This window comes from Isoptericola variabilis (genome assembly GCF_050311655.1).
Lineage (GTDB): Bacteria > Actinomycetota > Actinomycetes > Actinomycetales > Cellulomonadaceae > Isoptericola > Isoptericola variabilis.
Map to the genome: position 1 here is coordinate 283,072 of NZ_JBNOZM010000005.1, position 57,671 is coordinate 340,742.

The 57,671-nt window shown below is 75.4% G+C and carries 42 protein-coding genes (2 of these 42 only partly in view); 21 read left to right on the forward strand and 21 right to left on the reverse strand.

Annotated elements, in window-relative coordinates:
* The 3 genes from ACQP60_RS13490 to ACQP60_RS13500 form a co-directional block, all read right to left on the reverse strand.
* Positions 1-401, reverse strand: partial view of a carbohydrate ABC transporter permease gene (locus ACQP60_RS13490; RefSeq protein WP_429733427.1) — the 5' end (the start) only. 745 nt of this gene lie to the left of the window's left edge; only the first 401 of its 1,146 coding nucleotides appear in the window; its start codon is at positions 399-401; its stop codon lies beyond the left edge, outside the window.
* A gap of 90 nt (positions 402-491) precedes the next feature.
* Positions 492-1,847, reverse strand: coding sequence for an ABC transporter substrate-binding protein (locus ACQP60_RS13495; protein ID WP_429733430.1), 1,356 nt, complete (start codon positions 1,845-1,847; stop codon positions 492-494).
* Between the two features lie 184 nt (positions 1,848-2,031).
* A complete protein-coding gene (locus ACQP60_RS13500) occupies positions 2,032-2,553 on the reverse strand; it encodes a DUF2505 domain-containing protein (protein WP_429733433.1) in 522 nt (173 codons plus the stop codon).
* A 63-nt stretch (positions 2,554-2,616) separates the two neighbouring features.
* On the opposite strand from ACQP60_RS13500, the gene ACQP60_RS13505 reads away from it, so the two are divergent.
* Positions 2,617-4,107: a sensor histidine kinase gene (locus tag ACQP60_RS13505; protein ID WP_429733636.1), complete on the forward strand. Its 1,491-nt coding sequence runs from the start codon at positions 2,617-2,619 to the stop codon at positions 4,105-4,107.
* A 79-nt stretch (positions 4,108-4,186) separates the two neighbouring features.
* On the opposite strand, the gene ACQP60_RS13510 is transcribed toward ACQP60_RS13505, so the two are convergent.
* From ACQP60_RS13510 to ACQP60_RS13535, 6 genes are all read right to left on the reverse strand, one after another.
* Positions 4,187-4,435 carry a WhiB family transcriptional regulator gene (locus tag ACQP60_RS13510; protein WP_166849954.1) on the reverse strand — a complete coding sequence of 83 codons (249 nt, stop codon included), beginning with the start codon at positions 4,433-4,435 and terminating at the stop codon, positions 4,187-4,189.
* 127 nt (positions 4,436-4,562) lie between these two features.
* The gene (locus tag ACQP60_RS13515) at positions 4,563-9,350 is read right to left on the reverse strand and encodes an FtsK/SpoIIIE domain-containing protein (RefSeq protein ID WP_429733438.1); all 4,788 of its coding nucleotides are present in this window, start codon (positions 9,348-9,350) and stop codon (positions 4,563-4,565) included.
* A gap of 57 nt (positions 9,351-9,407) precedes the next feature.
* Entirely contained in the window at positions 9,408-12,044 is a 2,637-nt protein-coding gene (locus tag ACQP60_RS13520; protein WP_429733441.1) for an ABC transporter permease, read from the reverse strand.
* Positions 12,041-12,835, reverse strand: coding sequence for an ABC transporter ATP-binding protein (locus ACQP60_RS13525; protein ID WP_429733444.1), 795 nt, complete (start codon positions 12,833-12,835; stop codon positions 12,041-12,043). Before ACQP60_RS13525 ends, ACQP60_RS13520 begins: the two co-directional genes overlap by 4 nt.
* Positions 12,836-13,678: 843 nt before the next feature.
* Positions 13,679-14,398 (reverse strand): response regulator, encoded by a 720-nt coding sequence (locus ACQP60_RS13530; RefSeq protein WP_429733447.1) that lies wholly within the window; start codon positions 14,396-14,398, stop codon positions 13,679-13,681.
* On the reverse strand, positions 14,395-15,762 hold the full coding sequence (locus ACQP60_RS13535) for a sensor histidine kinase (RefSeq protein WP_429733450.1): 1,368 nt from the start codon (positions 15,760-15,762) through the stop codon (positions 14,395-14,397). The genes ACQP60_RS13530 and ACQP60_RS13535 overlap by 4 nt, the downstream gene beginning before the upstream one ends.
* A 186-nt stretch (positions 15,763-15,948) precedes the next feature.
* On the opposite strand from ACQP60_RS13535, the gene ACQP60_RS13540 reads away from it, so the two are divergent.
* From ACQP60_RS13540 to purE, 4 genes are read left to right on the forward strand one after another with little or no spacing between them, the layout of a single operon-like run.
* Positions 15,949-16,632 carry a response regulator transcription factor gene (locus tag ACQP60_RS13540; RefSeq protein WP_429733453.1) on the forward strand — a complete coding sequence of 228 codons (684 nt, stop codon included), beginning with the start codon at positions 15,949-15,951 and terminating at the stop codon, positions 16,630-16,632.
* A 24-nt stretch (positions 16,633-16,656) separates the two neighbouring features.
* Positions 16,657-18,000, forward strand: coding sequence for an ATP-binding protein (locus tag ACQP60_RS13545; protein WP_429733456.1), 1,344 nt, complete (start codon positions 16,657-16,659; stop codon positions 17,998-18,000).
* A gap of 48 nt (positions 18,001-18,048) precedes the next feature.
* Positions 18,049-19,311 (forward strand): 5-(carboxyamino)imidazole ribonucleotide synthase, encoded by a 1,263-nt coding sequence (locus tag ACQP60_RS13550; protein ID WP_429733459.1) that lies wholly within the window; start codon positions 18,049-18,051, stop codon positions 19,309-19,311.
* A complete protein-coding gene (gene purE / locus ACQP60_RS13555) occupies positions 19,308-19,844 on the forward strand; it encodes a 5-(carboxyamino)imidazole ribonucleotide mutase (RefSeq protein WP_429733461.1) in 537 nt (178 codons plus the stop codon). Before ACQP60_RS13550 ends, purE begins: the two co-directional genes overlap by 4 nt.
* A 24-nt stretch (positions 19,845-19,868) precedes the next feature.
* Here the strand turns inward: purE and ACQP60_RS13560 are convergent, their stop codons facing one another.
* From ACQP60_RS13560 to ACQP60_RS13570, 3 genes are all read right to left on the reverse strand, one after another.
* Positions 19,869-20,936 (reverse strand): TIGR00341 family protein, encoded by a 1,068-nt coding sequence (locus tag ACQP60_RS13560; protein WP_429733464.1) that lies wholly within the window; start codon positions 20,934-20,936, stop codon positions 19,869-19,871.
* Positions 20,937-21,074: 138 nt separating this feature from the next.
* Positions 21,075-22,466: an LCP family protein gene (locus tag ACQP60_RS13565; protein ID WP_429733466.1), complete on the reverse strand. Its 1,392-nt coding sequence runs from the start codon at positions 22,464-22,466 to the stop codon at positions 21,075-21,077.
* Between the two features lie 13 nt (positions 22,467-22,479).
* Complete coding sequence (locus ACQP60_RS13570) at positions 22,480-23,853, reverse strand: LCP family protein (RefSeq protein WP_429733468.1); 1,374 nt, start codon at positions 23,851-23,853, stop codon at positions 22,480-22,482.
* Between the two features lie 136 nt (positions 23,854-23,989).
* Between ACQP60_RS13570 and ACQP60_RS13575 the strand changes: the two genes are divergently transcribed.
* The 5 genes from ACQP60_RS13575 to ACQP60_RS13595 all read left to right on the forward strand — a co-directional run bounded on the left by ACQP60_RS13575 (position 23,990) and on the right by ACQP60_RS13595 (position 29,802).
* Entirely contained in the window at positions 23,990-25,681 is a 1,692-nt protein-coding gene (locus ACQP60_RS13575; protein WP_429733471.1) for a DUF2142 domain-containing protein, read from the forward strand.
* Positions 25,678-26,772 carry a glycosyltransferase family 2 protein gene (locus tag ACQP60_RS13580; protein WP_429733474.1) on the forward strand — a complete coding sequence of 365 codons (1,095 nt, stop codon included), beginning with the start codon at positions 25,678-25,680 and terminating at the stop codon, positions 26,770-26,772. Before ACQP60_RS13575 ends, ACQP60_RS13580 begins: the two co-directional genes overlap by 4 nt.
* Entirely contained in the window at positions 26,769-27,923 is a 1,155-nt protein-coding gene (locus ACQP60_RS13585) for a glycosyltransferase (RefSeq protein WP_429733477.1), read from the forward strand. Before ACQP60_RS13580 ends, ACQP60_RS13585 begins: the two co-directional genes overlap by 4 nt.
* Entirely contained in the window at positions 27,920-28,912 is a 993-nt protein-coding gene (locus ACQP60_RS13590; RefSeq protein ID WP_429733480.1) for a lysylphosphatidylglycerol synthase domain-containing protein, read from the forward strand. Before ACQP60_RS13585 ends, ACQP60_RS13590 begins: the two co-directional genes overlap by 4 nt.
* Before the next feature lie 140 nt (positions 28,913-29,052).
* On the forward strand, positions 29,053-29,802 hold the full coding sequence (locus ACQP60_RS13595; RefSeq protein WP_429733483.1) for a class I SAM-dependent methyltransferase: 750 nt from the start codon (positions 29,053-29,055) through the stop codon (positions 29,800-29,802).
* 31 nt (positions 29,803-29,833) lie between these two features.
* Here ACQP60_RS13595 and ACQP60_RS13600 read toward each other — a convergent pair whose 3' ends face one another.
* Positions 29,834-30,595, reverse strand: coding sequence for a TIGR03089 family protein (locus ACQP60_RS13600; protein WP_429733485.1), 762 nt, complete (start codon positions 30,593-30,595; stop codon positions 29,834-29,836).
* 162 nt (positions 30,596-30,757) lie between these two features.
* On the opposite strand from ACQP60_RS13600, the gene ACQP60_RS13605 reads away from it, so the two are divergent.
* From ACQP60_RS13605 to ACQP60_RS13615, 3 genes are all read left to right on the forward strand, one after another.
* Positions 30,758-31,093: a WhiB family transcriptional regulator gene (locus tag ACQP60_RS13605; RefSeq protein ID WP_429733639.1), complete on the forward strand. Its 336-nt coding sequence runs from the start codon at positions 30,758-30,760 to the stop codon at positions 31,091-31,093.
* Positions 31,094-31,181: 88 nt separating this feature from the next.
* Positions 31,182-34,559, forward strand: a complete 3,378-nt coding sequence (locus tag ACQP60_RS13610) for a glycosyltransferase (protein WP_429733489.1) — start codon at positions 31,182-31,184, stop codon at positions 34,557-34,559.
* 119 nt (positions 34,560-34,678) lie between these two features.
* Positions 34,679-36,307 (forward strand): DUF5719 family protein, encoded by a 1,629-nt coding sequence (locus ACQP60_RS13615; protein ID WP_429733492.1) that lies wholly within the window; start codon positions 34,679-34,681, stop codon positions 36,305-36,307.
* A 64-nt stretch (positions 36,308-36,371) separates the two neighbouring features.
* Here ACQP60_RS13615 and ACQP60_RS13620 read toward each other — a convergent pair whose 3' ends face one another.
* The gene (locus ACQP60_RS13620; protein ID WP_429733495.1) at positions 36,372-36,857 is read right to left on the reverse strand and encodes a metallopeptidase family protein; all 486 of its coding nucleotides are present in this window, start codon (positions 36,855-36,857) and stop codon (positions 36,372-36,374) included.
* A 143-nt stretch (positions 36,858-37,000) separates the two neighbouring features.
* Between ACQP60_RS13620 and ACQP60_RS13625 the strand changes: the two genes are divergently transcribed.
* A complete protein-coding gene (locus ACQP60_RS13625; protein WP_429733498.1) occupies positions 37,001-37,357 on the forward strand; it encodes a DUF3499 domain-containing protein in 357 nt (118 codons plus the stop codon).
* A gap of 27 nt (positions 37,358-37,384) precedes the next feature.
* On the opposite strand, the gene manA is transcribed toward ACQP60_RS13625, so the two are convergent.
* Complete coding sequence (gene manA / locus ACQP60_RS13630; protein ID WP_429733501.1) at positions 37,385-38,593, reverse strand: mannose-6-phosphate isomerase, class I; 1,209 nt, start codon at positions 38,591-38,593, stop codon at positions 37,385-37,387.
* Between the two features lie 103 nt (positions 38,594-38,696).
* On the opposite strand from manA, the gene ACQP60_RS13635 reads away from it, so the two are divergent.
* Together ACQP60_RS13635 and ACQP60_RS13640 are read left to right on the forward strand one after the other, a co-directional pair.
* Positions 38,697-40,139 (forward strand): phosphomannomutase/phosphoglucomutase, encoded by a 1,443-nt coding sequence (locus ACQP60_RS13635; protein WP_429733505.1) that lies wholly within the window; start codon positions 38,697-38,699, stop codon positions 40,137-40,139.
* On the forward strand, positions 40,136-40,321 hold the full coding sequence (locus tag ACQP60_RS13640; protein WP_429733508.1) for a Trm112 family protein: 186 nt from the start codon (positions 40,136-40,138) through the stop codon (positions 40,319-40,321). The genes ACQP60_RS13635 and ACQP60_RS13640 overlap by 4 nt, the downstream gene beginning before the upstream one ends.
* 24 nt (positions 40,322-40,345) lie before the next feature.
* Here ACQP60_RS13640 and ACQP60_RS13645 read toward each other — a convergent pair whose 3' ends face one another.
* Positions 40,346-41,710, reverse strand: coding sequence for a SpoIID/LytB domain-containing protein (locus ACQP60_RS13645; protein ID WP_429733511.1), 1,365 nt, complete (start codon positions 41,708-41,710; stop codon positions 40,346-40,348).
* Positions 41,711-41,860: 150 nt separating this feature from the next.
* On the opposite strand from ACQP60_RS13645, the gene ACQP60_RS13650 reads away from it, so the two are divergent.
* From ACQP60_RS13650 to glf, 4 genes are all read left to right on the forward strand, one after another.
* A complete protein-coding gene (locus ACQP60_RS13650; RefSeq protein WP_429733514.1) occupies positions 41,861-43,792 on the forward strand; it encodes a peptidoglycan recognition protein family protein in 1,932 nt (643 codons plus the stop codon).
* A gap of 91 nt (positions 43,793-43,883) precedes the next feature.
* The gene (locus ACQP60_RS13655; RefSeq protein WP_429733517.1) at positions 43,884-45,725 is read left to right on the forward strand and encodes a glycosyltransferase; all 1,842 of its coding nucleotides are present in this window, start codon (positions 43,884-43,886) and stop codon (positions 45,723-45,725) included.
* 10 nt (positions 45,726-45,735) lie between these two features.
* Complete coding sequence (locus ACQP60_RS13660) at positions 45,736-47,586, forward strand: glycosyltransferase (RefSeq protein WP_429733519.1); 1,851 nt, start codon at positions 45,736-45,738, stop codon at positions 47,584-47,586.
* 34 nt (positions 47,587-47,620) lie between these two features.
* On the forward strand, positions 47,621-48,757 hold the full coding sequence (gene glf / locus ACQP60_RS13665; RefSeq protein WP_429733521.1) for a UDP-galactopyranose mutase: 1,137 nt from the start codon (positions 47,621-47,623) through the stop codon (positions 48,755-48,757).
* On the opposite strand, the gene ACQP60_RS13670 is transcribed toward glf, so the two are convergent.
* The 3 genes from ACQP60_RS13670 to ACQP60_RS13680 form a co-directional block, all read right to left on the reverse strand.
* Positions 48,685-49,827 (reverse strand): hypothetical protein, encoded by a 1,143-nt coding sequence (locus ACQP60_RS13670; protein WP_429733524.1) that lies wholly within the window; start codon positions 49,825-49,827, stop codon positions 48,685-48,687. The two genes, glf and ACQP60_RS13670, sit on opposite strands and share 73 nt — an antisense overlap.
* Before the next feature lie 60 nt (positions 49,828-49,887).
* Entirely contained in the window at positions 49,888-52,002 is a 2,115-nt protein-coding gene (locus ACQP60_RS13675) for an acyltransferase family protein (RefSeq protein ID WP_429733526.1), read from the reverse strand.
* A gap of 119 nt (positions 52,003-52,121) precedes the next feature.
* Positions 52,122-53,156, reverse strand: coding sequence for a hypothetical protein (locus ACQP60_RS13680; RefSeq protein ID WP_429733529.1), 1,035 nt, complete (start codon positions 53,154-53,156; stop codon positions 52,122-52,124).
* Between the two features lie 125 nt (positions 53,157-53,281).
* Between ACQP60_RS13680 and ACQP60_RS13685 the strand changes: the two genes are divergently transcribed.
* Positions 53,282-54,160, forward strand: a complete 879-nt coding sequence (locus ACQP60_RS13685) for a TylF/MycF/NovP-related O-methyltransferase (protein ID WP_429733532.1) — start codon at positions 53,282-53,284, stop codon at positions 54,158-54,160.
* 10 nt (positions 54,161-54,170) lie between these two features.
* Here ACQP60_RS13685 and ACQP60_RS13690 read toward each other — a convergent pair whose 3' ends face one another.
* Both ACQP60_RS13690 and ACQP60_RS13695 read right to left on the reverse strand, forming a co-directional pair.
* A complete protein-coding gene (locus ACQP60_RS13690) occupies positions 54,171-55,286 on the reverse strand; it encodes an acyltransferase family protein (protein WP_429733534.1) in 1,116 nt (371 codons plus the stop codon).
* Positions 55,283-57,671: the 3' portion of a glycosyltransferase gene (locus ACQP60_RS13695; protein WP_429733537.1), read on the reverse strand. It continues 110 nt past the right edge of the window; the window shows 2,389 of its 2,499 coding nt (coding positions 111-2,499); its start codon lies beyond the right edge, outside the window; the stop codon is at positions 55,283-55,285. Before ACQP60_RS13695 ends, ACQP60_RS13690 begins: the two co-directional genes overlap by 4 nt.

A 57,671-nucleotide genomic window follows, 5' to 3' on the forward strand; every position in this document is an offset into this window, starting at 1 on the left:
ATGCGCCAGAAGGTGGCGGCGCGGAGGTTCTGGTCCAGCAGGGCGGCGATCGTGATCGCGAGGATCACCTGCGGGACGCTGGAGAAGACGAAGATCGAGAACGTGTTGACCAGGGACTTCCAGAAGACCGGCTGGGCAAGGACCGCGCTGTAGTTCTCGAGTCCGACGAAGTCGCCCTGGCCGCCGAGGAGGTTCCACTCGTGCAGCGACACGAACGCCGTGTACCCGAGGGGGAACAGGCCGGTGATCGCGAAGAGGATGAAGAACGGCGAGATGTACAGGTAGGGGGAGACCTTCACGTCCCAGCGGCCGAGCCGCTGGGAGAAACCGACGCGTCGGGTGGGGCGTTGCCCGGGGTCGCCGCGCCGGTGCGTGGGCTGGGTGGGGGAGAGGACGGCCATCTGCTGCTTCCTGTGCTCGCCGTTCGGCCGTCGGTGGGCCGGCGCCGTGCGGCACCGGCCCACCGACGAGGTCAGGGACTGGTCAGGCGATCAGAGCCCGAGCGAGGCGTACTCGTCGAGGGCGCCCTGCCAGCTCTTCTCCGGGTCGTCACCGTTGAGGTCCACGCGGTTCAGCGCGTTCTGCACCGCCTGGTGGATGGCGAAGTAGTTCTTGCCCTTGAACGGGGCACCCTCGATCGCCTGGGCGCGGGCCGAGAAGATCGGGCCGACCGGGGCGTCGTTGAAGAAGTCGTTCGTCGAGTCCTGCACGGCGTCCGAGGCCTGGGCGTCGAGCTGCGACGGGAACGTGTTGGCGTTCTCGTAGGCCTTGGTCTGGATCTCCGGCGAGGTCAGCCAGGCCGCGAGCTCCTTGGCGGCGTCGGTGTTCTCGCCCGACGCCGGGACGGTGAGGAACGAGCCGCCCCAGTTGCCGCCGCCGCCGGGGAAGACGTCGGCGACGTCCCAACCCTCGACGCCACCGGCGTTCTGCTCGATGGACGCGGTCATCCACGGCGGGCACAGCATGGTGGCCCAGGCGTTGTTCTGGAAGCCGGCCGTCCAGTCGTCGCCCCACTGCTCGAGGCCGGCGGACAGGTCGTCGTCCACGGACGCGGTCAGGACCTGGTCGTACAGGTCCTTGATGTCCTGGTTGGTCTTGAGGTCCTTGGGCTCGCCGGTCGACGGGTCCTCGTAGGCGCCCTCGAGCTGGTTCACCATGCCCTGGTACGTCGGCACGGCGCCGTCGAACCAGGCGGAGTCCGACTTGGCGACGAACTTCTTGCCCGCCTCGAAGTAGTCGTCCCACGTCGCGTCCTCGCCGCCGAGGAACTCCGCGACCTTCTCGCGGTCGGTCGGCAGGCCGGCCTTCTCGAACAGGTCGGCGCGGTAGCAGATGGCCTCCGGGCCGATGTCGGTGCCGTACCCGAGGAGCTGGCCCTCGGGCGTGGTGGCCTGCTGCACCTTCCAGTCCACCCAGCGGCCGTCGAGCGCGGGGTCGGTCAGGTCCACGAACAGGTCGGGGTACTGCATGAGCTCGGGGAGCCAGTCGACCTCGATGGCCTCGATGTCGGCAAGACCCTCGCCACCGGCGGCGAGCTTGGTCGTGAGGTTGTTGCGGGCGTCCTCGGAGGTCGCCGCGGTGACCTGCTTCACGGTGACGTTCGGGTGGTCCTCCGTGTAGGAGGCGAGGAGCTCGTCCGTGTAGCCGAACTGGTTGAAGGTGGCGACGGTCAGGGTGATCTTCTCGTCACCGGAGGCGGTGTCCTCCCCGCCGTCGTCCGAACCGCCGCAGGCGGTCAGGGCGAGGGCGAGGGTCGCGACGCCGGCGGTCGCCGCGACGACGCGGCGGGTCCGGCGGGTGGGTCGGGTGCTGCTGAGCACGGTGACTCCCTTGTCTGGGTCGGGCATGCGAGAGAGTGGGATGGTAGCGCTCCCACCTCCATCGTGGTAGCGCTCCCACAACCAGGTCATGATGCTGGCCGTCGGTGGTGACGAAAGTCAAGCCCGTCGAGGGCGCCGATGCCGTTCTGTGACGAAGAGGGCGACGTCGTCGCAGGTCAGAGGCCTGGGCCTCGGGCGCGTGTCCGGATCGTTACCGGTCTTCACCCCGCGTCGGCGGCGCCGAGAGCCACTCCTGGCCGGCCGCGCCCTCGGCCTCGAGGGTCGACCGGACGGCCCGGGCGGCGGCCTCGGCCACGGCGGCGCCGAACAGCGGCACCGTCGCGCGGACCTCGCCGTCGTACACCTGGCGGGTGCCGCCGTCGGCCGTCGGCTCCAGGCGCACCGTGCCGGTCACGCGCACGGGCGCGCCGGCGATCTCGACGGCGATGGTCCCGGTGCGCCGGTCGCCCGACGGTGCCTCCCACACCTCCGCCTGCCGGACCTCCAGCTCGTCGCCGACGAACGGTCGTACCTGCGCGGGGATGAGGTCGGTGGGCAGGGTGCGCCGCACGGCGATGGTGAAGCCGTCGGCGGGGCTGCCGGTCACGTCCGCCTGCTCGACGCGGCCGCCCGGGCCGCGCAGCGCACGCCAGCGGATGAACGACTCGTCGGCGAGCATCGCGACGACGGCGTCCGCGTCCGCGGCGTACGTCAGCTCCACGGTCAGGTGCACGAGGTCACCCTACCGACGCGGGCGCGGGGCGGGAGCGCCCGTAGGCTGGTGGGCGTGTCCGCCATGAGTGACCTCATCGCCCAGAACGCCGACCTCTCCGACGCAGATGCCGAGTGGCTGCACCTCCTCGTGGGCGACTGGCAGCTCGTGTCAGACCTCGCCTTCGCCGACCTGGTGCTGTGGCTCCCCACGTCCGACGGCGGGTTCGTCGCCCTCGCCCAGTGCCGCCCGTCCACCGGGGCGACCGTGCACTACGACGACATCGTCGGGTCGTTCGCGCCCGACGGGCAGCGTCCGCAGCTCACGGCGGCCATGACGGAGGTCCGCGCGCAGCGGTCCCGCGAGCCGCGCTGGTTCGGCGCCTACGCCGTCCGCGAGGAGGCGGTCCCGGTGGTGCACGACGGGCGGCCGATCGCCGTCGTCGCGCGCCAGACAAACCTCGGCTCCGGCCGCACGCCCAGCCGCCTCGAGCTCAACTACGTGGAGTCGGCCGACGACATCCTCGCGATGATCGCGCGCGGCGAGTACCCCGCCACCAACGCCGCGACCGGGCCCCGCCGCGGCGCCCCGCGCGTCGGCGACGGGCTGATCCGGCTCAACTCCGAGGGCGAGGTGCTCTACGCCAGCCCGAACGCGCTGTCCTGCTTCCACCGACTCGGCGTGATCGGCCCGCTCGTCGGGCAGTCGCTCGTGGAGGTCACCGCCGACATCGTCCAGCACCAGGACACCGTGGACGAGTCGCTGCCCCTGGTCGTCATGGGCCGCGCGCCCTGGCGCACCGACATCGAGGCCAAGGGCGTGGCGCTGTCGCTGCGCGCGCTGCCGCTCACCGACCACGGGCAGCGCATCGGCGCGGTGCTGCTGTGCCGCGACGTGTCCGAGCTGCGCCGTCGTGAACGCGAGCTCATGACCAAGGACGCGACCATCCGCGAGATCCACCACCGCGTGAAGAACAACCTCGCCACCGTGGCCGCCCTGCTGCGGCTGCAGGCACGGCGGATGGACGTGCCCGAGGCGCGGGCCGCGCTGGAGGAGGCGATGCGCCGGGTCGCGACCATCTCGATGGTGCACGAGTCCCTGTCGCAGACGCTCGACGAGCACGTAGAGCTCGACGACATGCTGAGCCGCGCGCTGCGGCTCGCCGCCGACGTCGCGTCGACGCGCACGCAGGTGCGCACCCGCCAGACCGGGTCGTTCGGCATGGTGCCCGCGCAGGACGCCACGCCTCTGGCGCTGGTGCTCACCGAGCTGGTCACGAACGCCGTCGAGCACGGCTTCCCCGGGCGCGAGTCGGGCAACGTCGAGATCGACGTGCAGCGCGACGGCGCCTCGATGCGCGTCGTCGTCGCCGACGACGGCGTGGGGATGCCCGAGGACATCGCGACGCTGGGGCGTGCCTCGCGCAGCGGGCTGGGCTCGCAGATCGTGCAGACGCTGGTGACGAACGAGCTGGGTGGCACCATCGACTGGGAGGCGCGCGACGGCGGCGGCACCCAGGTGGTGCTGGAGCTGGAGCTGCGCGACGGTCAGCCGCCGGCGCGCGCCGGGTACTGACGGGCGACACCCCGGACACGGACGGAGGGACGGACCGCGTGGCGGTCCGTCCCTCCGGTGTCTGACGAGGGGTGCGGCGTCAGCCGGCGCGGCGGGCGCGCGCGGTGCGGCGCTTGAGCGCGCGGCGCTCGTCCTCGCTCATGCCGCCCCAGACGCCGGCGTCCTGGCCGGACTCGATGGCCCACTTCAGGCACGTGTCCACGACGTCGCAGCGACGGCACACGGCCTTGGCCTCCTCGATCTGCAGGAGCGCGGGGCCGGTGTTGCCGATGGGGAAGAAGAGCTCAGGGTCCTCGTCGAGGCAGGCGGCCTTGTGGCGCCAGTCCATGTCATCTCCTCGGTGCAGGGGGACCTGGTCCGTCAGAGGGGCGCGCGAGGGCGCGCCAAACCGGGTCCGGTGGGTGGGGGTTGATCTGCCGTCCAGCGTCACACCTCGTGAAGCGCCGCACAAGGGGTTACGCGAAAGTTTCTCCTGCATGAAGCGTGAGTGGTTCATCACACTGTCGTGAAACCGCAGGTCGCACGTATTCTGACGTGTCATGCGCGCTCCTGTCACCCCCTCGTCCGGCCCCGACGGCCATGGGGAGGGGTCCCGCCCGCCGGGCCTCAAGGTCGTCGCCGCGGGCGTCGTGGTCGAGGCCGCTCTCCTCGTGGGCGCGGCCTTGATGATCGGGGTCGAGCTCGTCCGCGGCGCCTCTCACAGCGTAGCCGTGAGCGTCTTCCTCGTGCTCTTCTTCCTCGGGCTCGCCTGGCTGCTCGTCGGCTCCTGCCGCGCCCTGTGGGCGGGGCGCCACGGCGGCCGGGCGCCGATCGTCGTCTGGCAGATCATGCAGGGTCTCGTCGGCGTCAGCCTGCTGACCGCCGGCGTGCTGTGGGCGGTGCTCGCGGGCCTCGGCCTGCTGCTCGTCGCCGCGGCGGTGCTCGTCGCGGTCATGACGCGGCGCGTCGTCGAGTCGACGTCCGGCTGAGTCCCCGGCGGTCGGGGCCGTGCCGGTCGGGGCGACGACCCCGGGCCGGGCCACCTGCACGGCCAGTACCCGCCCCGCCTGCACGAGCGCCCCTCGTCCCGCCCGGGCAGGTCCCGGGTCGACGGCATCCGCGAGCGGCACACCCAGCAGGTCGTCGGCGCCGCGCTCGCCCGGGTGCAGCACGATGCCGGTGCGCCGCGCCCGCAGGTCCGCGAGCGCACCCCGGTGCGCCAGCGCCGTCCCCGTCGAGCCGGACGACGCCATGAGCACGAGTCCGGGCCCGTCTGTCAGGGCCGCGATCCGCTCCGTCTCGAGCGGGTGCTGCTGGGCGAGGGCGTCCAGGTCGTCCACGACGAGCACCCGAGGGCTGTCGGCCGCGACGTCGGGGTGGCTCGGCGGCCCGTCCGCGGACGCTCCGGGACCGGTCGCCGCCAGGGCGTCGAGCAGCGGGGCCAGGCCCGACGCCGTCGGGGTCGTGGCGGGGGCGTCGCCCGCGTCCCTGCGGAGGGCGGGGTCGCGCGAGACGACGCCCGCCAGCCGCCCCCTCCCCGCCAGACCCCGGGCGACGACGCGGAGCACCGTGGTGCGTCCGCTGGCCCGTGGCCCGGTGACGAGGGCGCCCTCCCCGACGTCCAGCGCCACCGGGAGCGCGGCGTCGCCCCCGATCCCGACCACGACCTGCAGGGTCGCGCCGTCACTCCCGGCGCCGTCGTCCGGTGAGGCGAGGGCGAGATGGCGGGGCTCGCGCGGTGCCGGGGCAAGATCGACCTCGTCGACGACGGTGGGCAGCGGTCGGACCCGTGCGGGCCCTGCGGCGTCCCGCCGAACCCCACGCCCGCCAGAGGCGGGATCGGGCAGGGCGGGCTCGCCCGGCAGCAGCACCTGGCACACGACCTGGTCGCGTGCGAGCCACGCCGCACGACCCGCCGGACCGCCACGGCCGGCGAGCCCCGAGGGCGCACCGAGGAGCACGTCCGCGTGGGGCTCGCTGCTCAGCAGCACCAGGCGTGGACCGACCCGGGACGCGAGCCCGCCGAGCGTCGCGCCGTCCGCCGCGAGCGCGAAGGCCACGCCGGGGGCGGCCAGCGCGCGGACCAGGGGATCCCAGGGGTCCGCGCCGGCGAGCGCGGCGCGCAGCTCGTCGACGCCGTCGACGACGACGAGCGTCCGCGCGGGTGCCTGCGCCGCGAGCAGGCGGAGCAGGCGCGCCGCCCGGCGCGGCGACGCGGGGCCGGCGAGGGTGCCGAGGCTCGGATGATGCTCGAGCGTCGCAAACCGGGGCAGCGCCGCCCCGGGCGCCAGCACGTGGACGTGCCAGCCCTGGTCGAGGGCTGCCACCGCGAGCGTCAGCAGGGCCGTCGTCCGGCCGGAGCGGGCCCGGCCCACGACGCCCAGATGCCCGGTCCGAGGGTCCCAGCGCACGCCCGTGCGGCGCTGGTGGTCGGGGTCGTCGCCCAGCGCGAGGGGGAGGCCCGGTGAGTCGTCGACCTCGAGGAGGTCCTCCGGGCCGGCCCGCTCGGGCAGGGGCGGCAGCCACGGCGCGGGCCCGGGGCGCAGGCCGCGCTCGGCGGCGGCGTCCACGCAGGCGTCCACGAGCGTGTCGACCAGGCTCCTGGGCTCCGCGTCGTCGGCCCGCCGCTCGTGCGGGCCGGGAACCGGCGGAGCGGCCGGAGGCGGCGTCCCCCAGGCGGGGGCCCGGCGCACCCGGTCCTCGGCCGCCGCGGGACGACCCGCGGCGTGGGCGCACTGGAGCGCCACCGGGGCCTCGGCACCGCGACGCAGGACGGCGCGTCCCGGCACGCCCGGCGGGATCCGGGCGGCCGCGGGCGTCTCGAGCACGTCGAGCGAGTCCGCGGCGTCCACGACCCGCAGGGCGAGCCGCGCCGAGACGTTGGCCCGCACGTCGGCGCTCACGGCACCCGCGGGCCGCTGCGTGGCGAGCACCAGGTGCACGCCGAGGGAACGTCCCTGCGCCGCCACCCGCAGCAGGCCGGGCAGGAAGTCGGGGAGGTCGTCGGCGAGGGCGCGGAACTCGTCCACCACCACGACCAGCCGGGGTGGCGCGTCGGCGGAACCCGGCGGCAGGGCGGCGAGGTCGGCGACCCCGTGCCGGGCGAGGACGTGCTCGCGGCGGCGCAGCTCCGCCCGGAGCCCGGCCAGGGCACGGCCCGCCAGCCCGGGGTCGAGGTCGGTGACCTGGCCGACGACGTGCGGCAGCCGCCCGCACGCGCCGAACGACGCGCCACCCTTGAAGTCGACGAGGGCCAGCGCGAGGTCCCGCGGGGACCGCCGGGCGGCGAGCCCGAGCACGAGGGACTGCAGCAGCTCGGACTTCCCCGCCCCGGTGGTGCCGGCCACCAGCAGGTGCGGCCCGTCCGCCACCAGGTCGAAGGTCACGGGGCGGCCGCGGGCGTCGCGGCCGAGGGGCGCCACCCAGCCGGTGGCGGCGTCCCAGGCGGCCCCCGGACCCTGACGATCGGCGTGCCGGTCGGCTGGCCGGTCGTCCCGGCCGTCCGCCAGCAGCTCGACGAGCGGGACGGCGGCCGGCATGCGGGGGTCCGTCGGGTCGCCGTCGTCGCCCGGCCGCGTCGCGTCGTCCGGGCCCCCGGCCGCGTCCAGCGCGCCCAGCGAACGCCGCAGCCCCGCGAGCCCCGCGACGAGCCGTGCGGCCCGATCCGCCCAGGCGGCGTCCACGCCGACGAGCGGCCCGGTCGCCGCCGAGCCGTCCGGCGCGGCCCGCCGCACCCTGCCCCCGCGGACCCGCCACGTCGTGCGGCACCACGACGGCACGGGCGCGCCGTCGGGCAGGCAGAGCAGGACGGCACCCCCGCGCGCCAGGACGTCGGCGCGTCGGACCGACGCCCGCCCGACGTCGGCGGCGTCCGGGGAGTCGACGACGAGCACCGGCGGCCCGGCGGACGGCAGCCAACGGCTCCACGACCAGGCCTCGACCGCGCCCACGACCTCGACCGACGCGCCGGCCGCCGCCAGCTCGACCACCATCGAGCGGGCGGCGGCGAGCGTCTCCGCGCGGGGCCCCGTGACGGCGACCGCACCGTCGGGCAGCAGGGCGCCGATGGTGCGGGCGATCGCGGAGCCTTGCTCGTCGGCCGAGCCTGCTCCCGGCGAGCCGTCAGCGCCGCGGCCCGTGCGTCGTGGGTGCGCGGAGACGACGGGGGCTCCGGCGGTGCGCGCCGCCGCCGCGGCCCGCTCGCAGGCCGCGGCCCACGCGCCGTCCGACGCCTGGTGCGCCGCGACCAGCCGGGCGAGGAGCGGGCCGGGTGCGTCGCCGACGTCGCGCGCACGGGCCGGCGCGGTCGTCGTGCCCGAGCCGCCGGGTTCCGTGGTCGGGGAGGGAGCTGCGCGGCGGCGACGCCGCGCGGCGACGAGCTGGGGCACCAGGGCCGCGACCCCGAGCAGGGAGAACAGCGCGTAGGCCGGCTGCCGCAGCACCGCGGCGACCACGAGCGAGCCGACGACGGGCAGCGCGGCGGTGGCGATCGTCCCGGTGCCCGGCCCGGACGCCGACGCCCCGACGTCCTCGGCGCGGCCGGGGCCGGCGTCGAGCCAGGTCGCCACCGTCCCCGAGCGGTGCAGCGTCCAGGAGCGAGCCCCGCGCACCTCGAGCGTGGTGCCCGGGCGCCAGCGCCGCGGCAGCCGGCCCACGGTCCGGGGGCGTCGTCGCGCCTGGTCGGGCGGGCGCACGAGCCGTGCCGTCGGACGCGGCCCCGGCCCGCCGGCTGTGCGGACGAGCCCCGCGCCGCGCGCCGCCGCACGGTCGCGGGCGCGGGCGCGGAGCCGCACGGTGACGCGGTCCGGCCGGCGCGGGTCCACGCGCACCACGACGTCGCCCCCGGGCGGCGCACCGGCGTCGTCGGGAAGCACGCTCGGTGCGCCGGGGGAGAGGGCGACGGTCGCCCCCGCCGCCGGTCCGTCGGCGCGGGCGGCGAGCCACGGGCCCTCCAGGACGGGCGGGCCGTCCGTACCCCGGCCGCCGGCGTCCTCGGCCAGGGCGAGCACGGCGCCGGGCAGGAGGGGGCGGCACCCGACCACGTCGTCGTCGGACACCTGTACGCCGCCGGCGTGCAGCGGGGCGTGCCGCAGCTCGGGCCGGCGCAGGAGGTCGGCGAGCCCCGCCCGGCACGCGCCGAAGGGCAGGCCCGCGGGCAGCAGCACGTCCTCGCCGGGGCGCACGGTGACGCGGACGTCGTCGGCCCGCGCCCTGCTGAGGGCGGGCCGGGGGACGACGAGGGCGGGCACCGAGGAGGTCGTCATGACCCCCAGGGTGCCCGCCCGGGACGGCCGTCGCGGACGGCCTGTGGACAACTCCCGCTACTCGCTCGCCAGCGCCTCCACCGGGGAGGTCTTCACCGCGGTGCGGGCGGGGGCGACGGACGCCACCAGCCCGGCGACGGCGGCCACGACGAGCATCACGAGCACGTCGCGCCACGGGACCACGATGACCGGGCTGCCCGCCCAACCGAGCGCCGCCGCGGCACCCGCCCAGCCGTAGACCAGACCGAGCAGCACGCCCAGGACGGCGCCCACCAGCGCGATGAGCAGGCCCTCGACGGCGAGCATGCCGCGCAGCTGGCCCTTCGACAGGCCGATCGCCCGCAGGGTCGCGGACTCCCGGCGCCGCTCGATGACCGACAGCGACAGCGTGTTCGCCACGCCGATCAGCGCGATCACGACCGCCGCGGCCAGCAGCCCCACGACGATCCCCAGCGCGGTGTCGATCACCTGCTGGAAGCCGGCGCGCTCCACCGCCGCGCCCATCACGTCGGCCGGGGCCTCGGTGTCGGCCACCGCGTCCTGGATGGACGGGACGACGGCGGCGGCGTCGGTCGGGTCGTCGAGACCCACCCAGAGGCTGGTCACCGGGGCGTCCGGGTCGAGCGAGGCGAGGTCGTCCGGCACCACCACGAGCGCGCCGTCCGCCAGGTCGGTGACCGCGGCCGTCACGTCGAGCGTGCCGTCCGGGCCGGTGAGGGTGAGCCGCTGCCCGTCGTCGATGCCCCAGACGTCGGCGACGTCTTCCGGCACGACGGCCGTGCCCTTCGCGAGCGGCTCGACCATCTCCGTGCTGCGCATCACCGACGCCGCGTCGTCCGGCGTCACGCCCCGGACCGTGAGGGCGAGGCCCTCGTCGACGCCGTCGCCTGCGATCGTGGCGGCCGTGGCGGGCGTCTCGACGACGCGCGAGACGCCGGCGACGTCGCCCACGGTGCCGGCGAGCGCCGGCGGGACCGGCGTCACCGCGGCGTCGCCGGCCGCGACGCTCGCGGCGTCGCTCGACAGGTCGGTCGAGACGGTGACGTCCACCGGGTACCGGGAGTCCAGCTCGGAGTCCATCGTGACGCGCGCGCTGGCGGCGCCCGTCGACATCATCCCGACGAGGGTGACGCCGATGAGCAGCGCCGTCGACGTCGCCGCGGTGCGGCGCGGGTTGCGCAGCGTGTTCGCGGCCGCGAGGCGCGCCGTCGGGCCGGAGGCGCCGACCATGCGGCCGGCGAGCGCCACCACGCGGGGCAGCCAGAACACCGCGCCCACGAGGACGCCGACGAACGACAGGACGCCGCCCGCGACGCCGACCAGGAGGCCGGTGGTCGGCTCGCCGGCCGCCGTGCTCAGCACGACGCCGCCGCCCAGCAGGGCGAAGCCGATCACGGACACGAGGATCGACAGCACCAGGCGCACGCGGCCGGCGCCACGGGCCGCCGACGGCGCGTCGGAGGGGCGCAGGGCCTCGAGCGGCGCGACGCGGGTCGCGGCACGGGCCGGGGCGAGCGCGGCCACGAGGGTCACGAGGGTGCCCACGACCAGCGGGATCAGCACGACGGCCGGCGTGATGTCGACGGTCGCGGGCAGCGGGACGCCCAGGTCCATGCCCCGGCCGATCGTGAGCGCCGCCTGCCCCAGGCCGACGCCCGCGAGCAGGCCCACGACGGAGGAGAGCAGGCCCAGGAACGCCGCCTCGAACAGCACCGAACGGCGCAGCTGGCCCTTGTCCGCGCCGACGCAGCGCAGCAGCGCGAGGGTGCGGGTGCGCTGGGCGACGAGCACCTGGAAGGTGTTCGCGATGACGAGCGCGGCGACGAGCAGCGCGACGGCCGCGAAGACGAGCACGAACAGGGTGAACATGACGTTCTCGCCGCCGGTCATGGAGGCGGCGACCGCCTCGGCGTGCTCCTCGGGGGTCACGACCTTGAGGTCGGTCGTGTCCGTGCCCGCGGCCGCGGCCGCGTTGGTCAGCGCGCCGGTGATCGCCGTGCGGGCCGCCTCGACGTCGGCGCCGTCGTCCAGCGTGACGAGCAGGGTCGCGGGGTCGAGGGACTCCTCGCTCGGCGCGGCCAGGTCGGCCTCCCAGCCGGCGACGTCCGCCGCCGGGGCGACGGCGGCGCCGCCCTGCATCGAGTACGCGCCGTACGGGTCGGTGAGCGTGCCGCTCACGGTCAGCTGCTCGCGGACCTCGGTCCAGGCGTCCTCCTCGGACTCCTGGTTCCCCTCGAGGACGTTGCGCACGAGGGTGATCTCGTCGCCCGGGGCGGCGTCCAGGCGCTCCGCGACGTCCACCGGCAGCGCGATCTCGCCCGAGGCCTCGGGGAGCGCGCCCTCGGCGACCTCGAGCGGCAGCACGCTCGTGTCCGTGGGCTCGGCCAGCACGCCCTGGTAGATGGTGCGGCCGCCGGACTCGAGCTGCTGGTACGTCATGAGCTGCTCGTCGGCCGTGGCGACGCCGTCGGCGCCGCGCACCGCGTCCAGGGCGGCGTCGTCCGCGGGGACGCCGCGGACCACCAGGTCGGCGCCCGTGAACTGGGCTGCGATCGAGTCGTAGGTGGTGCGGGTGATGACGTTGCCCGCGAGGAGCGTGATCGCGACGAACGCGGTGCCGATGACGATCGCGACGCCCGCGGCGGCGAGCCGGCCGGCGCTGCGCCGCATCTGCGACAGGGTGAGGCGGATCATCGCGTGGCCACCGTCCGCAGCGCGTCGAGGCCGGCGAGGGCCGACTCGGGCGTCGGGTCGGAGATGTCGCCCGCGATCTTGCCGTCGGCGATGAGGACGACGCGGTCGGCGTACGCGGCGGCCGCCGGGTCGTGGGTGACCATGATGATCGTGCGGCCGAGCTCGCGCACCGAGCGGCGCAGGAAGCTCAGCACCTCCGCGCCCGAGCGGGAGTCGAGGTTGCCGGTCGGCTCGTCCGCGAACACGACGTCGGGCTGGGCGATGAGGGCGCGCGCGATGGCGACGCGCTGCTGCTGGCCGCCGGACAGCTCGCTCGGGCGGTGGGTGAGCCGCTTGCTCAGGCCGAGCGTGTCGACGAGGGTGCCGAGCCACTGCTTGTCGACGGTGCCGCCCGCGAGCTCGACGGGCAGCGTGATGTTCTGCTCCGCGGTGAACATCGGCAGCAGGTTGAACTGCTGGAACACGAAGCCCACGCGGGTACGGCGCAGTGCGGTGAGCGCCTTGTCGTTCAGGCCGGTCACCTCGGTGGAGCCGATGAACGACTGCCCGCTCGTGGCCGAGTCCAGGCCGGCGAGCAGGTGCATGAGGGTCGACTTGCCCGAGCCGGACGGGCCCATGATCGCGGTGAAGCGGCCGGCCGTGAAGTCGACGTCGACGCCGTCCAGCGCGCGCACCTGCGCCTCGCCGCGGCCGTACGTCTTGGTCAGGGCGCGGGCCCGCACGGCCGGGGTGACGGTCGGTCGGGCGGCGGTGCCCTCGTCGGGGATCGGGACGTACACGGTCGTGTCCACGGAAGCTCTCCGGTGTCTCGGGATGGAGGCCGGGAGCTCCGCAGAACCCTCGGCCAGGACACCACCGACGCTACGGAGCGCCCGGCCCGCGAACATCGGTCCGAGGGTGGGTCCTCGCGTGCTCCCAGGTCATCCCCAGGTATGACGCCGACCCTGACCCGCACCCTGAACGACCCCTGACCTGCGCCCTCACCGAGTTGTCAGGACCACGCGCACGTTTCCGTGCTCCTGGTCCTGACAGGTCGCCGGCGCGTCGGGTTGTCAGGGCCAGGAGGAGGTTTCGGCGGTCGTGGCCCTGACAACTCGCGGGTGGGAGGCTGCCCACAGCAGGCACCCGCGTCCGGGCTTCCCCAGCGGGCTGGTCGACGGCGGTGGTCGAGGGGCGGGGCCCGCACCCTCGTCACATGACCGGATCGCGTGAGGTGTACGTCAGGGTCGACGGGCTGGGGGAGGTCGTCACTCGGCAGCACGGTGTGGTGACCCGCTCCCAGCTGGCACGCCTGGGCGTGGGGCACCACGAGGTGGCGTGCCACCTGGCCGCCATGCGGTGGCGTGCGCTGAGCGAGCAGGTGCTCGTCACGCACCGCGGACCGCTGACCCGCGCAGCACGACGCTGGGCGGCGGTTCGTCGTCGAGATCGACGGCGTCGGGCACCTGGAGCGCGACCGCTGGTACGACGACCTCCTGCGCGACGCCGAGCTCGGCGCGGACGCCGCCACCGTCCGCACCACCGTCCGCATCCGCCTGCCGGCGATGGCCGCGCGCTACGAGCCGGACCGCGTGCTCGCCGTCGTGTGCCGCCAACTCTGCGAGCGCACCGACCTGGCTCTGACAGGTCGCGGGTCAGGAGCCGGGGCGGACCAGGCCGGTCTCGTACGCGGTGACCACGGCCTGCACGCGGTCGCGGGCGTCGAGCTTGGCGAGGATGCGCCCGACGTGCGTCTTCACGGTGGCCTCGGCGACGAACAGGTCGGCGGCGATCTCGGTGTTGGAGCGGCCACGGGCCATGAGCACGAGCACCTCGCGCTCGCGGTCGGTGAGGGCGGCGAGCGCGTCGTGCTGCGGCGCGGCCTGGTCGGCGGGCAGCGCGGTGACGAGGTGCTCCAGCAGGCGGCGGGTGGACGACGGCGCGATGACGGCGTCCCCGGCGTGCACGGTGCGGATGGCGGCGAGCATCTCCTCGGGCGGGGCGTCCTTGAGCAGGAACCCCGACGCGCCGCTGCGGATGGCCTCGAGCACGTACTCGTCCAGGTCGAACGTGGTGAGCACGATGACGCGCGGCGCGTCGGGCGCGGCGGTGAGCCGGGCGGTCGCCGTGAGCCCGTCCAGGTGCGGCATGCGCACGTCCATGAGCACGACGTCGACGCGGTGGTCGGCGAGCAGCCGCAGCGCCTGCGCGCCGTCGCCGGCCTCGAGCGCGACCTCCAGGTCCGGCTGCGAGTCGATGACCATGCGGAAGCCCGCGCGCACGAGCTGCTGGTCGTCGACCAGCGCCACGCGCACGACGCCGCCCCCGGCGGTTCCGGGGGCGGGCGGCGGTGCGACGTCGGCGGGCGGGGTCATGCGTCCTCCTGGGTGGTGGTCGTCGGCGCGGTGGTCGGCGTGAGCGGCGCGGTCACGGGTGCCCCGGGCAGCGGCAGCTCGAGGTGCACGCGGAAGCCGCCGCCGGCGCGGGGCCCGGTCTCGAGCGTGCCGCCGTACAGGTTGGCCCGCTCGCGCATCCCGCGCAGCCCGAACCCGGGGTCGTCCGTGGACGCGGCGGCGCCCCGGCCGTCGTCGAGCACCTCGAGCTCGACGGTCGACGGCGTCCACCGCACCGCGACGGTCACGGCCGGATCGGGGCCGGCGTGCTTGCGCACGTTGGTCAACGACTCCTGGCACACGCGGTACAGGGTGAGCCCCATACCGGCGGGCAGCGTGCGCGGCTCGCCGACGCGCACCAGCGACACCTGCTGGCCGCCGTCCCGCGCCTGGGCGACGAGGTCCTCGATCTCCTCGACGCCGGGCTGCGGCGCCGGGCGGCTCGAGCGCGGCTCCTCGCGCGACGGCACGACGGCGGTCGCGCCGGTGCCGGGGCGCCGGGCCGCACCCGCAGAGGACGGCACGGGGGACCCGGGCACGTCGGCCTCGTCGTCGTCCTGGGAGCGCAGCACGCCGAGCAGGCGGCGCATGTCGGTGAGCGCGGTGCGCCCGGTCTCGCTGATGGTGCCCAGCGCGCGGACCGCGGCCTGCGGGTCGGACGCCGCGGCGTACCGGCCCCCGTCGGCCTGGGCGACGACGATGGACAGGGAGTGCGCGACGATGTCGTGCATCTCGCGGGCGATGCGGGCGCGCTCGGCGGCGGCGCTGATCCGCGCCTGCTGGTCGCGCTCGATCTCCAGGCGGTGCGCGCGGTCGCGCAGCGCGTCCATGGTGACGCGGCGGGAGCGGCGCACGAGGGCGAACGCCCAGACGGCGAGGCCGGTGACCAGGCAGAAGATGCCGACCGGGACCATCTCGAGGACCGCGGAGGCGCCCCCTCCCGAGCGGACGCCGACCGCGACCGGCAGCACGACGAGGCTCCCGACGGCCGTGGAGCAGATCGCGGTGACGTGCGCCCACGTGGGGCCGTAGACGGTCACGGAGAACAGGGCGACGAGGATCAGCAGGTCGCCCGGCATGATCATCGGGAAGCCGGCGAGGATGTGCGCGAGCGCGACGGCGAAGATCGCGACGGCGGACGGGACGGGGCGGGTGCGGCGCCAGGGGAGCGGGGCGAGCATCGCGAACGTCCAGGCGATGGACTCGGTGCGGCCGAGGGCCGGTTCGCTGGAGTACAGGTCGGTGGCCGAGGTGAGCATGAACGCGGCGAGCAGCACGGTCGTCGTCAGGTCGACGCCGAAGCGGTGCGCCTCGAACCAGCGCCCCATCCTCTCGATCCAGCTCATGCCCGCCAGCGTAGGCGGGCGCCGTCCGCGGGCGCGTCCGCCCGGGGACGGACCGTCGCGCCCGCTCGTCGTCCCGCGGGGGGACCGCCGTCGTGCCGCCGTGTCATCTCCATGTCACACCCGGTCGGTCCCGACGCGGCGTGGGGAGGGGTCCAGGACCAGCGACGTTGCCGCTAGCATGAGGGAATGACCCACGTACTGCTGGCCGAGGACGACCCGGCTATTGCCGAGCCTTTGGCGCGGGCTCTCACGCGTGAGGGTTACGACGTCATCGTGCAAGGAACTGGTCAAGGAGCCGTCGACAACGCCGGGAGCGCGGACATCGTCGTCCTCGACCTGGGCCTTCCGGACATGGACGGCCTGGACGTGGCGCGCGAGATCCGCAGCTCCGGGCTGACGGTGCCGGTGCTGGTCCTCACGGCCCGCGCCGACGAGGTGGACCTGGTCGTCGGGCTCGACGCCGGCGCCGACGACTACGTGACGAAGCCGTTCCGTCTCGCGGAGCTGCTCGCCCGTGTCCGGGCGCTGCTGCGACGCACGCACGGCGAGACCGGCGAGGACGAGGAGCTGCGCGCGCAGGACGTGCGGGTCGACGTCTCCGCGCACCGTGCGTTCCAGGGCGAGCGCGAGCTGCACCTCACCACCAAGGAGTTCGACCTGCTCAAGGTGCTGGTCGCGAACGCCGGGTCGGTCGTGGTGCGCGACACGCTGATGCGCGACGTCTGGGGATCCGACCCGGTCGGCTCCACCAAGACGCTGGACATGCACGTGTCGTGGCTGCGCCGCAAGCTCGGCGACGACGCCAACGCCCCGCGCTACGTCTCCACCGTGCGAGGGCTCGGGTTCCGCTTCGAGCTCGGCGCGAGCTGACGCCGACGGGCCAGGGCTGACCTCGTGCGTCGCCGCGTCCTGCTGGCGACCATCTCCGCGGTCGCCGTCGCCGTCCTCCTGCTCGGCGTCCCCCTCGGCATCTTCGGGGCCCGGTACGTCCTGGCCACCGAGGAGCAGCGCGTCACCAACCGCGTCGACACCCTCGCCCGGAGCATCGACAACACCCTGGAGCGGGGCGACGTCGTCAGCGAGGCGACGGTGGAGCGCGCCGCGGAGGGTAGCGAGGGCGACCTGCCGGCGTACGTCGTGGTGAGCCTGCCCGACGGCACGCAGCTCACGGCGGGCGAGCCCGTCTCGCCGCCGACGATCGAGAAGGCCAAGCTCACCGACGGGAGCGTCGCCGTCTCGATGACGGTGTCGGCGATCAGCGCGTACGTGAAGTCGGCGCAGACGGTGGTGCTGGTGATCATCGCCGGCATCGTCGCGATCGCGGCGGGCATCGCCGTCGCGGTGTGGCAGGCGAACCGGCTGTCCGCGCCGCTGGTCTACCTCGCGGCGTCCGCCGAGCAGCTGGGCTCGGGGCAGGTGCGCCCGCGCCTCGAGCCGTCGGGCGTCGAGGAGATCGACCTCGTCGCCGCGGAGCTCGCCCGGTCCGCCGACCGCCTTGCCGGCCGGCTCGCCGCCGAGCGGCAGTTCACCCAGGACGCGTCGCACCAGCTGCGCACGCCGCTGACGGCGCTCACGATGCGGCTCGAGGAGATCACGCTCGCCTCCGACGACCCCGAGGTCGTGGAGGAGGCGCGCATCTCGCTGGAGCAGGTGGAGCGGCTGGTCACGGTCGTCGACGACCTGCTCGCCGCGTCGCGCCGGTCCCAGGGCGGCACGACGGAGGCCGTGGTGCTGGCCGACGTCGTCCACCAGCAGGAGGAGGAGTGGGCGCCGACGTTCGAGCGGGCGGGGCGCCGGCTCGTCATCGAGGTCCCGGACGGGATGCAGGTGCTCGCGACGCCGGGCGCCCTGGCGCAGATCATCGCCACCCTGCTGGAGAACTCGCTCAAGTACGGCGACGGCACGACGACGGTGCGCTCCCGGCCGTCGGGCACGACCGGCGCGGTCGCGATCGAGGTCGCCGACGAGGGCGAGGGTGTGGCGGACGACGTCGCGACGCGCATCTTCGAGCGCGGCACGACGACGGGCGGCAGCACCGGCCTCGGACTCGCCCTGGCGCGCGACCTGGCCGCGGCCGACGGCGGGCGACTGGACCTGGTGCAGCGCCGGCCCCCGGTCTTCGCGCTCTTCCTCGCGGGCGTGCCGCGCACGCTCGACCCGCACCTCGTGCTGCCGCCCGGCACGACGATCTCGTCGCGCGGTCGCCGGCGCGGCTGGCTGCACCATCACGGTGACTGAGGGGTCCGGTCGGGCGCGGACGGCCGGGACCTGCGGCCGGTATCCTCGATGCCCGTGACCGGACCCACCTCAGCCTCCGCCAGCCCCACCACCGCAGCCCCTGTCGTCGCCGTCGTGGGAGGCGGCCAGCTGGCCCGCATGATGGCCCCCGCCGCCGCCGAGCTGGGGGTGGGCCTGCGGGTGCTGGTCGAGGACCCGGCGTCGTCGGCCGCGCAGGTGGTCACGGACGCGCCGGTCGGCGTGGCGAGCGACGACGCGGCGATCCGCGCGCTCATCGCTCCCGACGACGGTCGGGTCCCGGCCGCGGTGCTCACGTTCGAGCACGAGCACGTGCCGAACGCGCTGCTGCAGGACCTCATCGACCACGGCACGCCGGTGCGCCCCGGCCCGGACGCGCTGGTGCAGGCCCAGGACAAGATCGTCATGCGGCGCCGGCTCACCGCGCTCGGGCTGCCGTGCCCGCGCTGGGCCGCGCTGCCGACGGACCCGGCGGAGGCCCGCGACGCGCTGGCCGCCTTCCTCGCGGAGGAGGACGGGCACGAGGCCGTCGTGAAGACGTCCCGCGGCGGCTACGACGGCAAGGGCGTGCGCGTCGTGTCGTCGCCCGACGACGTCGCGGACTGGCTGCAGGCCGCGGCCGACGGCGCCCCGCCGCTGCTGGTGGAGCGCAAGGTGCCGTTCGTGCGCGAGCTCGCGGCCCTGGTCGCCCGGCGCCCGTCGGGCGAGGTGCGGACCTGGCCCGTCGTCGAGTCGATCCAGCGCGACGGCGTCTGCGCGGAGGTCGTCGCACCCGCGCCCGACCTCGACCCGGCCGTGGACGCCGAGGCGCGCCGGATCGCCGTCGCGGTGGCGGAGGGGCTCGGCGTGACGGGCGTCCTCGCCGTCGAGCTGTTCGAGACGCGGGAGGCGGACGGCACCGCCGCGGTGTGGGTCAACGAGCTGGCGATGCGCCCCCACAACTCCGGCCACTGGACCATCGACGGCGCGGTGACGAGCCAGTTCGAGCAGCACCTGCGCGCGGTGCTCGACCTGCCGCTCGGCGACACCGCCGCCCGCGCGCCCTGGACCGTCATGGCGAACGTGCTCGGCTCGAGCCTCGACGCCCTCACCGACGCGCTGCCCGACGTGCTCGCGCGGTTCCCCGAGGCCCGCGTCAACCTGTACGGCAAGGGCATCCGGCCGGGGCGCAAGCTCGGCCATGTCAACGTCAGCGGCACGGACCTCGACGAGGTCCGGCGTCGCGCCCTCGACGCCGCGGCGCTGCTGCGCGGCGAGACCGTCACCGTCACCACCAGCGAGGAGCACGTATGAGCACGCCCGCCGTCGGCATCGTCATGGGGTCGGACTCGGACTGGCCGGTCATGGAGGCCGCCGCCGACGCGCTGGCCGAGCTGGGCGTCGAGGTCGAGGTGGACGTCGTCTCGGCGCACCGCATGCCGACCGAGATGATCGACTACGGCCGCACCGCGTCCGAGCGGGGGCTGCGCGCGATCGTCGCGGGCGCCGGTGGCGCCGCGCACCTGCCGGGCATGCTCGCCGCGGTGACGCCGCTGCCCGTGATCGGGGTGCCGGTGCCGCTACGGTACCTCGACGGCATGGACTCGCTGCTGTCGATCGTGCAGATGCCCGCGGGCGTCCCGGTCGCGACCGTCTCGATCGGCGGCGCGCGCAACGCGGGCCTGCTCGCCGCGCGCATCCTCGCCGCGGGCACGGACGCCGAGTCGCTCGCGCTGCGGGAGCGGATGGTCGCGTTCCAGGCGGAGCTGGGCGACGTCGCCCGCGCCAAGGGGGAGAAGCTGCGCGCCGCCCGCGAGGGCGCGCGGCGCACCGGCTTCTCGGCCTGACGGCCGAGGGACCGGCGGCGGTCGTCAGCCCCCGACGCGCTCGCCCACCGTGTGCACGACGGTGACCGTCGGGTCCCACGGCACGAGGTCGCCGACGGTGGCCTGCAGCGCGGCGACGTCGGGCACGTCGCCGGGCCCGCGGACCTCGACCACGACGTCGGTCCCCTGCCAGGAGACGTCCTCGACGTCGGCGTCCGGCGTGTCCGCGAGCCAGGCCTCGGCCGCGGCGCGGACCTGCCCGGCCCAGACGTCGGCCAGCACCGACTGCGCGGTGTTGGCGATCATCGGCACCGCGACCACGAGGACCGCGACCGCGCCGACCACCACGGCGCGGCGGGGGCGTCGCCGCCCGCCCGCGGCCTCGCGCACCTGCGCGGCGTCCGAGGCGTAGCCGGCGCCGGTGAACACCACCGTGGACGCCACGACGAGCGCGACCACGTTGGACCCGAAGAGCAGGAGCGCGCCGGCGGCGAGGGCGGGCTCGCCCGCGCCCAGGCACACGCCGACGACGCCCAGGGGCGGCACCAGCGAGATGGCGATTGCGATGCCGGGCAGCACGTCGCCGAGGTCGCGCCGCGCGAGCGCGATCGCACCGGCGAACCCGGTGGCGAACGCGGCGACGAGGTCGCCCACCCCGGGCGAGGTGCGCCCCGTGACCTGCGAGTTCGTGACGACCTCCGACGTCTGCGGCAGGACGAGCGCCACCAGCCAGCCGAGGGCGACGACCAGGGCGACGCCCCCGACGACGTACAGCGCGGAGCGCCCCACGAGCCTGCCCCGGCCCGTGACGATCCCGAGCCCGACCCCGAGGATCGGCGTCGACAACGGGGCGATGATCATGGCCCCGATGACGGTGGCCGTGGAGTCGGTGACGACGCCGGAGATCGCGATGATCCCGGACAGCACGAGCATCGTCCAGAAGGCGGACCGCTTGGCGCGCACGTCCCCCGACGACAGGTCGAGGCGGTCGGACAGCTCGCCGAGGTCGCGGCGCTGCGCCGCGGGCACCAGGACGCCGAGGACGCGCGTGCGGGACGAGTCCCGTGCGGCGGGCGTCGCCGGTGCCGCGTCGGGGATCGGGGTCGCGGGCATGGCGCCTCCGGGCTGGCTCGTGCCCGGCGTGCGGCCGGGCAGCCCGGGCACGGTGCACCGCGGCGAGGAAAGTATGCCCCGCGTGCCGTCCTGACGGAGGTCGGACGAGAACCCCCTGGGCGAGTCCCGGACTACGGATCAGCCGGGCATGCCCCCGACGGTGCTGCCGGGCTTCAGCTCGCCGTCGCGGACGTCCGCCCAGAACTGGTCGACCTTGTCCTCGTCGAGCAGCACGGTGGAGCCGACGCCCGTACCGGGGTCGTAGCCCGGGTTCGCGATCGGCGGGGTGCCGGTCACGCCTTCGGGGCCCGTGGCCGCCTTGAACGCCAGCCCGAGCCGGCCGAGGTCGACGATGCCCGTCTTCTCGTCCACGGTGAGGGCGTCGGTGCCGGCGTTGACGAGCTGCACCTGGTTGACCGGGTTGAGCAGCACGCTGGGCTTGACGACCTTCGCGGCGACGGCGGCGATGACCTGCTGCTGCCGCTCGGCCCGGCCGATGTCGCCCTTGGGGTCGGAGTAGCGCATGCGGGAGAACGCGAGCGCGGTCTCGCCGTCGGCCATGTGGCAGCCGGCCTCCCACTCCAGGCCGCTCTTCGGGTCGTCCACGTCGTCGTCGTAGCAGAGCTCGACGCCGCCGACGGCGTCGACGATCTCCTCGACGCTGCCGAAGCCGACCTCGACGTAGTGGTCGATCGTGAGGCCGGTGAGCCCCTCGACCGTCTCGACGAGCAGCGGGGCGCCCCCGAAGGAGTACGCCGCGTTGATCTTGTTCGGGTCGTGGCCCGGGATCTCCGTGTACGTGTCGCGGGGGATCGAGATGAGGGAGGCGGGCCCGCTGCGCGGCTTCTGCAGCACCATGATCGTGTCGGTGCGGGCCCCCTCGGTGCCGTCGTCGGCGACGCTGCCCGTGCCGCGCGCGTCGGACCCGGCGAGCAGGTAGGTCGTCCCCGGCGTGCCCTTGGCGTCGGACAGGGCGTCGACGTGCTGGAGCTTGCCGTTCGCCCAGAAGACCAGGCCGATCGGCCACGCCAGGAGCAGCACCAGGAGCAGCACGAGGACGAGGCCCGCGACGCGGCCCTTGCGCACGCGGAAGCCGCCGCCCCCGGCGGTGGCCGCGGCGGCGCCCCCGCCCTGGCCGGGCGGGGGAGTAGTGCGCCGCGCCTGGCCCTGGGCAGCCGCGGGCATCACGCGCGTGCCCGAACCCTGGCGGGCCTGGGGGGCGCGCGACTGGGGCGCGCGCGAGGCGGGTGCCGACGCCGACGAGCCGCGGGGCGCGTACGACCGGGGCTTCTGCGGGGCGCTGCCGCGCCGCTCGGGCGGCGTCGTCGGGATCTCGCGCGACGACTGGCGCCGCACGCGCGGCTCGACCGGGGCGGCGTCGTCACGCCGGCCCACGCGGCCGCCCGTCGGCGGGGAGGAGGGGCGGGAGCCGCCGCCCACGGGGATGGCGTCGCCCGAGCCGTTCGGCCGGTCGGACCGACCGCCGGACGGCGTGAAGCTCGGCGGGATGCGCTGGTCGTCGCTGCTCATCGGTCTCCCGCGCTCATCCGCACACCGACGTGACGTCGGCGCCCGTGAACGCCTCTTCGCCGGCGTCACGGGTCCGCTTCGGCTCCGGGTCCTTCGTGGCCTCGCCGGCAGCGTCCGCGTCGTCGCCCGTCGTGGTGGTGTCGTCGTCGGCCACCGGGGTGGCGTCGACGTCGTCGGCGGACTCGGCGTCCTGCGTGCCGGCGGCGTCCTTCGTGCTGTCCTTCTTCTCGCCGTCCGTCGTGCCGCCGTCCTTGGCGTCGTCGGACTCGGTCTCGATCGCGTCGCTGAGCGGGCGGTCGTGCTTGAGGTTGTCCCACACCTCGTCGGCCTCGGCGGTGAGCAGGACGTTCGCCGCGTTGTTCGGGTCGTACTGGTACGGCGCGGTCATGAACGCGATGGTGTCAGGGCGGACGTTGCGCGCGCTGTACGCGAGCCCGGCGAGTCCCTGGATGGACGCGAAGTTGCTGCTCATCGTCATCGACCCGGTCACCGCGCCGAGGAACTTCAGCGACTTGGTCGGGTCGGCGAGCGTACCGGCGCTCATCACCTGGCGAGCGACGGCGGCCAGGAGCTCCTGCTGGCGCCCGATGCGGCCGAGGTCCGACCCGTCGCCCAGGCCCTTGCCGGTGCGCGCCCGCGCGTACTTGAGGGCGGTGTCGCCGTCGAGCTCCTGCACGCCGGCGGACAGGACGAGGTGGTCGGCCTTGGGGGCGTCGATGTCGTTGGGGATGCACAGCTCGACGCCGCCCAGCGCGTCGACCATCTTCTCGAAGCCGGCGAAGTCCACCACGACGAAGCCGTCCATCTGGACGTCGGTGATCGTCTCGATGGTCTTCATCGTGCACAGGGCACCCGACTCGACGTCGCCACCGCTCAGCACGCCCTGCGCGAAGGCGCCGTTGAACTTCGAGCCGGACACGGGTGAGGTCTGCCCGCCCGACGACGTCGGGCACGACGGGATGTCGACCGTGGTGTCGCGGGGGATGGACAGCATCTCCACGCGGGACCGGTCGGACGAGATGTGCATGATCATCGTCGTGTCGGAGCGGGCCCCCTGGGTACCGTCGCCGACGATGTCCGCGTTGTCGCCACCGCGGCTGTCGGAGCCCATGAGCACGATGTTCAGCGGCATGTCCGCGTTGGGATCCTTGGGCAGGACCTTCTCGGGCCGGTCCTCGCCGAGCAGCTTGTCGGAGTCGACGGCCGTGATGTTGCTCGTGAGCTTCACCGCCGCGGTCGCGCCGCCGACGGTGACGAACGCCAGGACCGCGGTCAGCCCCATCCCCAGGGTGCGCGCGACCGTGTGCCGGCGCAGGGCGCGGGCGTGCGAGGGCCCCGTGGACGTGCCGGGGCGCGAGGCGACGTGGCGTGGGGTGGTGCGGGTCACGGGAAGCGAGCATAGAGGGTCCGTGTCACGTCGCTGCGGTGCCCGAGGACCGGGACGGTAGAGGAAATGTGTGGGTCGAACGTCGGCCCAGGTCCGCGGCCCGCCGCCGATCGGTTTCGTGGGGGAGACTGTGGTCGTGACGGACACGACGCCGCACGCGCGCCCCGCTCCCGCGGCGACCGGCACCCCTGATCCCCGCCCGGGCCTCGCGCGGCCCCGCGCCGGCCGACGCTACCGGCGCGCCGTCGCCGTGCTCACGCTGGTCGTGGCGGCGTGGACCGTGGTGTGGGCCGTGGTCACGCCGATGTTCCGCTCGCCGGACGAGCAGAACCACGTCAACAGCGTGCTGCGGATCGCGTACGGCGGCGGCTGGCCGCCCCCCGGCGACGCCTACTTCTCCCCGGCGATCGCGGAGGCGGTCGACGAGGCGGCGTACCCGGCCGACCTGCCCGGCCGGTGGCGGCACCGCGAGGACGCGCGCCAGTTCGTCGACGTCGTGCCCGTCCCACGGGAGGACCGCACGCGGATCGACGGCGACAACGCGGTCGGGGACGCGTCGTCGGGCACCGACGTGGACCAGATGACGCAGCACCCGCCGCTGTACTACGCGCTGGGCGCGGGCGTGCTGCACGCGACGGGGCTGACCGACGCGCGCTGGGACCAGGTCACCCTCGCCCTGCGGCTGCTGGACGCGCTGCTCCTCGCACTCGTCGTGCCGCTCGCGGCCGAGTCGGCGCGACGGGCTACGGGCTCCCCGTCGGCGGGGCTGGTCGCCGGGGCCTTCCCCCTGCTCCTGCCGCAGCTCGGGCACGTGATGGGCGCGGTGAACAACGACGCCCTCGTCGTCCTCGCGTGCGCCGCCGCCACCTACCTCGCCGTGCGGGTGGTCACGGGCGACCTGCGCTGGCGCGTGGCCGTCGCGATCGGCGTCGTGCTGGGTCTCGGGATGCTCACCAAGGTCATGCTGGCGTTCGCCGTGCCCATGGTCGTCGCGGCGTACGCGCTCGCGCGCGGCCGCCGCTGGCCGGGCCGGCTCGGGCGCCTCGCCGTGGCGGGCGGCGTGACCCTCGCCGTCGGCGGCTGGTGGTGGGTGCGCAACGTGGTCACCCTCGGCGCCGTCCAGCCCGTCGGCCGGCCCCGCGAGCTGAGCATCCTCGCGACGGTGCCGGACGACGAGGTCCCGTCGATCATCACCGGCCGGCTCGCCCAGTCGTTCTTCGGCAACCTGTCGTGGCTCGAGGTGCACGTCGCCGGTGCGTGGGTCGTCTGGGGCACGGTGGCGCTGATGGCCGCGGCGCTCGTGGCGCTCGTCCTGCCCGGGGCCCGCCGCACTGCCCTCGTCGTGCTGCTCACCCCGGCGGCGCTCGCGGCGGGGGTCGCCTACAACGCATGGGACTTCCACGCCGAGACCGGTCGCCTCGTCGCGATCCAGGGCCGGTACGTGTTCGGCGGGGTCGCCGCGCTCGCGACGGCGGTGGCGATCGCGGCCTGGCAGCTCGCGCGGCGCTCGGACCGGCGCCTCGCGCGCGGGGTGCCGGTCGTCGTGACGCTCGCCCTCGCGGCCGCCGTGGGCGGGCTGGTGTGGGCGTTCGGCGCGTTCTACCGGGGTCCCGGCGAGGGCTGGGGCGACGCCGTCGACCGGTGGCTCGCCTGGAGCCCGCTGCCCGAGCCCGCGCTCGTCGTCCTGCTCGTGATCGCGGCCGTCGTCCTGCTGACGGGTCTGGTCGTCGCGCTCCTGTGGCCCCGTAGACTCGCGGCGTCGTCGACCGACGCGGCCCCCGGCGCCCTGTCGCCGGCGGTCCCCGGCGCCCCGAAGGATGCGCGATGAAGCTCTTCGTCCAGATCCCGTGCCTCGACGAGGCCGGGACGCTCCCGCTCGTGCTCGCGACGATCCCGCGCGAGGTCGAGGGGTTCGACAGCGTCGAGGTCCTCGTGATCGACGACGGCTCGACGGACGGCACGGCGGAGGTCGCGCGCCGGCTCGGGGTACGGCACGTCGTGCGGCACACCAGCACGCGGGGGCTGGCGCGATCGTTCCGCGACGGCGTCGACTACGCCCTCGCCCACGGCGCCGACGTCGTGGTCAACACGGACGGCGACAACCAGTACCCGTCCGAGCGCATCGGCGACCTCGTCGCGCCGATCGTCGCCGGCGAGGCGGACGTCGTCGTCGCCGACCGCCAGACCGCGACCATCGAGCACTTCTCCCCGTTCAAGAAGCGGATGCAGCGGTTCGGCAGCCGCGTGGTGAGCGCGGCCGCCGGGACGTCGCTGCCCGACGCCGCGAGCGGCTTCCGGGCCTACTCGCGCGCGGCGCTGCTGCGGCTCAACGTGGTGACCCAGTTCAGCTACACCATGGAGACGATCATCCAGGCGGGCAACAAGCGCCTGCGGATCGCGAGCCTGCCGATCACCACCAACGCGAAGACGCGCGAGTCGCGGCTGTTCGCCAACATCTGGCAGCACATGGCCCGGTCGGGGAAGGCCATCGTGCGGTCGTGGATCATGTTCCGGCCGCACCTGGTGTTCCTCACGCTCTTCGCCGTGTTCTTCGTCGCGGCCGCCGTGCCCGCGGTGCGCTTCCTCGTGTTCCTCGCCCAGGGGGACGCCGGGGGCCACGTGCAGTCGCTGGTCTTCGCCGGCGCGATGCTCGTCGGCGCGCTGCTGTGCCTCGCCCTGCTCGTCATCGCCGACCTGCTGCGCACCAACCGCACCCTGATGGAGGAGACCCTCGAGCGGGTCAAGGAGCTCCAGTACGGCCCGCGTCCCGACGACGGCGCGCGCGACGGTGCCGCGACCGCAGCCGCGGGGGGAGCCGACCCGGCTGCGACGACGGCCACGACGACGGCCACGACGACGGCCACGACGACGGCGACCGCCCGGCACGAGGCGCGGGCCGACGAGGACGCGCACGCGTGATCGTCGCGTTCGGCACGTACGACGCCGCCCGGCACCCGCGGGTCGGAGTGCTCGTCGCCGGGCTGCGCGCGCACGGGTACACGGTGCGCGAGCTCGACCGGCCGCTCGGCCTGAGCACGGCCGAGCGGGTGCGGATGCTGCGCCAGCCGTGGCGCCTGCCGCTCCTGCTGGTGCGGCTGCTGCGCTGCTGGGCGCTGCTCGTGGGCGACGTCGCGGCGCACCGCCGGGCGCACGGCCGCCCCGACGCGGTGCTCGTCGGCTACCTGGGCCACTTCGACGTCGTGCTCGCCCGGCTGCTGTTCGGCCGCACGCCCGTGCTGCTCGACCACCTCGTCTTCGCCGGCGACACCGCCGCCGACCGCGGCGCCCGCGGGGCCCGCGTGACACTGCTGCGCGGCCTGGACCGCGTCGCCACGTCGTGCGCCGACGTCGTGCTCCTGGACACCCCCGAGCACCTGCGGTTGCTCGGCGAGCTGGTGCCGTCCCGGGCGCGCCGGGGGCTCGTCGTGCCGGTCGGGGCGCCGCAGGCGTGGTTCGACGCCGCCCGCGCCGTCGCCGGAGAGCGCGCGGCCGACGGCGACCGGCCGCTGCGCGTGGTGTTCTTCGGCCTGTTCACGCCGCTGCAGGGCACCGACGTGCTCGCCGAGGCGCTGGCCGCCGCGCTGCCCCGGGCGGCCGACGAGGCGGCCCGCGGCGGGCGGGGGCTGGAGGTCACGCTCGTCGGCTCCGGCCAGGACCTGCCCGCGGCCCGGGACCGGCTGCGCCAAGCCCCCGGGGTCACCTGGTGCGACTGGGTGGAGCCGGCCGACCTGCCCGCCCTCGTCGCCGCCCACGACGTCTGCCTCGGGATCTTCTCCGCGACGCCCAAGGGGCTGCGCGTCGTGCCGAACAAGGTGTTCCAGGGGCTGGCGGCCGGCTGCGTGGTCGTCACCTCCGACACGGAGCCGCAGCGGCGGCTGCTGGGCGACCACCTGGAGCTGGTGCCGCCCGCCGACCCGGTGGCGCTCGCGGGTCGGCTGCTCGCCCTGCGCGACCCGGCGGCCCTCGCCGCCGCCCGCGGACGCGCGGCGTCGGGGCGGGACCTGGCCCGTCCCGACGCCGTCGTCCGGCCGCTGGTCCGGCTGCTCGCGGAGCGCGGGGTCCGGCCGTGACGGGCGGCTCGACGGGTGACGCGGCGGGCGAGACGACGGGCGCCGTCACGGGCGAGGCCGGTGCACCGCCCGGGCGGCTCGCCCGGGCGCTCGCGGTGCTGCGCTCCCCGTGGGTGCGCTGGGGTTTCCTCGTCCTCGCGCTCGGCCTCGCGGTGTACGCGGTCGTCGCGGCGGGGGACGACCTGGCGCGCGCCGCGGCGGAGCTCTCCTGGCAGCGGCTCGCGGTCGCGCTCGTGCTGTCCGTCGCGTTCGTGCTGTGCACGTTCGCGTCGTGGCGCGTCGTGCTCGCCGACCTCGGCGCCCCGACCTCGCTCCGCGTCGCGCTGCGCGTGTTCGGGCTGAGCCAGCTCGGCAAGTACGTGCCGGGCGGGGTGTGGAACGTCGTCGCGGCGGCCGAGCTCGGCGTCGACCACGGCATCGCGCGCCGCACCTCCGTGACGACGACGGCGGTCGCGACGCTCGTCGGCGTCGTCTCCGGGGCGGTCGTCGGCCTGGTGGCGCTGCCGTTCGTCGCGACGGGCGCGCTGGGCGCCGCCGGGCCGGTCCTGTGGGCGCTGCCCGCCGCCGCCGTCGTCCTGCTGCCGCCCGTGTTGAACCGTCTGGTCGCCTGGGCGCTGCGCGTGGCGCGCCGGCCCCCGCTCGACCGCCCGCTCGGCTGGCGGGGGCTCGGCGCGGCCACCCTGTGGTCGGTCGGCGGGTGGCTGCTCGCCGGCGCGCAGGTGTGGGTCCTCGCCGTCGGCCTCGGGATGCCCGCCGACGCCCGCGGCGTCGCGCTCGCCGTCGGCGGCTACGCGCTCGCGTGGGTGGTCGGCTTCCTCGTCGTCGTCGTGCCCGCCGGGGCCGGCGCGCGCGAGCTCGTGCTGCTCGCGGTGCTGGCCGGGGCGCTGCCGCACGCCGCGGTGCTGCTGCTGGTGCTGGTCAGCCGCGTGCTGGTGACGCTCGCCGACCTCGCCCTCGCCGGCCTCGGGGCGCTCGCCCGGCCGCGGTAGCAGGCCCGGGCGGAAGCCCGGGAGCCGCCGCGCGTGCGGCGGGGCGTGCCGCCGTGCCGGCGGCGGTACTGGCAGGCTGTCCCCGGCCGGCCACGGCACCGCCGGAGGCCGCCCGAGCCGTCGAGGACGAAGGAGCGCCCGTGCCGAACCCCGCCCTGCCCCCGCTCACGCTGTACGGCAGCCTGCGGTGGGACGTCGTGGAACCGCTGCTGCTGGGGGCCGCCGGCCGCGTGCTCGAGGTGGGCTGCGGCCAGGGCGCCGTCGGCGTCCGCCTCGCCGCCCGTGCCGCGGCGTACACGGGGGTGGAGCTCGACGCCGACAGCGCGCGCACCGCCGAGCAGCGCCTCGTCGCGGCGGGGGTGCCCGGCACCGTCGTGCACGGACCTCTCGACTCCCTGCCCGCCGCGGAGCGCTTCGACCTCGTGTGCGCGTTCGAGGTGATCGAGCACATCGAGGACGACGCCGCGGCGCTGCGCGAGTGGGCCGCGCGGCTGCGCCCGGGCGGCACCCTGCTGCTGTCCACCCCGGCCTGGCAGCGCCGGTACGGCCCCATGGACGAGGCGGTCGGCCACTTCCGCCGCTACGACCCGGCCGCCCTCGTGGCGCTGCTGCGCGACGCCGGCCTGACCGACGTCGGCCTGCGGCTGTACGGCGTCCCGCTCGGCTACGCGCTGGAGGCGGCACGCAACCAGCTCGCGCGCCGTCGGCCCGGGCTGCGCGAGGAGGGCAGCACCGCCGACCGCACGGCCCGCAGCGGGCGCCTGTTCCAGCCGTCGACGGCCGCGCAGGGCTCGCTCGTGGCCGCCGCGACCTGGCCGTTCCGCGTCGCGCAGCGGGCCTTCCCCCGCACCGGCACCGGTCTCGTCGCCTGGGGCCGCGCCGCCTCCTGAGCCACGAGGACGCGCCCACAGCAGGTTCTCGTCAGGCCGTGATGCGCTCGGTCTCGCGCAGGCGGGCGAGGCGGGCGGGGTCGGCGGCGAGCTCGGCCGCGGTGGCGGCAGACGCGAGGACCACGGAACCGTCGGCGGCCCAGACGGCGAGCAGCTCGCGCAGCAGGCCGGCGAGCGGGCGGGCGCCGTCCACGAGCACGCGGGCACCCGGGGTCCCGTCGGCGGGGACCAGGTCGGCGAAGGCGACCGCGCCGGCGTCGGCGCTCTCGAGCGCGACGGCGGTCGGGTCGGTCTCGGGGGCCCACCCGATGACGTCGCCGTAGGTCATCACGGCGCCGGCGGCGTCGACCGCGCCGGGCGGCAGGTCGCCGTCGAAGGACCGTGCGAGCGCGGGCAGCGCGACGGCCACGAGGTCGGCGCCGCCCGGGCCGGACGGCAGGTCGGCCCAGGCGGCGGGCCGCGAGGTGACGACGACGTCGCCGGGCGTCGCGGGGGAGTCGCCCGCGAGCTGCACGGTGGCACCGCTGCGCCAGGTCGCCAGCGCCCAGAGCACGCCCCGCCAGTGCGGCGGCAGGTCGAGCGTGACGACCGTGCCGGGCGCGGCGTCGAACTCCTCGACGAGCAGGTTCACGGTCTTGCTCACCCAGTTCTGCAGGACGGCGCCGGAGAGCTCGACGCGTTCGCCGCCGTCGCCGTACCAGGTGAGGCGGGGACGTCCCGGGTCGGACAGGACGAGATCGAGGACCTGGGAGATCGTCGTGGGGGTGCGGCCGGACGCGACGGGGAGATTCACGCAGGTCAGCCTACGAGGAGCCCGGATAGCACAGGCGGCCGCGCATGTGAATGGGCAGTGGAGATCGCAATCACTAGCACATTTCGACTTGACGCCTCCGAAGGACACGCGTGTAATTCCAGGTATGCAGTTTCCCTAGAGAACGGCATGGAGGGGCACGCCATGTGGAACTTGCTCGATGGGGACCGGGGGGTCTTCCCGTCAGACGTCGGCCGTGAGCCCGAGCGCGTAGCGCCGGTGCTTCCGCTGTTCGGCGATGCTACGACCGACGACGAGACGCTCCTGGGGTGGCAGGAACGCGCCCTGTGCGCCCAGACGGACCCGGAGGCCTTCTTCCCGGAGAAGGGCGGGTCCACGCGTGAGGCCAAGAAGGTCTGCACGTCCTGCGAGGTCCGGGCCGAGTGCCTGGACTACGCGCTCGCGAACGACGAGCGTTTCGGTATCTGGGGCGGGCTCTCCGAGCGGGAGCGCCGCAAGCTGAAGCGCCGCGCCGTCTGACCCAGATCTTGACGGGACGTCCGGCCCGACACGCTCGGACCGGATATCCCACGACCGGATCGGGGCCCGTCGCATCATGGCGGGCAGGATGACTGCTGCGCACCCGATCCCAGCCCGCCCCGGCGGGGAGGTCGCCCCCACGGGCGCGACCGTCGCCGTCGCGCCCGCCGGCGACCGCACGCTCGACGGCACCGGAGCCGTCCCGCTGGTCGTCACGGTGACGGCCGTGGTCGTCACCCGCGGACGCACGCGCTTCCTCGACGCCACCCTCGACGCGCTCGCGCGCCAGCAGCGTGCGGCGGACGAGGTCGTGGTGGTGGACGTCGCCGCCGCGGAGTCCACCGCCCATCCCGACCTGCGGCTCGGCGGCGCCCGCGTCGTCGCAGCGGCGGGCGTCCGGAGCCTGGGGGAGGCCGTGGACCGCGCCCAGGAGGTCGTGGGCGTCCCCGAGACCGGCTGGCTGTGGATCCTGCACGACGACTCCGCGCCCGAGCCCGACGCCCTCTCCCACCTGCTGCGCGCCGTCGAGCACTCGAGCGCGGTGGCGGTCGCCGGCTGCAAGCAGCGTCGCTGGCCCGTCGGCGCCGACGGCGCCCCGGCCGCCGACGCGAGCATGCTCATCGAGGTGGGCAGCACGGTCTCGCCGCTCGGGCGCCGCATGACCGGCATCGACGACACCGAGATCGACCAGGGGCAGCACGACGCGCGCGAGGACGTGCTCGCCGTCGGCCTCGCCGGGGCGCTGGTGCGGGCGCACGTCTGGGCCGAGCTGGGCGGCACCGACCCCGAGTTGGGTCCCTTCGGCGACGGGCTCGACCTGTGCCGGCGAGCCCGCCTGGCCGGGCACCGCGTGGTCGTGGTGCCCGACGCGGTCGTGAAGCACGCCCAGGCGTCGCTGCTCGGGCTGCGCGACCCCGAGGCCACGACGCCGGACCTGGAGGCGTCCCGCTACGCCCGGCGACGCAGCCAGCTCTACCTGCGGCTCGTCGACGCCCCGCTTCCGCTGCTGCCGTTCGTCTGGCTCGCCACCCTGCTGTGGGCGCCGTTCGCCGCCATGTACCGGCTGGCGCTCAAGCGCCCCGCGCACGCCCGCGACGAGCTCGTGGCGGCCGTCGTCACGGCGCTGCGCCTGGTGCCGCTGTACCGCGCCCGACGGCGCGCGGCCCGCACCCGGCGCCTGCCGCGCCGCGTGCTGACCCCGCTGCGCGGAACCTGGCGGCAGGTGGCGGGCGAGCGCCGGGACGCGCGGCTGGCCCGGGCGGAGGCGCAGCGCGCGCGGTGGGCACCGAGCGAGCTGGAGCGGGCCGACCTGCGCCGGATCGGGCGCACCCGCCGGGCGGTGCTCGCCGCCGTGGTCGTCGCCGTGGTCGCGCTCGACGTCGCCCTCTTCGGCCCGTGGCAGGGCGTCCTGGCCGACGGCGGGCGCGTCGTGGGCGGAGGGCTGCTGCCGGCACCGGGCACCGTGGGCGACGTGTGGGAGGCCGCGACGTCGGGCTGGGTGCGCGACGGCCTCGGGGTCCGCGCCCCGGCCGACCCGCTGCTGATGCCGCTCGCCGCGCTCGCCGTGCTGGCGGGCGGCGGCCTGCAGACGGCGGTGAACGCGCTGGTCCTGGCCGCGCTGCCGCTGGCGGCCCTCGGGGGCTGGTTCGCGGCCGGCGCCCTGACGCGGTCGGTCGTGGTGCGGGCGGTGGCCGCGCTCGCCTGGGCGGCGGCGCCCGGCTTCCTGGCGTCGCTCGGTTCGGGCCGGCTCGGGGCGGTCGTCGTGCACCTCACGCTGCCGTGGCTGCTCGTCGCGGTGCTGCGCACCGTGGGGGTGCACGCGCGGGACGTCGCGCCCGCGCCGGGCCGCCGCCGCGGCTCGCTGGGCGCCGCCGGCGCGGCCGGGCTGCTGCTGGCCGTCGCCGTCTGTGCCGCCCCGGTGCTGCTCCCGGTCGCGGTGGTGCTGGTCGCGGTCGGCGCCCTCCTGGTGCCTCGCGCGTGGCGCTCGTTGCTGCTGGTGCTGCTGCCGGCCGTCGTCGTGCCGCTGCCGTTCTGGGGCGAGGTGCTCGGCAGCTGGTCGGACGGCGGGTGGCGGCTGCTGGTGGCCGAGCCCGGCGCCCCGCTGGTCGCGTCCGGCACGCCCACGGCCGTGGAGCTGCTGCTCGGGCTGCCGGGGGACACCGTGTGGTTCGAGCCGTGGCTCGGGACCGACGGCGCACTCGGTCGTGCCGCGGTGATCGCTCCGGCCGTGCTGGGCGGCGCCGTGCTGGCGCTGGCGGCCGTCGCGCTGGTGCGCCCCCGGGCGGTGCGCGGGGTGCGCCTGGCGTGGCTCGCCGGCGCGGCGGGCCTGACGACGGCGGTGCTCGCCGTCGCGACCGCGGTGGCGAGCGGGTCGGCGGCCGACGGCACCGCCGCGAGCGTGACCGGGTGGCCGGGGGTGGGGCTCTCCGTGCTGCTGCTGGCGCTGGGCTCGGCCGCGATCTGCGCGTTGCCGTCGACCGGGCGGGTGCCGACGGCCTCGCCGGCCGACCGGGAGGCGCGTGCGCGCCGGGCCGCGTCGGCCGGGGTCGTGGCCGTCGCCGTCGTGGCCCTCGCGCTGCCCGCGGCGCAGCTCGCGTCGTGGGCGCTCGGCTCGACCGGCGGCGGCGCGGTGGGCGACCTGCGGGCGGCCGAGACGGGCGTCGTGCCCGCCGTCGGCACGCAGATGCAGGCGCCGCCGCGGTCGGCCCGCGTGCTGCAGCTCGACCGGGTGCAGCCGGGCGGCGAGACCGAACCGACGGGCGCGGCGGTGGTGGACTACGCCCTGCTGCACGCGGACGGCACCCGGCTCGAGGACTCCTCCACCGTGGTGCGGGCGCGGGCCGCGGGCCTGGTCGGCGGCACCGAGCGCACCGACACGGCGCTGCTGGACCAGGTCGTGGCGGAGGTGGCGACCGGCCGCTCGACGGACGTCGCGGACCGGCTCGCGGCCCTCGGCATCGGGGCCGTGCAGGTCCCCGCCGGCGGGGACGCGGACCTCGCCACCACGCTCGACCTCGTGCCGGGGCTCGCGCGCGTGACCGAGGACGGCACGCTCGTCTGGCGCGTCACGACCGACGGCCCTGCGCCGGGCTGGGCGACGGTGCTCAAGGGCGACGGCTCCGGCGAGGACGGCACACCCACCCCGTTCTTCGCCCCGGGCGCCGCCGTGCGGACCGTGCCGTCGGACGGGGCGAGCGCCGGCGGCCGGCTCGCCCAGGGCGGCGAGGACCGCACGCTGCGGATCGCGGAGACGGCGGACCCCGGCTGGCACGCGACGCTCGACGGGCGGCGGCTGGTGGCCGTGGACGCCGGGGGGACGCAGGCCTTCGCGGTCGGGCCCGAGGCGGGTCGCGTGCACGTGTCGTTCGAGGCGCCGCACCGCACGGCGTGGCTCGCCGCCACGGGCCTGGTGCTGCTGGTGCACGCGCTGCTGGCCCTGCCGGTCGGACGGCGGCGAGGACGATGACCGGGCGCGAGGAGCGGCCGGCGCAGGAGGCGTCGCCGGGGGCTCGGACGAGCAGGCGGACGACGGCGCGGGCGAGGAAGCGGACGGCGAAGCAGGCGACCGGAGGGGCGGGCCAGGACGTGCGGCAGACCCGGATGCGGCGCGGGGTGCGCGCGACGGCGGCGGCGGTCACCGGGGTGGCGGCCGTCGGCGCGCTGGCGGCCGTCGCAGTGCTGGGCGACCAGTGGGCGCAGTCGTGGACGGGCGCGGAACAGCAGGCCGTGGCCGCCGGGACGCGCACGGTCGGCGTGCAGCCGGCGGACGCGACGCTCGTCTGCCCGCCGCCGGTCGCGCTGCCCGAGGGCGCCGACGTCGGCGACCAGCAGTTCGACGCCACGCCGGTGCCGACGACGAGCGGCGTGGGCGCGCTCGTGCTGGGCGGCGCCCGGGACGGCGCGCGCACCACGGCGCTCGGCGGCAAGGACCCGCTGGCGCTCTCCGCGGGCGACGCGGCGGCGGCCTGGCAGGGTCCCGTGAGCACGACGCGCGTGCTGCGGGCGACGCCGGTGGCCGACGAGCCGTTCCGCGCGGCCGGGGCGATGGGGTCGGTCACGACCCAGGGCGACCTGCGGGGGCTCGGCGCGGGCGCGTGCACCGCGCCGTCGACGTCGCAGTGGCTGGTGGGCGGCAGCACGGAGGTGGGCTCGACCGCCACGCTCACGGTGCAGAACCCGTCCCAGCAGCCGGCCACGGTCGCCCTCGACGTGTACGGGCCCGGCGGTCCCGTGGCCCTCGGCGGGAACGGGACGTTCACCGTCGCGCCGCACGAGCAGGTCACGACGCGGCTCGAGTCCGTCGCCCCCGAGCAGGACCGGCTCGCGGTCAACGTGCGTGCGTCCGGGGCGCGGGTGAACGCCAGCCTGCAGACCCAGGCGATCGACGGCCTGCTGCCCGCCGGGGTGGACGTGCTCACCGCGGGCACGACGCCGCGGGAGTCGCTCGCCGTCGGGGCGGTGCTGAGCCGCGGTGAGGCGGTCGACGACCCGCACGCCCCGCGCCTACGGCTGCTGGCCCCCGGCGAGCAGGGCGGGACGGCGCGGGTCAGCGTGTACGGCCCGTCCGGGCCGGTGGTGCTGCGCGGGGCCGACGAGGTCGGGCTGGAGCCCGGGGTCGTGACGGACGTGCCGCTCGGCGGGCTGCCCGAGGGCGCGTACACGGTGGTCGTGGACGCGGACGTGCCCGTCGTGGGCGCGGCCCGCAGCGACCAGCCCGGCCAGCAGCCGGAGGACGCCGTGGTCGGCGGAACCCCGTACGACGTGGCGTGGTCGGCGGCCCAGCCGGTCAGCGCGTCGGCCGGCGCGGGACCGGCGGGCCAGGCGGGCGTCCCCGGGGGCACGCGGGCCGGGCTCACCCTCGCCGCCGTGCCCGCGGAGCGCGACCCCGAGGCCGACCCGGAGGGCTCGGCCCCGGTCACGGTGCGGGTCTACGACGCGTCAGGGGCGGAGATCGGCCGCCGCGACGTCGACCTCGCCGCCGGGGCGACGACGTCCGTCGAGCTCGCCGACGTGGTGACGGAGGGCACCGTGCCCGCCGGCGTGAGCGTGGACCGCGCCGACGGGGGCGGCGCGGACCTGGCCGTCTCGTGGGCCGCCGTGCTGCGTGCCGACGACGGCACCGCGGCCCCCGCGACGCTGCTGGCCGCCGTCGCGCCGACCGCGGCCGTCACCACCCCCGGTGCCGTCGACGTGCGCACCGTCGACGCCGGCTGACGACCTGTCAGGATGAGCGCGGCCTCGACCCTGCGCTCGCCCTGACGGCTCCCGGGGGCTCGGGTCAGGAGTCGTAGCCGGGGTCGATCTCCTCGGGCGTGCGGGCCAGCAGGTGCGCCACCTGCTCGACGACGACGTCGCGCACCAGGTCGGCGCGGTCGGTGTCGTCGGCGGCGCGGAAGTCGACGGGGCGGCGGTACACGACGACGCGCGCGGGCCGGCCGGACTCGGCGGGGAAGCAGCGGCCCAGGGGGACGCCGTCGGACTCCCACGGCGCGGGCTCGGACGGCGGCACGTCCTCGACGGCGAACTCCGTGCCGGCCAGCTGCGGGCCCCAGCGGCGCTGCAGCAGCTCGACGACGTCGAGCACGAGGTCGTCGAACTGCTCCGCGCGGGTGCGGTGCGCCGGCAGCCCGGGCGGCAGGAGCGGGCCGCGCACCCCGCGGCCGCGGCGGTCGCGCCGACGCACCGGCGGGACGGCGGCGTCGGGAGCGGGGCCGGGCGCCGGAGAGGGTTCGGGGCGGTGCTCGGGGGAAGGGACGTGCTGCACCCGTTGAGCCTATGCCGGGGCGCGACGGCGGCGCCGTTCCTGCTCCCGACGCCGCCGCGCCGTCCGGGTCACGGTGCGATCACGACGACCACGACGCGGCGAGCCCCGCGCACCGGCGGGCGGGGGCGGCGTATTCTCCCCGCGTGAGATCGGTGAGGCAGTGCTCGCGCACGGCATGCACGCATGCCGCCGTCGCGACGCTCACGTACGTGTACGCGGACTCCACGGCCGTGCTGGGTCCGCTCGCGCAGCACGCCGAGCCGCACAGCTACGACCTGTGCGCGGATCATGCCGAACGGCTGACCGCGCCCCGGGGGTGGGAGGTCGTGCGCCTCACGCCCGCGTTCGAGGAGCCGGCGCCGTCGCCGGACGACCTGTCCGCGCTGGCGGAGGCCGTCCGCGAGGCGGGGCGGGTGCGCCAGGAGCCGGCGGGCGAGCCGTCGTCGGTCACCGAGACCGCCCGCCGCGGCCACCTGCGCGTGCTGCGCGAGGCCGACTGACGCCTCGCGGGCGTCCGCACGCTCGGGTCAGGGGACCCAGGCGCACACGGCGTGCCCGGAGCCGGACAGCCGGAGCTCCCCGGCGTCGTGCGGCACGAACACGGAGCCGCCGCGGTGCAGCGTCGCGGGGGCGGGGCAGCCGTCGGCGGTGAGCTTGAGGTCGCCGGACAGGCACAGCACGATGCGGGGCCCCTCGGCGGGCAGGTCGACGTCCTCGGCCGGGTCGACGTCGGCGACCGTGAGCGCGAACTCCCGCACCGGGGCCCGGTAGGTGGTGACCTGGCCACGCCCGCCCGCCGAGCGGGTGCGGGGCGGCTGCGGCGGGCGCGGCACGAACGACGCGCACTCGACGAGAGCGGCCTCGTCGACCAGCTTGGTGGTGAGGCCCGCGCGCAGCACGTTGTCCGAGGACGCCATGATCTCGACGCCGAGGCCGGACAGGTACGCGTGCACCTCGCCGGCCGGCAGGAAGAGCCCCTGCCCGGGGTCGAGCGTGACGCGGTTGAGCAGCAGCGACGCGAGCGCCGCGGGGTCGCCCGGGTGCTGCTGGGCGAGCTGCAGCACGGTGGCGTCAGCGCGCGACGACGGCGAGCCGGCGGCCAGGCGCGCGGTGACGGACGCGACGGCGGTCGCGACGTCGGCGGCGGCGCCCGGGTCGCGACGCGCGGCGACCAGGTGGGAGAACGCGGTCTTGACGCCGCCGGGGGAGCGGTCGTCCCGCAGGACGTCGCGGACGGCGGCCACGAGGTCGCCGTCGAGCCCGTCGAGCAGGTCGAGGACGGCGCGCGGCGCCCGGAACCCGGCCAGTCCCTCGAACTCCGTGAGCGCGACGACCATCTCGGGCTTGTGCTGGTCGTCGTGGAACGAGCGGCCCGGGTCGCCCGGCGGCAGGCCCTGCCGGTTCTCCCGGTTGAACCCGGCGCGCGCGGCGTGCGGCTTCGGGTGCACCTGGAGGGACAGGGCCCGCTCGGCCGCGAGGACCTTGAGCAGGTAGGGCAGCCGGGGCCCGTACTCGTCCGCGACCCGGCGGCCCAGCATCGCGTCCGGCGCCGACCGCACGAGCTCCAGCAGGGAGCCGTCGCCGTTCACCCGCGACGGTGCGCTCGGATGGGCGCCCAGCCAGAGCTCGGCGGCGGGCGTGCCGTCGGGCTCGGTGCCCAGCAGCTCCTGGATCCGCGTGCGCGATCCCCAGTCGGCGTGCTGGACGGTGTTCTCCAGCGGGTAGAGCTCGGGCACGGGACCACCCTTCCACACGCGCGCGCCGCCCGGTGGCGCCCGGCGCACAAGTCGCCCGCAGAACCACCCGCTCGCGTGGGGCGGGGCACGTACGCTGTGGGACGTGACGATCGACCTGGCCACCATCATCAAGGCGTACGACGTGCGCGGCACCGTGCCCGACCAGCTCTCGCCGGACGTGGCCCGCGCGATCGGCGCGGCGTTCGCCCGGGTGGTGGCGGCACCGGAGGGCGCGACGCGCGTCGTCGTCGGGCACGACATGCGCGAGTCCGGGCCGGAGCTGGTCGACGCCTTCACCGCGGGAGTCACCGCGGCCGGAGTCGACGTCGTGCGTATCGGCCTGTGCTCCACGGACGGGCTGTACCACGCGTCGGGCGCGCTGGACGCCCCCGGCGCGATGTTCACGGCGTCGCACAACCCCGCCGTCTACAACGGCATCAAGCTGTGCCGCGCCGGCGCCCGGCCCGTCGGGCAGGACACCGGCCTGGCCGACGTGCGCGAGCTCGCGCAGCGCCTGCTCGACGACCCGGCGGCCGACCCCTCCGACGACGCGACGACGCCCGGCGCCGTCTCCGACGTCGACACCCTCGCCGACTACGCCGCGTTCCTGCGGGGCCTGGTCGACGTGTCGGGGATCCGGCCGCTCAAGGTCGTCGTCGACGCCGGCAACGGCATGGCCGGGTACACCGTGCCCGCGGTGCTCGGCACGGCCGCGGGCCTGCCCGCGCTGCCGCTCGACGTCGTGCCGCTGTACTTCGAGCTGGACGGCAGCTTCCCGAACCACGAGGCCAACCCGCTGGACCCGAAGAACCTCGAGGACCTGCGGGCAGCCGTCGTCGAGCACGACGCCGACCTCGGCCTCGCGTTCGACGGCGACGCCGACCGCTGCTTCGTGGTCGACGAGCACGGCGACCCGGTCTCGCCGTCCGCGGTGACGGCGCTGGTGGGCCTGCGCGAGGTGGCCAAGGAGCTCGAGGCGGGCCGCACGCCCGCGGTGATCCACAACCTCATCACCTCCCGCGCCGTGCCCGACCTGCTGCAGGCCGCGGGCGCGACGACGGTGCGCACCCGCGTGGGCCACTCGTTCATCAAGGCGCAGATGGCGCAGCACGACGCCGTGTTCGGCGGCGAGCACAGCGCCCACTACTACTTCCGCGACTTCTTCTTCGCGGACACGGGCATGCTCGCCGCGCTGCACGTGCTGGCCGCGCTCGGCGGGCAGCCGCACCCGCTGTCCGCGCTCGCGGAGATGTACTCGCCGTACGTGGCGTCGGGGGAGATCAACTCCACCGTGGCGGACGCCGCCGCGGCGACGGAGCGCGTGCGCGAGGCGTACGCGAGCGCCTACCCGCAGGCGGACGTGGACGAGCTCGACGGCCTCACCGTGGCGCACTGGGACGGCCACCCGCAGTGGTGGTTCAACCTGCGCGCCTCGAACACGGAGCCGCTGCTGCGGCTCAACGTCGAGGCCGCCGACGAGGACATCATGGTCAAAGTGCGCGACGACGTCCTGTCGCTCGTGCGACAGCCGGAGGAGGACGCATGAGCGAGCTCGACCCGTGGGTGCGGAGCATCCTGCGCTGCCCGGTGACCGGCGCGGAGCTGGTCGACGCCGTCGGGCCCGACGGGCAGCCCGAGCTGCACTCCACCGATCCGGAGCGGCCGCTGGCGTACCCGGTGCGCGACGGCGTCCCCGTGCTGCTGGAGAGCGACGCCCGGCCCCTGTGACCCGGCCGCCGGCTCCCGGAGGACCTACGCCACCGCGGTGATCTTCGTGATCCACGAGGACGGCATCGACCCCGCCGTGGTGCGCTTGCCCACCGTCGAACGGATCGCGTCGGCCTTGCCGGTGACCGTCGCCGTCTTCCCGGCCGACGACGTCGCCGTGAGGGTGCGGGCCTGACCGCTCGTCCACTTCGCCGAGACCTTGATCGACGCCACGTCGGTGAGCCCGAACAGGGCACGGGCCTGCGCCTGCGTCAGCTTGCGGGTCCACGACGCGTACGAGTTGCCCGGCGCCGCCTTGCTGTACGGGTCGGACACGGACCTCTCGTAGGGGACCACGGACGACCAGACGTCCTCGGAGTCGGCGGTGCGCCCACCGCTGGAGGAGTAGTAGTGCGTCACGACCGGGACGCCGCCGTAGGTGAGCACTCGGGCCTGCGTGCGGCTGGTCGTCGTGGCGTCCACGGCCTTCTTCCAGACCTTGCCGTACTTGGCGTCCGTGCCCTCGGACTCCTTCTTCCAGCCCGTGTAGTACTGGTCGCGCACGTCGTCGACGACGTTGCACCGGCAGTCGTCGTCGACCGCCTTGGTCATCACGTACGAGCGGGCGGTGATCGCCTGCGCGGCCAGCGCGGACAGCCCGCCGTTCAGCCCCCAGGACGACGGCATCTCCGCGATCCCGTACAGGTACTCGGTGTTGAGCAGGACGTCGTTGGTGAGGTTCGGCAGCCCGCCCTTCGACGTGAGGGTGAGCCGGCCGTGCTTGTAGGAGCCGTGCGCCCCCGCGACGGTCGCGACCGCCGTCGTGCCCGTGCTCTTGTAGTAGCGGGTGCCGGACCAGTTGATCCGCAGCAGGGTGTCGTCGTAGGTCTTGCCGCCCACCGTGACCCGCGCCTTCCCGCCGCTGACCACGGTCACCGCCAGCTTCGTCGTGCCGGTGCCCGACGCCACGGTCTTCGAGGCGGCGTCGAGCAGGCGCCAGCTCCCGCCCGTCACGGTGACCGACGTCGTCTTCGACGTGTCGCCGTAGCCGGACCGCCCGGCCGGGTCCTTGCCGTAGACCTGGACCAGGATGTTGTTGCCCGTGGTGGTCTTCGTCGAGACCGCCGAGCCGCTGTAGTAGTGCTTGAGTACGTCCCAGCTCGCGCTGCCCTGCCGGGCCATCTGGTAGGCGCCGTACTGCGGCATGCCCACGCCGTGCCCGTACCCCGAGCCGCTGATCGTGAACGAGGAGGGCACCGCCGCCTGGGCGGCCGTCGCGCCCACGACGGCGCCGCCCGTCGCGAGGACCGCGGACACGACGGCGGCCACCAGCGACCGTCGTCGGGTGCGCCGTCGGCGGACCGGACCGTGGGCCACCTGGGCCGAGAGCACCTGCGTCGTCATCGTCATTACCCCCCTCTGCAGGGTGCGCCACGGGAGCCGTCGAGGCAATCGCGGGTGCCTCGGGACGTCGTCTCGAGGTGCCGGGCGTCCGATCCGTCCCTATCGTCGTGCGGGTCAGGTGCCCGACGCGACCGTGCAGGACGAGCGGAGATGACCATGACGACACGAACCGGGGCCCGAGCGGCCCTCCGCGGCCTCGTCTCGACGACGACCGTCGTGGCGCTGGCCGCCGTGGGGGTGGTGCTCCCGACCGTCACGCTGCCCGCGCCCGAGGCGCACGCGGTGGCCCCCGACGTCGAGAACCTCGTGGTCCGGGGCGTCGACCGGGAGGCGAAGGCGCAGAACGGGGCGCTGAGCGCACCGGTCGGGCACGAGGACGAGGAGTCCGGGCACGAGGACGGCGAGCTCGCCGCGCTCAGCTCCCAGACCTCGACCGACGACTTCCTCGTGGCGGGGGTCACGTGGGACGCCGACACGGACGCCGAGGTGACGGAGGTGGCCGTCAGGGTCCGCGAGGACGGCGCCTGGACCGACTGGCAGTCGCTGGGGATCGACGGGGACGCGCAGGACGACCTCGACACCAGCAGCGCCGAGTTCGCGGACGCGCGCGCCGGGACCGAGCCGCTCGTCTCGACCGGCGCGGACGGCGTCCAGGTGCGGGTGCGGACCGCGGACGGGGCGCCGCCGCCCGACCTGCAGGCGGACCTCGTCGACCCGGGCACCTCCGCGGCCGACGCGGCCGTCGGTGACGACAGCCGGCCGGCGGCGTCCGCGGACGCCGGGACCGGCATGGAGATCCGGCCCAAGCTCGTGTCCCGCGCCGCCTGGGGGGCCGACGAGTCCCTGGGTGGCTCGTGGCCCGAGTACTCCAAGAAGCTCAAGGCGATCTACGTGCACCACACCGCCGGGACGAACAGCTACAAGGAGAGCCAGTCGGCGGCCCTCGTGCGCGGCATCTACGCGTACCACACGAAGTCCCGCGGCTGGCCGGACATCGGCTACCAGTACCTCGTGGACAAGTACGGCAACGTGTTCCAGGGGCGCAAGAACGCGAACACGGACAACCCGGTCGGCGCCCAGGCCGGCGGGTACAACACCGGGACCGTCGGCATCTCCGCGATGGGCAACTTCGAGACGGCGCAGCCCAGCAGCGCCCTCCTGACCGCCATCAGCAAGGTTGTCGCCTGGAAGGCGTACCTCGACGACGTCGACACGACCGGGAAGGTGACGCTCACCACCGGGGGCAGCACGGGCTCGGGGACGCGCGCCGAGCCCGGGTCCAAGGTGACGGTGCCCACCGTGCTGATGCACCGGACCACGAACGAGACGGCCTGTCCCGGCAGGTACCTCGCCGCGAAGATGAGCACGATCCGCAGCAAGGCGCACACCCTCAAGAAGGCGGCGATCGCGAAGTACGGGGCGTCGAGATCACCGGTCAAGGCGCCCACCCGGGTTGCCCCGACGTCGTCGCAGGCGCCGGTGCAGTGGAGCAAGACGGTGACCTACCGGTGGAAGGCGGTGCCGGGGGCGGCGTACTACCAGGTGCTGTCGCGCTCGGCGCGGTTCACCTCGGAGATGCCCAGCACCAACAACTGGCGCATGGTCGTCCACGAGACGAAGAACCTGTCGGTCACGGTGAGCACGAGCGCCAACTACTCCCGCGACCTCGCGGTGCGCGCCGTCGCCAAGGACGGGGTCCGCGGACCGATGGCCACGCTCGTGCGCACCAGCCGTCCGGTGCACTCCGACAGCTGGAAGTTCTCCAGCGGCTGGAAGAAGGTCACGGCGGGGAACTACTTCGCGGACAAGGCCTTCCAGACGTCGAGGTCGGGAGCCACGATCACGCTCGGCGGCGCCAACCAGGTGCGGAAGATCGTGGTGCGCGGGGCGACGAACCCGGCCGACGGCAAGCTGCAGGTGCTGGTGGGCGGCAAGGTCTACAAGACCCTCGACTTCAGCCAGCCGAGCAACGGGTCGCGGATCTTCACCTACACCCTGCCGTCGATGAAGGACGGCACCGTGACGCTGCGCAAGGTGGGCGACGGCAAGAAGGTGCGGGTCAGCTCGGTCGCGCTCGCGCGCTGGTAGCGCGGGTCGAGCCGGCCGGGCCCGCGTCCCGACCGGCTCGACCGACGGCTCGACCGTCGGCCCCGGCGGGCCGGGGCGTTAGGGTCGGCCCGTGCATCTCGCGCAGCAGCTGATCCTCTCGCTCCCGCCCGACCGCCGTGCCCTGGCCCTCGAGGACGGGCCCGCCGTCGTCGACGACGGCGCCGTCCGTGTCCCGGCGGGCGCCACCCAGGGCTTCGCCGCCTACTTCTCCGCGTTCCCGGCGTCGTACTGGGTGCGCTGGGCGGGCGTCGCGACCGTGCGCCTCGAGGTCGACGTCGCCGGCGCCGGTACCGTGCGGCTCGTGCGGTCGGACGCGCGGGGGACGGCCACCGCCGTGGCCTCCTCGCCCGTCGACGACGGCGCGGTGACGCTCGCCGCCGACGTCGCGCGCATGGCCGACGGCGGGTGGCTGTGGTTCGAGGTGGACGCGGGGGCGACGGACGCCGTGGTCACCGGCGCGCGCTGGCTCGTGGACGTGGCGCCGCGCCGGACGGGCGACGTGTGCCTGTCGATCACCACGATGGACAAACCGGAGTACTGCGTGGCGACGCTGCGCCGGATCGCGTCGTCGGGGGCGCTCCGCGACGCGGTCGGGACGGTGTTCGTGGTGGACCAGGGCTCGCGACGCCTGGTCGACCACCCCGACTACCCGGAGGTCGCCGCGGCCCTCGGTGACCAGCTCACGGTGGTCGAGCAGCGCAACCTGGGCGGCTCCGGCGGCTTCTCGCGCGGCATGCTCGAGACGCTGGACCGCGACGGCGCGGACGCCGTGCTGATCCTCGACGACGACGTCGAGGTGGAGCCGGAGGCGCTGCTGCGCGCGATCCGCCTGCACCGCGCGGCGCGCGAACCCGTCGTCGTGGGCGGGCACATGCTCGACCTCAACCGCCCGACGGTGCTCAACTCGTTCAGCGAGGTGGTGCACGAGCGCGACTTCAACTGGGGGCCGCCCGAGCCCGACCGGCAGTGGCACGACCTGGCCGCCGCGCCGCTGCGCGACACCCCCTGGCTGCACGCGCGCGGCGAGAGCGACTTCAACGGCTGGTGGATGTGCCTCATCCCCACCGCCGTCCTGCGCGACGTCGGGCTGTCGCTGCCGCTGTTCCTCAAGTGGGACGACGCCGAGTTCGGCCTGCGCGCCCGCGACGCCGGCCACGCCACCGTGTCCTTCCCGGGCGCGGCGCTGTGGCACGTGGCGTGGACCGAGAAGGACGACACGGTCGAGTGGCAGGCGTACGTGCACGTGCGCAACCGCGTCGCCGCGGCGCTGCTGCACGCCCGCCGCCCGCGCGCCGGCCTGCTCCTGGCGAGCCTGCTCGCCACCGACCTCAAGCTGCTGCTGGGGATGCGGTACTACCCGGTGGACCTGCACGTGCGCGCGCTGCGCGATCTGCTCGCGGGGCCGGGCGACCTGCACGCGGGGCTGCCCGACGTCGTCCCCGCGTCGCGGGCGGTGGGCGCGGCCTACCCCGAGACGACCGCCTACCGGCCGGGCGACGAGGTCTTCGACGCCGCGGTCGCGCGCCGCTGGACCGGTCCCGTGCGGCCGAAGCCCACCTCGGTGGGGGCGCTGGTCGCGCTCACGCTGCGCGGCCTGACGCGCAACGTCGGCAAGGCGCCGACCGGGATGCCGCGGAGCGCGCTGAGCCGCGAGCAGGCCACCTGGTGGGAGGTGCCCGAGCACGACAACGTGCTGGTGCTGGCGGGCGACGGCGCGTCGGGCACCTGGCTGCGTCACGACCGGCGCCGCGTGTGGCGCCTGGCGGGCGCGACGGTCGTGGCCCACCTGCGCCTCGCCGCGCGGTGGCACACGGTGTCCCGGCACTGGCGCGCCGCGGCGCCGGCGCTGGCGGCCCCGGAGACCTGGCGCGCGACCTTCGCCCGCGCCGAGCACCACCAGGAGCACCACTAGGATGGTCCGGATGTCCAGTCCCACCGTCGTCGCGGTCGTCGTGTCGTACAACAGGGCCGCGCTGCTCGGCGCGGCCCTCGATGCGCTGGCCGCCCAGAGCCGGCCGGTCGACCGCACGGTCGTCGTCGACAACGCGTCGACCGACGACGCCCTGCAGGTCGCCCGGTCGCACCCCAGCGGACCCGAGGTGGTCGCGCTCCAGCGCAACACGGGCGGCGCGGGCGGCTTCGCCGTCGGCCTCGCGACCGCCGTCGCGGACCTCGACGCCGACCTCGTGTGGCTCATGGACGACGACACCGTCCCCACCGAGACCGCGCTCGAGGCGCTGCTCGGCGCGCGCGACGCCTACGCCGGCGACGTCGCCGCGATGGCCAGCCGCGTCGTGTGGACCGACGGCAGCGACCACCCGATGAACACGCCACGCAGTCGCCCGGGGGCCTCACCCGCCGAGCTGGCGCGGGCGCGCGCCGCCGGCGCGATGCCGGTGCGGTCGATGTCGTTCGTGTCGATGCTGGTCGACGCGCGCGCGGTGCGGGAGCACGGCCTGCCGGTCAGCGACTTCTTCATCTGGAACGACGACTTCGAGTACTCCACGCGCCTGCTGCGCCGCGGCACCGGGCTGTACGTGCCGGGCAGCGTCGTGGAGCACCGCACGGCCCGCCTGGTCGGCACCGACCACGACCCGGGCCCGCGCTTCTACTACGAGGTGCGCAACAAGGTGTGGACGTTCACGCGGTCCGCGGCGCTCGCGCCGTCCGAGCGGCTGCTCTACGGCGGCTCCACGCTGCGTCGCTGGGCCCGCACCGTCGCGCGATCCTCCGACCGCGGCACGCTGCTCAGGGCCGGCGGGCGCGGGCTGTGGCACGGCCTCGTGCGCCGGCCGCGCGCCGACAGCGAGGTGCTCGCCGGCGTCGGGCCCGCCGCGGGCAGCGTCGCACGGGTCCGGCAGGACGACGCCCCCGAGCGATCGGCCGTGCGCACGACGGCGACGACCGCCGTGCCCGTCGTCGCCCGCGGGGCCCTCGACGACCACCGGTTCTCGGTGCTGCTGCCCGTGTACGCGGGCGACGACGCCGCGCACCTGGAGCGCGGCTTCCTGTCCGTCACGCGCGACCAGACGCTGCGGCCGGACGAGGTCGTCGTCGTGCGTGACGGGCCCGTCGGTGCGGACGTCGCCGCGGTGCTCGCCCGCGTGCACGAGCTCACCGACGTCCCCGTCACGCTGGTGCCGCTGGAGAAGAACGTCGGCCTGGCCCGCGCGCTCGAGGCGGGGCTGGAGGCGTGCAAGCACGAGATCGTCGCGCGCGCCGACGCCGACGACATCTCCCGCCCCGAGCGGTTCGCCGTGCAGGTGCCGCTCGTGGCGGCCGGGTGCGACATCGTCGGGTCCGCGATCCAGGAGTTCGACGACGACGAGCACGCGCCCGGCATGGTGCGCGTGCCGCCCACCGGCGCCGACATCGCGACCACGGCGCGGTTCCGCGACCCCTTCAACCACCCGTCGGTCGTGTACCGGCGCTCCGCCGTCGCCGCCGCGGGCGGGTACGAGCACCTGGACCTCATGGAGGACTACCTGCTCTTCGCCCGCATGATCGCGGGCGGCGCGGACGCGGAGAACGTCGTGGAGCCGCTGGTGCTGTACCGCGTCGGCGCCGGGGCGTACGCGCGCCGTGGCGGCCGTCGCCTGCTGGCGTCCGAGCTCGCGCTGCAGCGCACCCTGCACGCCGAGGGCTTCGTCACCGGCCCGCAGCTGGTGCGCAACGTCGTCGTGCGGGCCGGCTACCGCGTGGTGCCGGAGCCGGTGCGCAAGGCTGGGTACCGCGCCTACACGCGGCTGCGCGGCGGCTACCAGCCCGACTGACCACCCCGACCGACCACCCGAGCAGGAGTAACGCATGACCGACCTCGTCGTCGTCGGTACCGGGCTGTTCGGCCTGACCGTCGCGGAGCGGATGGCCGAGCAGGGGCGCAAGGTGCTCATGATCGACCGTCGTGGTCATCTGGGCGGCAACGCGTACAGCGAGACGGACCCGGACACGGGGATCGAGGTGCACCGGTACGGGGCGCACCTGTTCCACACGTCGAACGAGCGGGTGTGGGAGTACGTCAACCGGTTCACGACGTTCACGTCGTACGTGCATCGGGTGTACACGACGCATCGGGGCGAGGTGTTCCCGATGCCGATCAACCTAGGCACGATCAACCAGTTCTTCCGGTCGGCGTACGGGCCGGAGGCGGCGCGGGCGTTGGTGCGTGAGCAGGCGGCGGAGCTGGAGGGGCGGCGTCCGGCGAACCTGGACGAGCAGGGGGTGTCGCTGATCGGGCGGCCGCTGTACGAGGCGTTCATCCAGGGGTACACGGCCAAGCAGTGGCAGACGGATCCGCGGGAGCTGCCGGCGTCGATCATCTCGCGGCTGCCGGTGCGGTACACGTACGACAACCGGTACTTCAACGACACGCACGAGGGCCTGCCGACCGGCGGGTACACGGCGTGGCTGGAGCGGATGGCGGACCACCCGAACATCGAGGTGCGGCTGTCCACGGACTTCTTCGACGACGCGCAGCCGGTGAGCAAGAAGGCCGTGGTGGGTCAGGTGCCCGTGGTGTACACGGGGCCGGTGGACCGGTACTTCGAGGACGCGGAGGGGTCGCTGTCGTGGCGGACGCTGGACTTCGAGCGCGAGGTGCTGCCGGTGGGGGACTTCCAGGGCACGCCGGTGATGAACTACGCGGACACGGAGGTGCCGTTCACGCGCATCCTGGAGTTCCGGCACTTCCACCCCGAGCGCGAGTACACCACCGACAAGACCGTCATCGTGCGGGAGTACTCGCGCTTCGCCGAGCGGGGCGACGAGCCGTACTACCCGGTGAACACGCCCACGGACCGGGAGCGGCTCAAGCGGTACCGCGAGCTGATGGCCGACGAGCCCGACGTGCACTTCGGCGGACGCCTGGGGACCTACCAGTACCTCGACATGCACATGGCCATCGGCTCCGCCCTGTCCATGGTGGACAACAAGCTCACCCCCTGACGCCGACCATGCAGTTGCGCACGTTCTGAACGCTCAGAACGCGCGCAACTGCATGGTAGGCGCAGCTGGATCCCCGGCGCCGCGGCGAAGTCGTTGTCGCGGTCGCGGTCTCGACGCTCGGAGCGGACGTCGCCCTCGTGCCACTCGAAGCCGTCCAGCTCGGCGACGAGCCACTCCCCGCCGTCGAGCCGCCAGGCCATGTCGCCGACGCCGACGACTCGGCCGGAGCGACCCGAGACCGGCAGCTGCAGGATGTCGGGTGGCACGCCTTCCTCGATGCACTGCCACCGTGCCGCCGACTCGGTCCAGGACGCAGCGTCCGGGTCGGCCCACTCCCACAGCTCGTGTCGCCGGGCGATGCCCCGGCGCCCCCTGGCGTGGTCGTGCGCGCGGGCCGCGCCGGCCCGGTCGACGACCTCGAGGCGCAGCGCGGAGTCCAGCACCGCGAGACCGTGCTCCATCGAGAGCTCGGGGACGGCCTGGGCGATCGCCCACTCCGGCGCGGCGAGCCGCCACGGCCCGGTGCGCCGGTCGCTGACGATCACCGTCGTCATGCCGTCGTCGAACTGCCGCAGCCCGATCCCCTCGCGGTCCGGTCGGTTCGACGCTCTCGGCAGGGCGACCTCCGGGCGGATCGACGGGGGCAGCCCTTCGACGCCGAGGAGCGCGAGGGCACACGGCCCGACGGCGATCGCCTCGGGGCCGAAGGCCAGGAGGCCCACCCAGGCCGATCGTCGTCGGAGGTGATCGAAGAGAAGGTCGCTGTCGGAACGGTCCCGGTGCACGGCGGCGGTCGCCCTGCCGGACCGACGCACCGCGGCGCCGACGTCGGTCAGCACCCAGGGCGGCACGGGCGTGCGCGGCACGTCGTGGACAGTACGACGCTCGGGCGGCACCGCGATGGTGTCGACCACGCCCCGAGCCACCGCCCGCCATCGCCCCGCGCGCAGCCACCCGGCGCGACGCGATCGTCCGACGTCGTGCCGTTCGCACTGCTGAGCGCTCAGCAGGCCCTCCTGGGCCGTGGCGAGGGCGAGGAGCGAGGCGGGGAGCTCGGCGGGGACACGCACCGTGCCATCCCAGCAAGTTGCGGGACTCGCCGTCGACGCCCTGTGTTCGGCGGGGGCAGGTCAGACCGGGACGCCGGCGTCGCGGAGGCCGTCGACGATGTACGGCGTCATGGTGCGGGTGTACGTCGACGTGAGGTGGTGCTTGTCGCGGTACACGTTGACGCCGCCGATGACGGCCGGGCACTCCCCGTCCCGGCAGTAGAGGTCGGTGAGGTCGACGTAGGACGCCTCGGGGACCTCCTGGGCGGCCTGCTCGTACACCTGGTCGTCGGGGAAGGCCTGCGTCGTCGACACGCCGCACTGGTCCGGGCTCGTGCTGCGGGTGCGGTCGAGGCAGAGGGACGGCTCCTCGTCGTGCCGCGGGTTGTCGGAGAGCGCCACGATCGGCACGCCCTTCTCGGCCACGGGGCGCCACGCGTCGGCGAGGTCCTCCGCCTGCTGCTCGTCGTCGCCGGACAGGTACTTCAGGTAGCCGGTCGTGACGACGACGTCGGTCTTCGGCGCCTCCTTCTCGAGCCAGGGCTCGAGCTCGTCCTTCCACTCCTCGCAGGTGCGCGCCCGGTCACCGGACGCGTCGACCCTCCCGTCGGTCCACGGGCAGGACGACTTGAACTGGACCGTCAGGCTGATCCGACCCTGCTGGACCAGCTCGTGGAAGGCCGGCATCAGGGCGCGGGCGTGCGAGTCCCCGACGAGAGCGACGTGCGGCACGTCGGGGTCGTCGACCGGGCCCCACGAGCAGTCCACCAGGTCGGAGTCCTCGATCCCGACGAAGCACTTCTCCGGTCCGGCCTTGTCCTGCGAGACGGCCTCCGGCGCGGGGACGACGACGTCGTCGAGCGCGGGGTTGTCGCACGCGTCGTCGGGGTCCATCGCCTCGGCCCCGAAGCATTCGGGCGGGTCGGCGACGAGGCGGGCGGCCAGCTGCTGCTGCTCGTTCGCGTGGTGGGTCGTCACGGCGAACCCGCTCCCCGCGACGAGGGAGAGCGCCGCGGTCGCCGCCGCGGTAGCGACCAGGGTGCGGCGGGTGCGGTGCAGGCCCCACCGCTGCGAGAAGCGGGCCGGGTCCTCCACCCAGCGCTTGGTGAGGGCGGCCAGCAGCACGACGCCGACCAGCAGGACCACCCGTTCGAGCAGCCCTGCCTCGTGCCCGAGCACGAACGGGGCGAGGACGATCGCCGGCCAGTGCCACAGGTACAGCGCGTAGGAGATCTCCCCGGTCTGCTGCACCGGCCGCCACGTGTACAGCGCCGTCGGGGCGAGACGCCCGGTCGGGGCCCCGGCGGCGATCACGGCCACCGTGCCGAGCACGGGCACGAGCGCGGCGGTGCCCGGGAAGGGCGTCGCGTCGTCGTAGGCGAGGGCGCAGCCGGCGAGCACCGCCAGGCCCGTCCAGCTCAGCACCGACCGGGGGCCGTCCGCTGCCGGTCGCCGCGCCGGTCGGGCGAGCCACAGCGCGAGCAGCGCGCCGGCGCCGAACTGCCACGCCCGGGTGGTCGTCGCGAAGTAGGCCGGGGCGGGGCTCGTGGACGTGAGCCACAGCGAGTACAGGAACGACGCGAGGGTGGCGGTGGCGAGCAGCAGCGTCGTGGTGCGGCGCGTGCCGGCTCCCCGTCGTGCGGCGACGACGGCGCCGAGCACCACGAGGAGCGGCCACACGAGGTAGAACTGCTCCTCGGTGGACAGCGACCAGAAGTGCTGCACGGGCGAGGGATCGCCCTCGGCGGCCAGGTAGTCGACGGAGTCGCGGGCGAGCACCCAGTTCTCGACGTAGAGGCCGGCCCCGAGGGTCTCGCGGAACCACTGCTGCCACAGCGACTGCGGCGCGACGAGCACGGTCGCGACGAGGGTCGCGCCGAGGACGACGTACGCGGCGGGCAGCAGCCGGCGCGCGCGGCGTGCCCAGAACCGCGCCAGCCGGATCCGGCCCGTGGACTCCGCCTCGCGCAGCAGGTGGCCCGTGATGAGGAAGCCCGAGATGACGAAGAAGACGTCGACTCCCACGTAGCCGCCCGGCAGTCGGCCCGGCCAGAAGTGATACAGGACGACCAGCGCGACGGCGAGCGCCCGCAGCGCCTGGATCTCCGGACGGAAGGCCCGTGTCGGGCGACTGGTGCTGCCCCCGGCAGGGGCGGCGGGCGGGTCGGCCGGGCGGGCGCGGACGAGCGTCGTCATGCGGAGGATCACCGTGGGGTTCGGGGGCAGAGCGGGTCAGGCTAACCACGAACCCGATGCCCGGGGCAAACCGACATGCCTGCCCGGTGACGCGAGCGCCCGGCGGCGCAAGGGCCCCGTCAGGCGCCCGCCGCGACGAGGGGAGCGCCGGCGGCCGCCGGCGCGGGGTGGGTGGCCAGGGCGCGGGTGGTCAGGTCACGGGTGGCCAGGGCGTGCACGCGTCCGACGGCCTGGTACAGCTCGGGCGTCACACGGTCGGTCCACCAGCCGCGGGGCACGGCCTGCGGGACGACGGCGACGCCGCGCGGCACGAGCAGCCGCGCGAGGGTGAGGGCGGAGGCGGAGGGGAGCGTGACGACGCGCTGGCCGGGCCGCAGCCCGCGCAGGCGGACCTCCACCGGCGCACCGGGCGCGTCCAGCTCGATCCCGGGCACCCGCTCGAGGAGCGCCGAGATGCGCGGGTCGTGGCGGCGGTGCGGCACGTACCGCACGGGCCCGTCGGAGGCGAGGCCACGCACCCACGCCACGTACCGGTCGGGCTGCACCAGGCCGTCGGCCGCGAGCGCCGACCCGACCACCACCGTCGGCTCCTGCGGCGCGTCGCCGGCGGGCCGGCCCCGCAGCCACCCGAAGGAGTGCTCGAGCACGTCGACGCCCAGCAGGCGCAGCCACGCCCGCAGGTCGGGGTCGATCGGGAGGGCGGTGCACAGGCTCAGGCCACCGGCCTCGGCCACGCGTCGCAGCCGCCGGGCCGCCAGGGCGCCGAGCCCGAGACGCGACGACCCGGGCGGCGCGCCGATCCGCACCATCGAGCCGCCCGACGTCAGGCGGTGGGCGAGGTCGAGCGCGGCGGTCCCGTCGTCGACGACGACGATCCGCGAGGGCGGCCGCACCGCCCGCACCAGCGCGGACTGGAACGCCCGGGAGAACGGGTCCCCGACCACCAGCACGTCGTGCGGCAGGCGGGTCGGGGCGGGCGCCGTCTCGACGTCCAGGCCGCCCGGCAGGCCGAGAGAGCGCACGGCCTCCACGGCGGGGGCGAGCGAGGGGACGTCGGCGCGCGCCAGCACGCGCGTGCGGGTGCCGGCGTGCCCGGCGGCGTGCGCCTCGACGGCGCACAGCAGCTGGAGCGGGGACTCGACGAACGCGGTCACCCCCTCACTGTCACCGCGGCGGGCGACGACGAGGGGACGTCGAGGGGATGTCGGCGTGACCGGTGGATGAACGCTGGGTGGCCGCATCTCTGGTCCTGAGCCCTCCGATGGGGTTGCATGGGCCCATGCAGGCGCGGAACGTGCGGGACAGGCTCGTGGCGGCCCTGCGGGGCGGCGGGCGCACGACGACGTCACAGCGGGGCGACGAGCCGGCCGTCGACGTCCCGGCGCTGCGGGCGGAGCTGGAGCACGCGCGCGAGGACCTGGAGGCGAGCCGGCGCGACGTGCGGCGGCTCCGGCGGCGGGTGCGCGCCCTCGAGGCCGAGCGCCTGGACGACCTGCCCGACCACGTGGCGGAGGTCGCGAGGGCGGTGCGTGCCGAGCACCTCACGCTGCTCGGCGCCCTGGCGCTCTACGACCTCGCGCACGCCGTCCTCGACACGGAGGCGCGGGCGCTGCCGGGGATGCTGCTCGAGTGCGGCACCGCCCGCGGCGGCTCCGCCATCGTCATGGCGGCCGCGAAGGCGCCGGACCGGCACCTCGCCGTGCACGACGTCTTCGGCCTCATCCCCCCGCCCACCGAGCAGGACGGCGAGGACGTGCACGCCCGCTACGCGACCATCGTGGAGGGGAACGCGAAGGGCCGCGGCGGGGAGACGTACTACGGGTACCGCGACGACCTGTACGCCGAGGTGCACGACTCGTTCGCCCGGCACGGGCTGGCGGTGGAGGACTCGCACGTCGACCTGGTGCGCGGGCTGTTCGAGGACACCCTGGTGGGCGACGAGCCGGTGGCCGTGGCCCACCTCGACGGCGACTGGTACGCGTCCACCCGCACGTGCCTCGAGCGCGTGGTGCCGCGGCTGGTGCCCGGCGGCCGGCTGGTGGTCGACGACTACCTGGCGTGGTCCGGCTGCCGCAAGGCGGTGGACGAGTACCTCGAGGCGCATCCGGGCACGCTCACGCGCGAGATGCACGCCCGCCTGCACCTCGTGCGGGCCTGACGGGTCCGGGTCAGCCGGCCTTGCGGCTGGGGGCGAGAGTCCGCTCGAGCCCGTCGCGCACGCCGGCGCGGAGCCGGTCGTGCAGGCGGTTCTCCACCCCGTAGTGCAGCAGCACGGCGAGCGCCACGGACACGGCGACCGCCACCCCGAGCACCACCCAGCGTGACCACTCGTCGTACATCACGTCGATCACCGCGAAGCCGAACTGGCCGTGCACGAGGTAGAGCGGGTAGGTCAGCGCGCCGAGGGTGGACAGCACCTTCCAGTCCACGTGCCGCAGCGGCCCGGCGCTGAGCGCCCAGACCAGCACCACCATGAGCAGCACGACGAGGCCGCAGACCACGGGGGAGACGTAGGCGCCCACGTTCTCGGTCGCGTTCCCGGCGTACTCGTACCCCTGCCGCATGCAGAGCACCGTGTTGAGCGCGATGCCGAGCCACACGGCGACGTCGCCCCGGTCCTTGTACACGAGGAACAGGAGCATGCCGACGGCGAAGTACGGCGCATAGCTCGGGATCAGGAGGGAGGACAGCAGGCCGCTGTCCGTCGCCTTCGCCAGCTCCGCGACCAGGGGCCACAGCACGGCGAACGCGATGACGCGACGCCGGGTGATGCCCACGAGGATGAAGACGCCGATGAGCAGGTAGAACTTCATCTCGTACCAGAGCGTCCAGAAGGCGCCCTGGACGTTCGGCACGTCCCACGCCTCCTGGAGCATGGTGAGGTTCAGCGCCGACTCCATGAGCGTGGGGTTGCGCCCGCCGTCCCACACGAGCTGCAGGGCCACGGTGAGGACGATCGCCGCCCAGTAGGCGGGGTAGAGGCGCGCGACCCGCGACGACGCGAAGGCGCTGATCGACTTGCCGTAGGCCGTCATGAGGATGACGAAGCCGCTGATCACGAAGAACAGCTGCACGCCCAGGAAGCCGTACCGCGTCACGTGGTTCAGCCCCGGGAACACCTCGTACGGCGGCGAGCCCCACTGCGGGATCCCGATGCCGGTGAAGTGGTACCCCATGACGGCCGCGGCGGCGAGGAAGCGCAGGCCGTCCAGCCCCCGGAGCCGGGGACGGGGAGGGACCCGGACGGACGTGACCGACGCGGCCGAGACGGACTGCGACGTCACGAGGCGGCAGCCCCGACGTGGGCCTCCGCCCGGTCGTACCACAGCTCACGACGCGCGACGTAGTCCTCGTCCCACGGCTTCAGGCTGTCGGCCCAGTGCACGAGCTTCGCCTCGTCGTCGGGCAGGTCGCGGGTCGGCACGTGGTCCCAGGCGGCGTCGAGCTCGGCGCGGTGCGGGCCCGTGTACAGGTGCAGGGCCTCGCGGGCGTCGAGGCGGAACTCGCGCATCGCGACGAGCGCCTCGGTGGCGTAGCCGTCCGCGCGCAGGCGGACGAGGTCGAGCACCATGACGTCGGTGTCGAACGCGTTGAAGTCGAACACGTGGCGGGCGTGGATGCGGCGGTAGAAGTCGTACGCCGTCTCGGGCGCGTCGTCGAGGCGACGGGCCGCGCGGTACAGCAGGCCGAAGCCGCTGGGGTCGGCGTTCGACGTGTGCCGGGCGGCCACGGCGTGGCCGCCGAGGTCGAGCGCGGCGAGCTCGTGCACGTCGCCCAGGACCACCGCGTCGACCGGGAGCACGACGGCGCGGTCGACGTCGGGCAGCAGGTGCGGCAGGAGGGCGTGGTGGGCCCGCTGGCGGGGCGTGATGCCCAGCCCGCCGACGTCGATCTTGCCCGCCGGGACCTTGTGCACCTGGGTGAGCCCGGAGACCCGCGGGAGCCGCACGCGGTGCATCGCGGTGCCGACGACCCACACCCGCTGGGGGCCGGTCGCGGCGGCGTCGAGCGCGCGGACCGCCTCGCCCACGTGGGCGAGCTCCTCCTTGCGCGGCAGGAGGACGACGTCGACCGCGCCGTCGAACGGCTTCGCCTCGACGACGGCGGGCGCGGCGAGCGCGGCGGGCAGGGTGGGGAGGGAGGCCAGCGCGTGCTGCGCGGTGTGGCGGGCCCGCGCGGCCTCGACCTCGGGCGCGACCGTCTCGCGCCACAGGTCGTAGACGGCGTCCGCGTCGTGCCCCGCGAAGATGGCGGACAGCACCGGCTCGAGGCGGGCGATCATGCCGGTGCGGATCGCCTCGAAGCCGTCGTGGTCGAGCGGGTAGAGGCCGGCGAAGCGCACGTCCGCGTAGTTCGCGGGCTGGAAGTCGACCTCGAGGCCGAGGGAACGGCTCGGCAGGTAGCAGTGCAACCGCTTGGTCACGACGTGCGTGTAGGTGGTGCGGTACCACTCCAGCAGGTCCACGGCGGCGCGCATGTTCTCCGTGAACGTGCGGTCCTTGACGGCGCGGTAGCTCTGCTTCACGTTCTCGTGCCCGGCGGGGACGGGGTGGCGCACGGCGTCGACGTAGACGGTGCCCTGCTCGGGCCGCACGTCGGTCTCGGGGAACACCGTGCTCACGGTCGTGGTGAGGCAGCCGGAGAAGAACGCCGGCACGTCGAGCGACAGCAGGAGGTCCACCGTGGTCCAGTCGCGGCAGCCGACGGGGCCGTGCGCGCGCAGGTAGTCGAGCGCCGCGGGCGTGAGCAGCTCGCGCTTGTTGCAGTGGAACGACACGAAGATCGGGCGCAGGTTCTCGTGCATCGGGAAGTCCCACACGCCCGTCGCGGCGAGGTCGTGGGAGTGCCACCCGAACTCGAGGAGCCAGGTGCCCTCCGGGAAGGCCTGGAACGACGAGCCGTCGCGGTCGACGCGGTACAGCTCGACGTCGGCGCCGTCGCCCTCGAGCCGCAGCTCCGGGCGCACGCGCGCCTGCATGTCCTCGACGAAGCCCACCATGTCCTCGGGCCCGTGGAACCGGAGGTTCTGGCGCCGCACGACGTGACCCAGCGACGCGAGCGTCTGGACCTGGTCGCCGATGTTCTGCGACGTCTTGCTCTTGCCGGGCTGCACGTAGTCCATGAGGGCGAACGGCACGCGGCCCTCGGGCGCCGGGGCGGACTTGTGCCGCTCCGCGGTGCGCCACCGCTCGAGCCATGCGATCTCGGCCGCGCCGCCGGGCCAGCGCTCCTCGTCGCCCTGGTAGGACTCGACGAGACGCTCGTGCACCGCGTGGCGCAGCGCGTCGTCGCCGTGCGCGAAGACGTAGCGCAGGATCGTGTGCCAGGTGCGCGCGCGCACGGTCACCGGCGGGTGGTCGAGCCACTCGCGGGTCAGGGCCAGCCCGCGCTCCGGGTCCACGCGGAAGAGCGACTCGGTGAAGGCGATGGGCGTCTTCGACCAGGCCGCTCCGTCCGTCCGGTCGAGGAACGCGAGGGCACGCTCGTAGAGACGGCGGTGGTGGGCCACGAGGCCGGCCGCGAGCAGGGCGTCCGTCGTCGGCTCCGGGAGCGCGAGGCCCTCGTCGACCAGCGACTGCGCGCCGCGGACGTCCTTCTCCTTCATCAGCGCGCGGACCTGCGGCACGAGGTCGGTGCGCAGCTGCGGGGGAGCCGGCGGCGTGGGCCGC

Bases quoted from the DNA above. Each gene is read 5' to 3' on its own strand.
- ACQP60_RS13495 (WP_429733430.1), bottom strand. From the start codon at position 1,847: ATGCCCGACCCAGACAAGGGAGTCACCGTGCTCAGCAGCACCCGACCC.
- ACQP60_RS13505 (WP_429733636.1), top strand. From the start codon at position 2,617: ATGAGTGACCTCATCGCCCAGAACGCCGACCTCTCCGACGCAGATGCC.
- ACQP60_RS13510 (WP_166849954.1), bottom strand. From the start codon at position 4,435: ATGGACTGGCGCCACAAGGCCGCCTGCCTCGACGAGGACCCTGAGCTC.
- ACQP60_RS13515 (WP_429733438.1), bottom strand. From the start codon at position 9,350: ATGACGACCTCCTCGGTGCCCGCCCTCGTCGTCCCCCGGCCCGCCCTC.
- ACQP60_RS13520 (WP_429733441.1), bottom strand. From the start codon at position 12,044: ATGATCCGCCTCACCCTGTCGCAGATGCGGCGCAGCGCCGGCCGGCTC.
- ACQP60_RS13530 (WP_429733447.1), bottom strand. From the start codon at position 14,398: ATGACCCCGCCCGCCGACGTCGCACCGCCGCCCGCCCCCGGAACCGCC.
- ACQP60_RS13535 (WP_429733450.1), bottom strand. From the start codon at position 15,762: ATGAGCTGGATCGAGAGGATGGGGCGCTGGTTCGAGGCGCACCGCTTC.
- ACQP60_RS13540 (WP_429733453.1), top strand. From the start codon at position 15,949: ATGACCCACGTACTGCTGGCCGAGGACGACCCGGCTATTGCCGAGCCT.
- ACQP60_RS13550 (WP_429733459.1), top strand. From the start codon at position 18,049: ATGCCCGTGACCGGACCCACCTCAGCCTCCGCCAGCCCCACCACCGCA.
- purE (WP_429733461.1), top strand. From the start codon at position 19,308: ATGAGCACGCCCGCCGTCGGCATCGTCATGGGGTCGGACTCGGACTGG.
- ACQP60_RS13560 (WP_429733464.1), bottom strand. From the start codon at position 20,936: ATGCCCGCGACCCCGATCCCCGACGCGGCACCGGCGACGCCCGCCGCA.
- ACQP60_RS13565 (WP_429733466.1), bottom strand. From the start codon at position 22,466: ATGAGCAGCGACGACCAGCGCATCCCGCCGAGCTTCACGCCGTCCGGC.
- ACQP60_RS13580 (WP_429733474.1), top strand. From the start codon at position 25,678: ATGAAGCTCTTCGTCCAGATCCCGTGCCTCGACGAGGCCGGGACGCTC.
- ACQP60_RS13605 (WP_429733639.1), top strand. From the start codon at position 30,758: ATGTGGAACTTGCTCGATGGGGACCGGGGGGTCTTCCCGTCAGACGTC.
- ACQP60_RS13610 (WP_429733489.1), top strand. From the start codon at position 31,182: ATGACTGCTGCGCACCCGATCCCAGCCCGCCCCGGCGGGGAGGTCGCC.
- ACQP60_RS13640 (WP_429733508.1), top strand. From the start codon at position 40,136: ATGAGCGAGCTCGACCCGTGGGTGCGGAGCATCCTGCGCTGCCCGGTG.
- ACQP60_RS13645 (WP_429733511.1), bottom strand. From the start codon at position 41,710: ATGACGATGACGACGCAGGTGCTCTCGGCCCAGGTGGCCCACGGTCCG.
- ACQP60_RS13650 (WP_429733514.1), top strand. From the start codon at position 41,861: ATGACGACACGAACCGGGGCCCGAGCGGCCCTCCGCGGCCTCGTCTCG.
- ACQP60_RS13660 (WP_429733519.1), top strand. From the start codon at position 45,736: ATGTCCAGTCCCACCGTCGTCGCGGTCGTCGTGTCGTACAACAGGGCC.
- glf (WP_429733521.1), top strand. From the start codon at position 47,621: ATGACCGACCTCGTCGTCGTCGGTACCGGGCTGTTCGGCCTGACCGTC.
- ACQP60_RS13675 (WP_429733526.1), bottom strand. From the start codon at position 52,002: ATGACGACGCTCGTCCGCGCCCGCCCGGCCGACCCGCCCGCCGCCCCT.
- ACQP60_RS13685 (WP_429733532.1), top strand. From the start codon at position 53,282: ATGCAGGCGCGGAACGTGCGGGACAGGCTCGTGGCGGCCCTGCGGGGC.